Genomic DNA, 57,335 nt, shown 5'->3' with positions numbered 1-57,335 from the left:
CAATCCTTCGATGCGGCTGCTGACGGCGCTGCGCCGGGCGCTGAACATCTCGTTGCAGGAGCTGTTCGGCGAATCCGGCGGTGCCCCCAGTTGCACGGCCGGCGATCCCGATTTCGTGCGCCGCGCGGTGGACCGGCCCGTCATCGATCTGGGTCATCTGCAGAAGGAGCTGCTGACCTCTGGCGGGCGGCACAACCTGCAGGTCATGCTGCTGAAAATTGAACCCGGCGGCGATTCCGGCGGCAGTGCGCTGTCCTATCCGGCGGAGAAGGGCGGGCTCGTGCTGTCGGGTGAGATCGCGCTGAGCGTGAACGGCCAGCAGGCCGTCCTGCGTGCCGGCGACAGCTTTGCGTTCGACAGCGCCCATCCGCACAGCATCCGCAACAACGGCGCCGCGAAAGCCGAAGTGATCTGGATCATCGGCGCGGTGCGCTTCGACCGCCATCTCTGAACGTCCCTTCAACCCCGAGGAACCAGCCCATGGTCAACGCCCCGATCGCCGACAAGACCACGCCCTATTGGTGGGAGGAGGCGCCGCCCGTGGCGATCCCGGAGCATCCGCTGCCCAAATCCCCCGACGTGGCGATCGTGGGCGCGGGTTATGCGGGGCTGACCGCCGGCATCGTTCTGGCGCGGGCCGGCAAGTCGGTTGTCTGCATCGACAAGATGAACCCCGGCGAGGGCGCCTCGACCCGCAATGGCGGCATCACCAGCGGCAACATCCGGCCGGGCCGGCAGGAGTTGATCAGGAGATTCGGTCAGGACCGCGCCGACGCCATCGAGCGCGAGGGCAGGGCCGCGCGCGAATGGACCTATGATTTCATCAGGACCGAGAACATGGATTGCGACTTCCAGCTGGTGGGCCGCTATGCCGGCGCGCTCGGCAAGGAGCAGTATGAATCCATGGCCCGTGAGGCCGACGCGTTGGCCAGGCGGCTGGGTGTCGAATCCTATGCGGTCCCGCAGTCCGAGCAGTTGAACTATCTCGGCAGCGATTACTACCGCGGCGGCACCGTTCGGATGGATACCGGCGGGCTGCACCCCGCCAAATACCATCGCGAGCTGATGCGCGTGGCCAAGGAAGCCGGTGTCGGGATCCATTCCGGCGTGCACGTGGACGGGGTGGCGCGCGAGGGAAGCGGCTTCGTCGTGCGCACCGACAAGGGGGCGATCAAGGCGGGCCAGGTGCTCGTCTGCACCAACGGTTATACCGATGCCAGCGATCGGTGGCTGCGCCGCCGCTTGGTCCCGGTGCGCTCGCGCATCATCACGACCGAGGAACTTCCGGCCGATCTGATGGCCAGGCTGATGCCGCGGGGCATGATGCTGTCGGAAAACCGCAAGGTGGGGTTCTATTACCGCCCCTCTCCCGACCGCAGGCGCATCCTGCTCGGTGGCCGCGATGCGTCGATACACGGCGAGCCGGTCGGTCCGGCGCTGCATCTGCGCGAAGGCCTCGTGCGGCTGTTCCCCGAGCTGAAGGATGTGCGTCTCAGCCATACCTGGCACGGCAATGTCGCCATGAATCGCGACATGCTGCCTCGCATCTTCGAGAAGGACGGCGTGCATTACGCGACCGGTTTTTGCGGGTCGGGCGTGGTCTGGGCGCCGTGGATCGGCAGCCGTGCGGCTTACAAGCTGCTGGGCGACCGCGAGCGCGGCGTGTCGGCCTTCGACTTCCGCCCGCCGGCAGCGGTGCCGTTCTACAGCGGCACGCCATGGTTCATGCCGGCGATGATCCAGGCCTTCCGCCTCCAGGACGTCATGGCGCTGCGCCGGCAGACCCGCTGAAACGGATGACTCCGGTGCGGCCTTGCACTGGCATGTCAGTTGAAGAAAGCTTGCGGCGAAGCGAACTCCTGCGCTTGCGTTGGACGTGCTCCGAAGTGAGCGAGGAACTGACGGTCCGGCATGCACGAGCCGCGCGGACGAGCTTTCTGGCGAAGCCGATCGGGTCGCGGCCAGTCCTGACCTGACTGCTCGGCTACTCCCGCGCCGCCTTCGGGATCGCTTCCTGCGCCGCGCGTGCTGCCGTGCCGGCGCTCACCTCCACGGCCGTGCCGGTTGTCCCTTCCGACAGATAGCCCACGAGATCGGCCACCGGCTCATCCGTCATCGCATGGGCAAAGCGCGGGATCGAGGCGCTCCCCGGCTCGCCCCGGTGGACGCCGTGCAGGATGACCTGCGTCAGCCGCGCCGGTTCCGCGTTCCCCACCGGCACCGCTGAAGGCGGCCCGTTCCCTCGTCGTTGGTCAGGCCGGAACTTTGGCGGATGTCGGCTGACGCTCAGCCCGTGGTCGCGGTCGATCATCGTCCCTGATCGACGAGCCCGGTTGCAAAACCCGCCGTCCTCGCGTCACAATCCCGCCGCAAACGGTGCGACCTGCGCCTGTGTATGACCGGAGACCAGATGCCCGTTCCCTTCAAATCCGCCGGGCTGACCGCCCTTCTGGCGCTTTGCCTCGCCTCGCCAGCCCTCGCCGAGGATGCGTCCTGCGGAACCGTGCGGATGTCCGATCCCGGATGGACCGACATCACCGCCACGAACGGGGTGGCCGCGGTGGTGCTCGACGCGCTGGGCTACGAGCCGGACATCCAGTCGTTGTCGGTGCCCATTGGTTACGAGGCGCTGAAGACCGGACAGATCGACGCGTTCCTCGGCAACTGGATGCCGGCGCAGCAGGCGTTCCGCGCCGATCTGGACGCCTCGGCGCAGGTGCAGGAACTCGCCGTCAACCTCGACGGCGCCAAGTTCACCCTGGGGGTCAACCCGGCAGGCGCGGCGCTGGGGGTTGCCGATTTCGCCGACCTCGACGCCCATCGCGACGCCTTCGACGGCCGCATCTACGGCATCGAGCCGGGTGCGCCCGCCAACCTGTCGATCGGCGGCATGATCGAGGCGGACAAGTTCGGCCTTGGCGACTGGGAGCTGATGGAATCGAGCGAACAGGCGATGCTGGCGCAGGTCACCCGCAACGACCAGGCGGGCACGCCCACGGTGTTCCTCGCCTGGGCGCCGCACCCGATGAACGTCGCGCACGAGATCACCTACCTGACCGGCGGCGACGAGGAGTTCGGGCCGGACTTCGGCGGCGCGACCGTCCACACGCTCGCCCGCAACGAGTGGGTCGCGCAGTGCCCCAACGCCGCGAAGCTGCTGACACAGCTCACCTTCGACGTGGATATGGAGAACGCGCTGATGGCGCTGATCCTCGACGACGCGATGACGGGGCCGCAGGCGGCAGAGGCGTATCTGGCCGACAAGCCCGAGTTGATCGAACGCTGGACCGCGGGCGTCACCACGCTGGACGGTCAGGACGGCACCGCCGCCGTCAAGGACGCGCTGCTGAAGTGAGCCGGCCGAACATCCTGATCCTGATGGCGGATCAGCTGTCGGGGACATGGTTCCCCGACGGTCCCGCGCCGTTCCTGCACGCGCCGAACCTGCGCGCGCTGGCGGATCGTTCGGCCCGCTTCGCCAATGCCTACACGGCCTCGCCGCTGTGTGCGCCTGCGCGGGCGGCCTTCATGTCGGGCCAGTTGCCGCGCCGCACGCGGGTTTATGACAACGCGGCCGAGTTCGCGTCCGACATCCCGACCTATGCCCATCATCTGCGCCGGGCGGGCTGGCACACCTGCCTGTCGGGCAAGATGCATTTCGTCGGCCCCGACCAGATGCACGGGTTCGAGGAGCGGCTGACCACAGACATCTATCCCGCCGATTTCGGCTGGACCCCGGATTACCGCAAGCCGAACGAGCGGATCGCCTGGTGGTATCACAACATGGGTTCCGTCACCGGCGCGGGCGTGGCCGAGATCACCAACCAGTATGAGTACGACGACGAGGTCGCCTATAACGCCTGCCGCAAGCTCTACGATCTGTCGCGCGGCGCTGATCCCCGGCCGTGGTGCCTGACGGTCAGCTTCACCCACCCGCACGATCCCTTCGTCGCCCGCCGCCGCTACTGGGATCTCTACGATGGCGCGCCCGAACTGGAGCCGCCCGAGAAGGTGCCCTACGAGGCGCAGGACCCGCATTCGCAGCGCATCCTCGACGCCTGCGACTGGCGCAGCTACAACATCACGCCCGAACAGGTCCGCCGCGCCCGGCAGGGCTATTTCGCCAACATCAGCTACATCGACGACAAGATCGGCGAAATCATGGCCGTGCTGCGCGACACGAGGCAGGAGGCGATCATCGTCGTCCTGTCCGATCACGGCGAGATGCTGGGCGAGCGCGGGCTGTGGTTCAAGATGAACTTCTTCGAGCCCTCGGCCCGCGTGCCCCTGATGATCGCCGCGCCGGGAATGCCCGCGGGCCGCGTGGACACGCCGGTATCCACAATCGACGTGCTGCCCACGCTGGGCGAGCTTGCCGGCATCTCGCTGGACGAGATCGCGCCGTGGACCGACGGGCAGTCGCTGGTGCCCGTGGCCTCGGGCGCGACGGCTCCGCCGGTGCTGATGGAATACGCCGCGGAAGCTTCTGTCTCGCCCATCGTGGGCATCCGCGAAGGGCGGTGGAAATACACCCGCTGCCTTGCCGATCCCGAACAGCTCTTCGATCTGGACGCCGACCCCGACGAGCGGGAGAACCTCGCGGGCAATCCCGCCCATGGCGAGACGCTCGACCGCCTGCGGGCGATGGCCGACGCGCGATGGGACCTGCCCGCCTATGACGCCGAGGTGCGCCAGTCGCAGGCCCGCCGCTGGATCGTCTACGAGGCGCTGCGGAACGGCGCGTATTTCCCGTGGGACTACCAGCCGCTCATGGACGCGTCCGAGCGCTACATGCGGAATCACATGAACCTGGATATCCTGGAGGAGAGCAAACGCTTTCCCCGCGGGGAGTAGCGCCGGGGCAGTCACTGTGAGCCGTGAGGCGGCCTTCAATGGCTGCGCGTGTTCCGAAATGGGGCCGATCGCTGGAGTGCGCTCATTCGGAGAAATTTCGGAAGCTCCAGAAGATATACGGGCGGCCGCCGATGTAAACGATGTTCTCGACGCCGCCGCCGGTGAGATTCGGGCCGTCAGCCAAGCAAGAAAACTCCAGCTTCGAACGATCCGGTTCTCAGCAGGCGAAGCATTTCCGAGTATGGGCGGCCTCAGGAGGGCCCTGATCGAGTCCGGCGCGGTGTTCTTGATACATCCCCGTTTTCATGCCCGCTCTTCCGGCTGGGTTATGGTTCGGTCCCTCTGGAGCAGCCGTTCGGGATTCAGCAGTTGGAGAGGACCTGCGAGGCGTTCGGGGTTCCTACTCGGCAGATGCGGCAACGCCTCCTGTCCAACCGCCCTGATGCGGGGAACAGGGGGGCTCCGGCCCGTCCGACGGCAGAAGGGCAGGGCGCCCGGAGGGAGGGGGGCCGAAAGCCCGCCGGACTTCCTCCTCGAACCGGTCCAGGATGGCCGCCTCGGGGGAGATCACGACCAGCCGGACGGGAGAGCTTCCCCCATCATGCGGCGCATGTGCCGTGGACAGCCTGCCCCCGGCCAGTTCGACCAGTTCGGGCGCGGACTGACCGGAGAACTGCACGAAACCCTTGAGCCGATGAAGGGAGTTCGAGAACCTGCCGAGAAGCTCCAGAAAACCCGCCCGGTCCGGCGCGGTGTCCAGGATGACGCTGCGGCGGGCGAAGACATCGGCGTGGTTCTGACGGCCGACTCCCGACGACAGAACCGGATCATGGGGCCGGTGGAGTTCGTTCAGGAATGCGTCGTCCATCTGTCTGAAAAAGGTGGCCGCCGGGTTCATGTGGCAGACCAGCGCCTCGGCATCGTCCAGTGTCTCGGATGCGAGATGATCCGCGCGGGACAGATAGAAGATATCCGCACCCTCGATCTGCCGCTGGACCACGCTGCGGATACGCGGGTCCGCCAGTCTGGTGCCGATCGTTTCCGGGTCGATCACCGTGACGACGGCCATGCAGGAAAGCTCCGGCTCGGCCTGGGCGAATGCGGCGAGGCGCATGGGCTCGGCCACGCCGCTCGCCTCGATGACGAGGCGGTCCACCTGTCCGCGATAGCCGAGCGCGCGCTCGAACGCCTCGAACAGCCCGCCGCCGAACGAACAGCAGATGCAGCCATTGCTGAGCTGGATCGTGTCGGCCGACCGACCGGAGGTCAACGCGGCATCGACCGCGATGTCGCCGAAGTCGTTCACCATGACCAGCACCCGCTCCTGCCCCTGCGACAGCAGGCGGTTCAGAAGCGTCGTCTTGCCGGCCCCCAGATAGCCGCAGAGGATGTTGACCGGCAGCGGGGCGGTCATCGTCAAAACGACCCCGCGGGCGCGGGCTTGCCGCCCAAAATGGTTCCCCAGATGGCGACCTCGCGCAGGCGCTCGCCGCCGATTTCGTGGGGATCGTCCTCGAGCACGGCGAAATCCGCCCGCTTGCCCACCTCGATCGAGCCGATCTCGCCGTCCAGCTTCAGCGTATAGGCCGCGCCGAGGGTGATGGCGTGCAGCGCGGCATCCAGGTCGATCCGTTCGGACGGACCCAGCAGGCGGCCGCTGTCGGTCACACGGTTGATCGCGCACCAGGCGGTGAACAGCGGCGCGAGCGGGGTGATCGGCGCGTCCGAATGGATGGCCAGCGGGATGCCCAGCTTCAGCGCGCTGCCGCAGGGGTTCATCCGCGTGGCCCGCTCGGGGCCGATGGTGACTTCGTAATGCTTGTCGCCAAAGTAATAGAGGTGGTTGGCGAACAGGTTGACGCAGGCGCCGAGCGCCGCGATCCGGCGCAGCTGCGCGCCATCGGCCATCTGGCAGTGCTGGAGCGTGTGGCGGTGGTCGGGGCGGTAATGCGCGCCCAGAGCGGCCTCCAGCGCCTCGATGGCCGCGAGGCTGGCGCCGTCGCCGTTGACGTGGATGTGCATCTGCACCCCGGCGCGGTTCAGATCGTCCACCATCGCGTTCAGCGCCTCGGGGGCGATGTTCCAGATGGCGTTGTTCTGACCCCGGTAATAGCCAGGCTCGTTCAGTTGCGCGGTGAACCCTTGGATCGAGCCGTCCGTCACGATCTTGACGCCGCCCAGACGCAACCGGTCGGTGGAGTGGCGCGACAATTCGGCCGCGCGGCCCGCGATATCCGTCGGGGGCATGGACATGGCGGACAGCATCGGGACCAGCCTCAGCGGGAAGTCCTCGGCCGAGGTGGTCTGCAGCAGATCGCCCAGCCCTTCATCGGTCAGGTCATTGAGCAGGTCGGTCGTGGTCGTAACCCCTGCGCGGCAGGCCGAGCGGGCCATGTTCCAGATCGCCTCGGGATCCCCGCCCAGATCGCGGAAGCTCGCCCCCGTGCGGCGCATGACCGGGAACATGGCGGCCATTTCCTGCAACTCGCCGTGAAGCGAGCCGTCGCTCGCGTGCATCACGCCCGGCACGTCGGTGTTGCTGTCGTAGCCGGCCAGTTCCAGAGCGGCGCTGTTGGCGGTCAGCAGGTGCATGTTGGAATGCAGCACCACGACCGGGCGGTCCGTCGAGACACGGTCGAGGTCGAGCCGCGACAGCCGCTCGCCGGGCACGAACAGCGGGTCGAAGCCCCAGCCCACGATCGGCCCTTCGGCCAGTTCCTTGCCGCGTTCGCGCAGCCGCTCGACCAGCTTGCCGGTGCTGGTGATCCCCTCCCAGCGCCGCCCGTCCGGCGCGATCCGGGCATAGTGGCCCAGATAGGTGAAGCGCCAGATCGAGCCCTCAAGCATGTGGGCGTGACCCTCGACGAAGCCGGGCATCAGCACCTTGTCGGCGAAGCTGTCGTCCTGCTGCGCCTCGGCCCAGTCGCCCATGTCCTCCGGCGTGCCGACCGCGAGGATGCGCCCCTCATGGACCAGCACATGCGTCGCTTCGGGGCGGGACGGGTCCATGGTGATGATGCGGCGTGCTGAAAAAATGGTCGGTGACATTCTTTTCTCCGTCAGGGGCGGGCTCTGCGCTACATTAGGCGTGACAGCCACCCTGCGTGAAATGCATAGTTGTGCGGGACTCCCTCTGTTTTTCTGAGGAATGGCGATGCACTACACCTTGAAGCACCTGCGCTATGTCGAGGCGGCGGAGCGGCATCAGTCGATCACTGCGGCGGCAGAGGCGCTGGCCGTGTCGCCCTCGTCGATCGCCGCGGCGATCACCCATATCGAGGCGCAGACCAGGCAACCGATCTTTTCCCGCGCACCGTCCCGCGGCGTCTCGACGACGCAGTTCGGCCGCCGGTTCCTCGACGAAGTGCGCCTTCTGCTTGGCGCTCAGGCCCAGTTCGACAGCAAGGTCGGGAATCTGGAGCGTGTCGTGGACGGCACCGCGCGGATCGCCTGCTTCACGCCCCTCGCCCCGATCCTGCTGCCGACGATTCTCACGGAAGTCCGGGAGCGGTATCCGGCCTTCCAGATCAACGTGCGCGAGGGTTCGTCGGAAGAGATCGTGCGCGCCGTGGACGAGGGGGAGGCCGATTTCGCCATCTGCTACGGCCCCGTGCAGGAGCTCGTCTATCGCTTCCTGCCGCTGTTCGTCGGCTACCCCCATGTGGCGCTGCCTGCCGCGCACCCGCTGGCGAGCGGCCGCTTCGTGACGCTGGAGCAGCTTGCGCCCGAGCCGCTGGTGGTGCTGGATCTGGAGCTGTCCCGCCGCTACCTCATGGACCTGTTCGCGGCGCGCAATCTCACGCCGAACGTCGTCTATTCCGCGCGGACGACCGACATGATGCGGGCCCTGATCGCGGCCGGCATGGGCTATGCGATCTTCAACGTCCGCCCCATGAGCAAGCAGACCTACGCAACCGGCGACCTGGTCCGGCTGCCGCTTGCGGGCGAGCATGACGCCCCCAGCGCCGGCGTGCTGATGCGGCGGGACGTGGCCCTGTCACCGGTCTGTCAGGCCATCGTCGAGGCCTGCGAGATGCAGGCGATGCGCGGCGATTTCGACCGCGCGTTCATCCGCCCGCACATTCCACAGGAATTCCGAGGGAGCGGAACGTGAAAATGCATTTGATGGAAGTCATGGCAATGCCGAACCTTTGCAGCAGCCACGCCACAAAGAATCGGCGAACCCAACAGGAGATGCAGATGACCTTCAGGACCGGGCTCACCCGTCGCACACTGCTTGCCGGGGCCGCCGCGCTCGCGGCCCTTTCAGCGCCTCTCTCACTTGCGGCGCAGGAGGTCCAGACAGGCGGCACGCTGGTTCTGGCATCGCTGCAGAAGCCTCGCCATCTGAACGCGGCCGTCCAGTCAGGCATCGCCACTGCCGTCCCGGCGGCGCAGATCTTCGCCACGCTGCTGCGTTATGGCGAGACCTTCGAGCCGGAGCCTTACCTCGCCGAAAGCTGGGAATACAGCGACGACGCGAAGACGCTGACGCTGAAGCTGCGCAGCGGCGCCACCTTCCACGACGGCGAGCCGATCACCTCCGAGGACGTGATCTGGTCGCTGGGCGTGACCAAGGAAAACCATCCGTTCTCGACCATGCTGGAGCCGATCGAGAGCATGGAGGCGCCCGATCCGCAGACGGTCGTCATCAACCTGCGCGAGCCGCATCCCGCGCTGCTGCTGGCGCTGTCGGGTCCGCTGACTCCGATCCTGCCCAAGCATGTCTTCGACGACGGGCAGGACATCACCTCGAACCCCAAGAACAACCTTCCGGTCGGCTCGGGTCCGTTCAAGGTGACGCAGTTCGAGCCGGGCCAGCACATCATCCTGGAACGGCATGACGGCTTCTTCCTCGAGGGGCGGCCCTATCTCGACCGGATCGTGATCCGCCAGTATCAGGACGCGAACTCGGGCGTGCTGGCGATGGAATCCGGCGAGGCGCAGATGTTCCCGCTGCTCGACGCGACGCGGCTGATCCGCCGGCTGGAAGGCGCGGGCACCATGGTCGTGACCGATCAGGGTTACGCCGGGATCGGGCCGATCAACTGGCTGGCGTTCAATACGAAGAACCCGGCGCTGTCGGATGTGCGCGTGCGGCAGGCCATCGCTTATGCGATCGACCGCGACTTCGTGGCCAACGCCCTGCATGCCGGGCTGTCGAAGCCGGCGATCGAGCCGGTCGTCCAGAACAGCCCGTTCTTCACCGAGAACGTCGAGCGCTACGACTTCGATCTGGACAAGGCCAACGCTCTGCTGGCCGAGGCGGGCTTCGGCGAGGGCGGGCAGCCGCTGACGCTGCGCATCGACTTCATCCCCGACAACGAGGAACAGCAGCGCGCCGTCGCTGAATACGTCAAGGCCGCGCTTGCCAAAGTGGGCATCGAGGTCAGCGTCCGTTCCTCGCCGGACTTCCCCACATGGGCGCAGCGGATCGCCTCGCATGATTTCGACATGACGATGGATCAGGTCTTCAACTGGGGCGATCCGGTGATCGGCGTGAACCGGACCTATCTCTGCTCGAACATCCGACCGGGCGTCATCTGGTCGAACACCCAGAGCTACTGCAACGAAGAGGTGGACCGGCTGCTGAACGAGGCCGGGGTCGAACCTGATCTGGCAAGGCGGCAGGAGCTTTATGCCGCCGCATTCGGCCAGATCACGCAGGACGCGCCGATCCACTTCATCAACGAGGTGCCCTATCACACCGTCTATTTGCAGGCGGTGCAGAACCCGCCGGTCTCGATCTGGGGCACGATGGGTCCGCTAGATGAGGTCTGGCTGCAGCAGTAGCGGCTGAAGAGGCCCGGGAGGAGGCACGTCACATGTTTAATCGAGTCCTGCGGCAGCTGCTTTATGCAGCCGCCCTGATCCTTGCGGTCCTGGTCCTGAATTTCCTGCTGATCCAGCTTGCGCCGGGCGATCCGGCCCAGGTGATCGCCGGCGAGATGGGCGGCGCGAACGAAGAGGTCATGGCCGCGATCCGGCAGCAATACGGGCTCGACAAGCCCTTGCTGACGCAGCTCGGGCTTTATCTGGGCCGGGCATTGCAGGGCGATCTGGGCATGTCCTACTTCTACAACCGCCCGGTGACCGAACTGATCCTGTCGCGGCTCGGCCCGACGCTGCTGCTGGTGGCGGCCGCGCTCGGCTTTGCGATGATCGTCGGCACCCGGCTCGGGCTGCTGGCGGCCCGCAATCCGCGCGGGTTGTCGTCGGCGGCGGTCACGGTCCTGGCGCTGGTCGGCTATTCCGCGCCGGTGTTCTGGACCGGGCTGATGCTGGTGATCCTGTTCGCCGCGAAGATCCCGCTGTTCCCTGTCGCCGGAATGATCGACGTGGTCAAGCAGGGCGGCCCGCTGATGCGGGCGCTCGACATCGCCCATCATCTCGTACTGCCGGCGCTGACGCTGGGCCTCGTCTATCTGGCGCAATACAGCCGCCTCACCCGCGCCTCGATGCTGGAAGTGCTGGGGGCCGACTATATCCGCACCGCCCGCGCCAAGGGCGTGAGCGAGCGGCGGGTCCTGAACCACCACGCGTTCCGCAACGCGCTTCTGCCGGTGGTGACCGTCGCCGGGATGCAGTTCGGGGCCATCATCTCGGGCGCGGTGCTGGTCGAGACGGTGTTCAGCTGGCCCGGCCTCGGGACGCTGGCATTCCAGTCGATCCTCGCCCGTGACTATCCCACGGTGCTGGGCATCCTGTTCTTCTCCACCCTGATCGTCATCATCGCGAACCTGCTGACCGACTTCGTGTCGCGTCTGCTGGACCCGCGCCTTGCCGGAGGCCGCTGACATGGTCGCGATCACGACAGTTTCCACCCCCACCCCCACCCCCGCACCCGCCGCTCGCGGCCCGATGGCCGAGGCCTGGGGCATCTTCCGCCGCAGCCCCGCCGCGATGCTGGGGCTGGTGATCCTTATCCTCGTCACCCTGATGACCGTGGCCGGGCCGTTCCTCTATCCGGTCGATGCGTTCGAGATCGTCTGGGCGCCGCTCACCCCGCCGGGGCAGGAGGCGAACATCCCGCTGGGCACGGACAACCTCGGCCGGGATACGCTTGCCGGTCTCATCGCCGGAGGCCGCGCCACGCTGGCCGTCGGTTTCGCGGCGGCGGCCATCACGATGGTGATTGGTGTGGTCATCGGCTCGTATGCCGGGTTCTACGGCGGCGGCGTGGACAACCTGCTCATGCGCTTCACCGAGTTTTTCCAGGTCCTGCCGCCGCTGCTGTTCGCGATGGTGGTGGTGACGCTGTTCCAGCCGACGCTGGTGAACGTCGCGCTGGCCATCGGCGTCGTCAGTTGGCCGCAGACCGCGCGCCTGACCCGGTCCGAGTTCCGGCGCATCCGCACGCTGGAATATGTCAGCGCGATGCGGGCGATCGGGGCCAGCAACAGCCATGTCATCTGGCGCGTGATCCTGCCCAACGCGCTGCCGCCGCTGATCGTCTCGGCCACGCTGACCATCGGCATGGCGATCCTGTTCGAGGCGGGGCTGAGCTTCCTCGGCCTGTCGGACCCGAACGTGATGTCCTGGGGGCTGATGATCGGCTCGGGCCGGCAGTATCTTCTGGACGCATGGTGGGTGGTCACGCTGCCCGGCCTGATGATCTTTCTGACCGTTCTGGGTGTCAGCCTCGTCGGCGACGGCCTGAACGACGCCTTCAATCCTCGCATGAGGGAGCGCTGAGCCATGGTCGAACCCGTTCTGGACATCCGCAACCTCAAGGTCGATTTCGCCACCCGCAACGGCGTCGCCCATGTGCTCGACGACATCTCGTTCACCGTCGAGCCGGGCGAACTGCTGGGGATCGTCGGCGAATCCGGTTGCGGGAAAAGCATGACCGCGCTGTCGATCCTCGGGCTGATCCCCTCGCCACCCGGCAAGATCGTCGGCGGCAGCATCAACTTTCAGGGCCGCGACCTGACGAAGCTGTCCCAGGCCGAGATGCGCAAGATCCGTGGCGGCGACATCGCCATGATCTTCCAGGAGCCGATGACCTCTCTGAACCCCGTCTTCACCTGCGGCGAGCAGATCGCCGAGGCGGTGCGGCTTCATCAGGGGGTAAGCCCCAAGGCCGCCCGCGCCCGCGCGGTCGAGATGTTGCGCGCGGTCGGCATCCCCGAGCCCGAGATGCGCGCCGACGCCTATCCGCACCAGCTTTCGGGCGGGATGCGGCAGCGGGTGATGATCGCCATGGCGCTGTCGTGCGAGCCGAAGCTGCTGATCGCGGACGAGCCGACGACCGCGCTGGACGTGACCGTGCAGGCGCAGATATTCGGCCTGCTGGACGATCTGCGGCGCCGCACCGGCACGGCCATCATCCTCATCACCCACGACATGGGCGCCATCGCCGAGATGGCCGACAAGGTCGCGGTGATGTATGCCGGCCGCGTGATCGAGCGCGGCCCCGCCGATGCGGTTCTGGACGATCCCGGCCATCCCTATACGCGCGGCCTGCTGGCCAGCATCCCGCGGATCGATGCCGATCCCGATGCGGACCTGCCCGAGATTCCGGGCATCGTTCCGGCGCTGACCGATCTCGGGCGCGGCTGCGCGTTCGAGCCGCGCTGCAAGCTGGCCGTGGATCGCTGCCGCCTCGCGCAGCCGCCCCATTTCCCGATGTCGTCCGATCATTCGGCCGCCTGCATCCATCTTGAAGGAAGAGTGATCCCGGCATGAACGCACTTCTCTCGGTCCGTGATCTCAAGGTGCATTTCCCCGTCGGCAAGGGCGGCAGCATCCATGCCGTGGACGGGGTCAGCTTCGACATCCCGCGCGGCAAGACCCTGGGCATCGTCGGCGAGTCCGGCTCGGGCAAGACGACCACGGCGCTTGCCGTCATGCGGCTTGCGCCCATCACCGCCGGCAAGGTCGATCTCGACGGGACTCCCGTCAGCAGCATCGAGGGCGAGGAACTGCGCAAGGCGCGGCCCCGGTTCCAGATGGTGTTTCAGGACCCGTTCTCGTCGCTGAACCCCCGCGACCGCGTCGCCAGCATCATCCGCCAGCCGATGGACCTGCTGAATCTCGGCAACCCCGCCGACCGCGATCTTCGCGTCGAGGAGCTGCTGCAACAGGTCGGGCTGCGCCCCGAGCTGAAGTCACTTTATCCGCACCAGTTCTCGGGCGGCCAGCGGCAGCGGATCGGCCTCGCCCGCGCGCTGGCGACCCAGCCTGACCTGATCGTCTTCGACGAGCCGGTTTCGGCGCTGGACGTGGCGGTGCAGGCGCAGGTGCTGAACCTGATCCGGCGGCTTCAGCGGGAAACCGGGCTGACCTATCTGTTCATCAGCCACGATCTGGGCGTGGTCCGCCATATCTGCGACGAGATCGCGGTGATGTATCTGGGTCAGGTGGTGGAAGAGGCCCCCGCGGCCGAGATCTTCGCGTCGCCGCGCCACCCCTACACGCAGGCGCTGATCGCGGCAGCGCCCTCGCTGGCGCCGGAACACCGCCGGCGCGGCGGCGGCGCCAAGCTTCAGGGCGACCCGCCCAGCCCGATCAACCTGCCGAAAGGCTGCCGCTTCGCCTCGCGCTGCCCGATCGCGATCGACCATTGCCGCCACGTCCCGCCGGAACTGCGGCCCATCACCGAAACGCAGATGGCGGCTTGTCATCTCGCTTAGGTCGATGCGGCCGGCGTGAGCGCCGGCATCTGTGCCGGCCCGGATGGGGGCGACCGGCAGTGCCCGACGCCCTGCCAAAACAAACTGACGGCTGCCGGATCGTGCCGGAACCCGGAGGACATATCGGACCTCTGCAAATGCGGGCAAAGCCGAGATCGCGCAGACCGGCCGAGATCGCGGGGGAGAGCCGCAGGCCTTAAGCGGCAAGGGCGCCAGCACCGCCTCGGCCGTGCCGGGTGCCGCCGGGCAGGTCGGGTCCGCCGCATGGCGCATCAGCGCATGGGCCGCGCCCCAAGTATCCGCGAGCCAGCGTTCAGGCCCCAGCCCCGGCACTGCGGCAGGCCCTCATCGCGCGGGCGGGGGGCCAGTGGACTGCCGGACGATCAGGGCGAAATCGACAGCAGTGGCCTCGGGCGTCGGGTCCGCACCCCGACGACTGGCCTCGACGATGCTGTCGGCGGCCATGGCCCCGATCCGGCGGGCCGGCATGCGCACGGTCGTCAGCCCCGGCTCGATGTAAGCCGAGCCCGCGAAATCACCGATTCCGATCACCGACAGCCGGTCGGGAACGGCGACGCCCGCGGCTTGGCAGGCGTAAAGGACGCCGTGGGCGATCACGTCGTTGCCGCACAGCACCGCCGTGGGCGGACCCGCCGCCAGCACGCGGGCCATCGTGTCCTTTGCGGCGCCGATGTCATAGGGGCAGGAGATGATGCGTTCGGGCCGGATGGGGGCATTCGCCGCCGCCGCCTCTTCCAGCGCGCCGGTGAAACGGTCGCGGGCGCGGTCGTTGCGTGCGGTTTCGGGAAACAGCAGGCCGATGTCCCTGTGGCCCAGGTCCAGCAGGTGGCGGATGGCCGTGGCGCCGACCTGCCGGTTGTCGGTCCCGATGCAAGGGATCGACGCATCCGCATGATGATTCCAGATGGCCAGAATCGGGATCGCGCGATCGCGCAGCATGTCGATCGATGTGTCGAGGTGATCCAGCCCTATCAGAACCACTCCATCGATCTTTCGCCGGATCAGCGCGCGGACGATCGGCACCTCGAGCGACAGGTCGTAGCCATGGGTCGCGATCAGCATGGTGCGGCCGTGTTCGTTCAGGCGGCGGGAAAACGATTCGACCATCTCGGAGAATATCGCGTTATCGACCGTCGGCACGATCATCCCGATGGTGCCGGAAAACCCCGGACCGAGCGTCCCCGAGGTCAGATCCTGCTGATACCCCAGTTGCCTCGCAGCCGCCTCGATCTGCTTGCGTGTCTCGGCCGCGACGATCTGGGGCGCGTTGAACGCCCGCGACACGGTGGCGATCGACACGCCCGCGCGTGCCGCGACCTCGACGATACCGGGGGCGCCCCGGCGCGACCGCGTCCGTGTCATACTTCTCTCCTGGGTTCATCCTCCACGGGATGAAAAACGTTGCAAGCTAATTTTCATCTCCTAACCATTGAGTCTCCGCGCGCTCGTCAGCCGATGACAGGTCGATCGCGCCACGGGACGGGGGGATGTCAGAACCATGGAATTCATCGCCTACTTCGGTAACGTGTTTGAACCGACGGCCTTTCTGCTGTTGCTTGGCGGCACGATCGGCGGGCTGATCCTGGGGGCCACGCCGGGGCTGTCGCCCACGATGGCGGTTGCCCTGCTGATCCCGTTCACATTTCAGATGACAGCCGCGCACGGGCTGATCCTGCTGGGCGCGGCTTATACCTCGACCGTCGCGGGGGGCGCGGTCAGCGCGGTGCTGCTGAAGATCCCCGGCGCACCGGCCAACGTCGCGACCTCGCTCGACGGCTACGAGATGGCGAAAAGGGGCGAAGGGGCACGGGCGTTGCACCTGTCCTTCCTGTCCTCGGGCGTAGGGGGCGTCCTGGGGGTGCTTCTGCTGATCTTCCTGACGCCGCTGCTGTCGCGATGGGCGCTGGCCTTCGGCCCGTCGCACCTGTTCTGGCTGGCAATTCTCGGAGTCACGGTGATCGGGTCCCTGGATTCACGATCCTTCGTGAAGGGACTTCTGTCGGGCTGCCTGGGGCTGTGGCTGGCGATGATCGGCTATGACGACATCCAGGGGGCGCAGCGGTTCATCTTTACCGATTCGCTGGCGGGCGGCATCAACTTCATCGCCGCGATGCTGGGCATCTTCGCGGTCCCGCAGGTGCTGGACATGTTCGCCAAGGGGCGCAGCACCGCCGCCGTAGTGTCGATCAAGGTGTCGCCGCAGTCGGTCGGCGATTCGATGCGCGAAATCGGCCGCAGCGGGCGGGCACTGAGCATCGGCACGGTGATCGGCGTGATTGTCGGGCTGATCCCCGGCGTGGGTGGGCAGATCGCGGGGCTGGTCGCCTATGACCAGACGCGCAAGATGTCGCCCCACCGCCGCAAGTTCGGCACCGGCCATTCCGAGGGCGTGATCGCCGCCGAAGCGGCCAACAACGCCATGGTCGGCCCATCGCTCGTGCCCCTGCTGACGCTGTCGATCCCCGGCAGTCCCACGGCGGCCGTCCTGCTGGGCGGACTGCTGATCCACGGTATCTTCCCGGGCAGCGACCTGTTCGACAATCATCCCGACGTTGCCTGGACATTCATCAACTCGATGCTGATCGGGCAGATCATGATGGTGATCTTCGGCATCATGATCGCGTCCTGGGCCGCGAAGATCGCGCGCGCGCCCCAGCCGGTGATGGCCGCGGCCGTGGTGATCCTGGCGATCTTCGGCACCTATTCGGTCCAGCAGTCGATGGACGACGTGTTGATCATGCTGGTGCTGGGCGTCGGGATGTATTTCTTCGAGAAGTTCGGCTTTTCCGCCGCGCCTCTCGTGCTGGGCCTGATCCTTGGCCCCATCGCGGAAGCCAACTTCATCCAGGGCGCGATGATCGCCGAGGCGGGAGACGGCGCGCTTCCCTACTTCTTCGGCGGCGTGATGAACCTGTTCCTGATCGTGCTGATCGTGGCCTCGGTCGGCTACAGCTTCTGGTCGAACGTGGTTCATGCCCGCGACCGGACGGAGGCCCCGCGGCCTGACAACCCCATCGAGGTGACGCCATGACCACGACCACGACCGCCAACCGCATGCAGCACCTGGTGCCGGCTTCAGCCGTGCTGGCGCTGGCCGCGGGGGTGACATTCCTCAGCTTCACCCAGGAACCGGCCGAGGCCTTCCTGTTCCCCCGCGTCATCGCCGTCGCGATGCTCGTGCTCGCGGTCTGGAACTTCGCCCGCGCGGCCTTGGGGCTGGCGCGGGTGGGCAGCGGGGTCAGCCTGCGCCCCTTCCTGAACATCCTGCCGGGGTTGGCCGTGGTGGTGGCGCTGATCTTCGCGGGTCTGACGTTGCTGGGCTTCTACGCGGCCTCGTTCCTGGGGTTTCTGGCGATCTACACGATCTACGACCCTGTTCCCCTGACTCATGGCGGCGGGTGGCTGCGGCGCATCGCGGTGTCCGCGGCCTTCATGATGGTGATCTACGCACTGTTCGCCCGCCTGCTGCAGGTTCAGACGCCGCAAGGACTACTGTTCTGACGCCCACGGACGCCAATCTGACGTCCGCGGTGGCCAACAAGGAGGAGAAGAGACAATGAACGCAAGAACAACGCTTCTGTCGCTGGCCGCAGGCGCCATGCTGGCCTGGCCGGTGGCCGCGGTCGCGCAGGATTATCCCGACCGGCCGGTGTCGGTGATGGTGTCCTATGGCGCGGGCGGGGCGACGGATTTCCAGGCCCGCGTCGTGACCATGGTTTCCGGCGAGGAGGATTACCTCGGCCAGTCGATGGTGATCGTGAACAAGCCCGGCGCCGGGGGGCGCGTGGGCTGGAACTGGTTCGTCCGGCAGGCCCCTGCCGACGGCTATACCCTGGCCGTCTACAACATGCCCCATTTCCTGGCCCAGGCGGTCGAGGGCGGGGTGCAGTTCGACATCGACAGCTTCGAGCCGATCGCCAACTGGGGCGCGGACCCGGCGGTGGTGATCGTCGGCAAGGACAGCCCCTTCAACACGATCGAGGAGTTCGTCACCTATGCCAAGGAAAACCCCGGCAAGCTGACCGTTTCAGGCGCTGGCTTGTTCGTGGGCCACCACATCGCCCTGCTGCAGATGGAACAGGCGGCGGATATCGACCTGGCCTATATCCCGTCCCAGGGTGGTGGGTCCGCCGCCATGACCGCCGTGATCGCAGGCAACGTCATGGCAGGCATCAATAATCTGTCGGATGCTTACCGGGGAATGAAGGCAGGCGATATCAAGGTTCTGGCCGTGGCCGATCTTGAGCGCAGCGCGGAATTCATGCCGGACGTGCCCACACTGATGGAACGGGGCATCGACGTTGACGATACCTCCGTCAACTTCCGCGGGCTTATGGCGCCCAAGGGCACCCCGCCCGAAGTCATCGAGGTTCTGGCCGAAAAAGTGCCCGCCATGTTCAACGAGCCCCGCGTGGCCGAGCAGCTGAAAGCCGGGGGCGCCGAGGTGCGAGTCATGGGCCGCGACGAGGTGCGGGAGATGTGGGACGCGTCACGCGGCGAACTGGAAAAGGTGCTGGAAGGTCTTTGACCGGGCCGTGCCAGCGAGATGGCAGGGCTGCCGCATAAGGGAAAGGAAAGCCGGAATGGCCAAGGATATGGGCGCCGCGGCGCTGTCGGACGAAGAGTTGCTGGTGGACGATCTGGTGGCTCGCGCACGTGCCGCCCAGGCTGCGTTCGAAAAGGATGCCGATCAGGCGCGCTATGACAACGCCGCCGCCGCCGCCGCCTGGGCCTTGATGGAGCCCGTGCGTAATCGCGAGTTGGCCGAGATGGCGGTCACGATGACGGGCCTCGGGAACGTCAGAGACAAGGTCGTCAAGAACCACCGCAAGACGCTGGGACTCTTGCGCGACATTGCTGGCGCGCGCACCCAGGGGATCGTGCGGGAGGATGCCGAGCGCGGCCTCACCATCATCGCCCGTCCCATCGGGGTGGTCGCGGCCATCGTGCCGTCCACCAACCCGGTCGCGACCCCCGCCAACAACGCCATAAACGCGCTGAAATGCGGCAATGCGATCATCCTTGCGCCGTCGCCCAAGGGCGTGGGCGTGTGTGAAAGGCTGGTGGGCTACATCCATGCCGAACTGGACAAGCTCGGCCTGCCGCGTGACCTGGTTCAGATGCTGCCCGCCCCCGCGTCAAAGGCCAAGACGCAGCGACTGATGGAAACCGCGGACCTGCTGGTCGTCACCGGCAGCCAGGACAACGTCCGCCGCGCCTACTCTTCGGGAACGCCCGCGGTGGGGGTCGGGGCGGGGAACGTGTCGGTCATCATCGACGAGACGGCCGACCTTGCCGCGGCGGCCGCGCGCATCACCGCATCCAAGACCTTCGACAACGCCACCTCATGCTCGTCGGAAAACGCGCTGGTGATCGTGGACGCGGTTCACGACAAGGCGATGGCCGCACTGGCAGAAGCGGGCGGCCGAATGGTCGAGGGCGAGGACGCGGGGCGGCTCAAGTCGGCACTGTTCCAGGACGGGGGACTGAACCGCAGCATGATCGCCCGCGACATCGGCCAGGTAATCTCCGAGGCGGGGCTGATCGTTCCCGATCAGGACGATGCCCGGTTCCTGATGATCCCAGGCGAAGGCATCGGGCCGGATCATCCCGAATCGGGCGAAAAGCTGTCGCTTGTGATCACGGTCTACCGCGCCCGCGACTATGACGACGCGGCAGACATCGCCGCCCGGTTGCTGCGGCACCAAGGGGCGGGACATTCCGTCGGCATCCACACCGCCCGCGACGACCGAGCCATCGCGCTGGGTCTGGCGCTGCCTACCTGCCGCGTGATCGTCAACCAGCCCCATTGCTTCGCAACCGGCGGCTCGTTCGAGAACGGGCTGCCATTCTCGCTGTCTATGGGCTGTGGCAGCTGGGGTGGCAATTCGATCGACGAGAACCTGAACTACAGCCACTTCATGAACACGACCAAGGTAGTGCGGCCTATCCCGGCGCGTGAAGTCTCGGTCGAAGATGTTCTGGGCGACTACTGGAAGGTGGCCGGAAAATGAACGCCTCAGAACCCCATGCAGCCATCGGCGGGACGGTCCGCGACCTGATCGACCGGCGGGCCGACCAGACGCCCGACGCCGTCTTCCTGATGGACCCCCGGACGGGCACGTCGGTGACCTATGCCGATCTTGCCCGCAAGGTGCGGGGCTTCGCGGCCGGACTGCGCGCCCGAGGCCTCCGGTCGGGCGACACGGTTGCATTCGCGCTGACCAACGGCCCGCAGTCGGCGCTTGCCATCCTGGGGCTGTTCTATGGCGGCTGGCACGCCACCGCCGTCAACCTGGTCTCTGGAAAGGACATCATCGGCTATGTCCTGGGCCATTCGGAAGCCCGTCTGGTCATCGCGCAGGATGCGACGGCCGCAGCGGTGGCCGAGGCGCAGGCGGATGCGGGACTCTCCGTTCCGGTTCTGGTGCTGACCCCCGACGCCTTTGACCTGCCCGACGACGGCGCCGGTTCGCGCCCCGACGCAGATGACGACGCGCTTCTGATGTACACCTCGGGAACGACCGGGCGGCCAAAGGGGGTGGTGCTGACGCAGGCCAATCTGCTGGCGGGGGGGCAGGCGACGACGCTGGCCCATGCTCTGACGGTGGACGACCGCGCCATGTGCGTGCTGCCCCTTTATCACATCAACGGGCTGATCGTGACCGTGATCGCGCCCCTGGTGTCGGGTGGCAGCGTGGCGATGCCCGACCGCTTTTCCGTTTCGACGTTCTGGGGGGACCTTGCGCGAGCGGGCTGCACCTGGTTTTCGGTTGTGCCGACGCAGATTTCCTACCTGCTGCACGCCAAAGGCGGCGAGGCCGAGGCGGCAGCCGCGCCGCTGCGCTTCGGCCGCTCGGCCTCGGCGCCGCTCTCGCCCGACGTGCAGCAGGCGTTCGAACGGCGCTTCGGCGTGCCCATCGTGGAAACCATGGGCCTCACCGAAACGGCGGCACAGATCCTGTCGAACCCGCTACCGCCGGCGACGCGCAAGATCGGATCGCCGGGCATCCCCTTCGGCAACGAGGTGATGATCGCGAATACAGCTCAGGCCGAGGTGCCGCGCGGCCAGGAAGGCGAGATTCTGGTGCGCGGGCCCAATGTGATGAAGCACTACCTCAAGAACGAGGCTGCGACCGCCGAAGCGCTGACCCGCGACGGTTGGCTGCGGACGGGCGACTTGGGCAGGATGGACCCGGATGGGTATGTCTTCATCACGGGGCGGCTCAAGGAGCTGATCATAAAGGGCGGCGAAAACATCGCCCCACGCGAGATCGACGAGGCGCTTTATACCCATCCCGACATCGTCGAGGCGGCCGCATTCGCCTGTCCCTGCCCCCGCTACGGTCAGCGGATCGAGGCGGCGGTCAAGCTGGTTGAGGGATCGCCGGTCAGCGAACAGGAACTGATCGACGTCTGCCGCGACCGGCTGGGCGCCTACAAGTCCCCCGATCGCATCCATTTCCTGCCCGAATTGCCGAAAGGCCCATCGGGCAAGATCCAGCGCAAGAAGCTCATCGAGATGCTGAACGTCCCGGCCTGAGAGGGGCGAGCAGGTTGGATGAACGCGCTGACCCAGATGCGACGTCGAGTCAGGGGTGTCCCGCCCGGCTTGGCTTCGGTGGATCGGGTCACGCCGCCATGTGCTCCAGCGTGCAGTCCTCGCGATGCGCGTTAACGCAGACCGGGCGGCCCTCGATCCCGTGATGGCGGACGTCGCGCGCGATCTGCGCGGGGGCGTAGAAGCCTCGCCCCGCAGGCAGCGGTCGAGTGCCAGCAGGATGCGTTCACGATCATAGCCGTTGAGGCCCGCAACGGAGGCACCCGCCTTCAGCGCCGGCCCCAGCACGGCCCTCACGGTCGCTCCAAGGCACAAGCGGTGGCGGAGGCGCGGGCGCTGCTGGAGCGCGTGGGAATGAGCCACGAGGAAAACGCCGATCGCCGTCAGCTGTCCGGCGGCCAGCAACAGCGCATAGCGATCGCCCGCGCTCTGGCGATCCAGCCCGGCGGTGACGCACGCGGAAGTCAGGACCACATTTGTGAAACCGTCGGCCTGATCTTGCAGACCGGCCGGACCGGGGACGACCGCGGCAGTCTGGAAACCTGCTTTCCGGCGCTTGAGGATGACAGCGGCTAGCGCACCTCGGCCGACCCAGTGGAATACCTCGGCGGGCCTGTCGCCTGTCCATCCGGCGGCGGATCGACGCCTCCCGTGATGACGCGCATCGTCGCCTGGCGGAACAGAAGCTGCGTGTTGGTCTCGGGCAGGCTGGCGCGGGTCATCAGGCCGACGGGGCCTTCGGTCAGCGCGGTGCCGAATGGCAGGCGGACCAGCCGGCCGTCCGCGATCTCGCGCGCCACCACGCCGGTCGAGATGAACCAGATCGCGTCGCTCTGCCGGGTATAGACCCGGCCGAAGGCGCCCGACACCGTCTCGATCCGGCGCTGGGGGCGCAGCACGCCATGAGCGATCAGCAGCCGCTCGACGAACGGATATATCGCGGCCGCCTCGGTCGGGTAGATGACGGGAAACTCGGCGATCCGGCGCAGGTCGGGATTGTCCAGGATCGGATGGCCCGGCCGGACGACCACGGCCACATCCTCCAGATACAGCTGCGTGAAGCTCAGCCCCTGCATCGTCTCGGGCGCGCCGAGCCGCCCGATCACCACGTCCAGATCGCCCGAGCGCAGAAGTGCCGTCAGATGCCCGTGGCCGCCATCCGCGATGCTCAGCCGCAGATGCGGCGCGGCCCGCTGCAACTCGGCCACGACATCCGGCATCAGCCGCGCCGCGACCGAGGGAAGGGCGCCGACCCGCAGGGACAGCTCGGTCCGACCGCCCTCGTGCGAAAGCCCGGCGAGCCCCTGCGCCAGCGCCGCCAGACCGTTCAGCGCATGACCGTGAAAGAACTCGCCCTGCGGCGTCAGCGAGACGCCGCGCCCGCCGCGGTTCAGCAGGCGCGCGCTCACGATTTCCTCAAGCTCGGTCATGGTGCGGGAAATGGCGGGCTGGGTCAGATACAGCACCTCGGCCGCCCGCTTCAGGCTGCCCTGCCGGACGATCTCGACGAAAGCCTGGACGTGCCTGAGGCGGATCCTGCGGTCCACTACTTACCAATTCCGGTAATCGTCCCCTGTGACTTCTCATTTTACTTGCTGTTCCGGTCAGGTCAACATCGGCGAAGGGAGGATAGCCGTCATGCGCACACAGGTCGCCATCATCGGCGGCGGGCCATCGGGCCTGCTGCTGGGTCAGTTGCTGCACCGCCACGGCATCGAGGCCGTCGTGCTGGAGCGCAAGACGCGGGACTACGTGCTGGGCCGCATCCGCGCGGGCGTGCTGGAAACCGGCCTCGTGCGGCTGATGGAGGAGGCGGGCGTCGCGGGCCGCCTGCACCGCGAGGGCTATGTCCATGACGGCACGCAGGTCGCCTGGGAGGGCGGCATGTTCCACATCGACTTCAAGGAACTGACCGGAACGCCGGTGGTGGTCTATGGCCAGACCGAGGTGACGCGCGACCTTTACGACGCCCGCGAGGCGGCGGGCGCGCAGACCATCTTCGAGGTGGATGATGTCGTGATCCACGACGCCGACACCGACCATCCGCATGTGACCTATACCCGCGCCGGGCTGAGCCACCGCATCGACTGCGATTTCGTCGCCGGTTGCGACGGGTTCCACGGCGTCAGCCGCCAGACCATTCCGCTGAGCGTTCGGCGCGAATACGAAAAGACCTATCCCTTCGGCTGGCTGGGCATCCTGTCGGAAACCCCGCCGGTGCATGACGAACTGATCTATGCCAATTCGGACCGGGGCTTTGCGCTGTGTTCCATGAGGAACGCCAATCTGTCGCGCTATTACATCCAGTGCGCGCTGTCGGATCATACCAGCGACTGGACCGATACGGCGTTCTGGAGCGAACTCCGCCGCCGCCTGCCGGAAAATGTTGCCGACAGCCTCGTCACCAGTCCCTCGATCGAGAAGTCCATCGCCCCGCTGCGGTCCTTCGTGACCGAGCCGATGCGCTGGGGCCGGCTGTTCCTGTGCGGCGACGCCGCCCATATCGTGCCGCCGACCGGAGCCAAGGGCCTGAACACCGCCGCCAGCGACGTGCAGTATCTCTGGAAAGGGCTGGTGCAGTATTATCAGGACAATGACAGCGAAGGTATCGACCGCTATTCCGAAAAGGCGCTGCTGCGCGTCTGGAAGGCGGAACGCTTCAGCTGGTGGTTCAGCGGCTTGCTGCACCGTTACCCGCATATGTCGCCGTTCGATCTGAAGATGCAGCAGGCCGACATCGCCTTCCTGCGTGACAACGAGGCACAACAGCGCGCCTTCGCCGAAAACTATGTCGGGCTGCCCTACTGATGCGCACGATCCAGGCGAACGGGGCGGACCTGCATGTGGCGCTGTCGGGCCCGGAGGGTGGCCCGGCGGTGATGTTCTCGAACTCGCTGGGCACCGACCTGCGGGTCTGGGACGATCTGATCCCGCATCTGCCGCCCGGCCTGCGGCTGCTGCGCTATGACAAGCGCGGCCACGGGCTGTCCGAGGAAACCCCCGGCCCCTACAGCATCGAGACGCTGGCCGATGACGCCGCCGCGCTGATCGCGGCGCTTGGGCTGGGGCGGGTCGTCTTCGTCGGCCTGTCCATCGGCGGGCTGATCGGCCAGTCGCTGGCGGCGCGGCATCCCGATCTGCTGGCGGGACTGGTGATCTCGAACTCGGCCGCGAAGATCGGCGATGCGGCGATGTGGGGCGACCGGATCGCTGCCATCCACGCGAACGGTCTGGCCAGCATCGCCGAGGTGACGATGGAGCGCTGGTTCTCGCCCGCCTTCCGGGCCGAGGGCCGCGACGCGCCCTGGCGGCGGATGCTCGCCCGCCAGCCGCAGGAAGGCTATATCGCCTGCTGCGAGGCCATCGCGGGCGCCGACCTGACCGGGGCCGCCGCCGATCTGCGCCTGCCGGTGCAGGTGATCGCGGGCGCGCGCGACGGCTCGACGCCCCCCGATCTGGTGCGGGCCACCGCGGGCCTGATCCGGGGCGCGCGCTTCGACGTGATCGAAGAGGCCGCGCATATTCCCTGCGTCGAGGCACCCGCCGCCCATGCTGCGATCCTCAGCCGTTTCATGAAGGAGGTCGGCCATGTCTGACCGTTTCGACACCGGCATGACGGTGCGCCGCAGCGTCCTGGGCGACGCCCATGTGGACCGCGCCGATGAGCAGGCCACGGATTTCGACAGGCCGTTCCAGGACCTCATCACCAATTCCGCATGGGGGACCGTCTGGGCCTCGGACGGCATTTCCCGCCGCGAACGCTCGATGCTGACGCTGGCGCTGCTGGCGGCGATGGGCAACTGGGAGGAAATCCCGATGCATATCCGCGCCACCGCCCGCACCGGCGCAAGCCCGCGCGACGTGCAGGAGGCGTTCCAGCATGTCGCCATCTATTGCGGCGTTCCCAAGGCGAACCACGCCCTGAAGATCGCCAAGCAGACCTATGCCGAGATGCAAGAGGAGGAGAGCCGATGATCCCCGCCGAGTATTATCAGCGCGACAGGCGCATCCACCCGGCCGCGCTGACCCCGGACTACAAGACCTCGGTCGCGCGCAGCCCGCGATTCAGCCTCATCAGCCTGCAGGGCTCGCTGTCGGAAATCACCGGACCCACCTTCGGGCACGGCGATATCAGCCCGATCGACAACGACCTGATCAAGAACTGCGCCAAGGACGGCGATCCGGTGGGCGAGCGCATCATCGTCCACGGCCGGGTGCTGGACGAGAACGCGCGCCCGGTCCCGAACACGCTGGTCGAGGTGTGGCAGGCCAATGCCGGCGGCCGCTATCGCCACAAGAAGGACACCTATCTGGCGCCGATCGACCCGAACTTCGGCGGCTGCGGGCGCACGCTGACGGACGAGGACGGGCACTACTTCTTCCGCACGGTCAAGCCGGGCGCCTATCCCTGGCGCAACTGGGTCAACAACTGGCGGCCCGCGCATATCCATGTCTCGGTCTTCGGGGCTGCCTTCTGCCAGCGCCTCATCACGCAGCTTTATTTCGAGGGCGATCCGCTAATTCCGATCTGCCCGATCGTGAACACGATCCCTGATGCCGACGCCATCGACCGGCTGACCGCGAAGCTGGACATGAACGCGGCGGTCCCGTTGGATTGCCTGGCCTATCGCTTCGACATCGTTCTGCGCGGGCGTCGGTCCACGATGTTCGAGAACCGGCTGGAGGGGAACTGACATGAAGATCGTGGATGCGACGGCCAACGCGCCGCAATATCTCAGGGAATCGTCGTCGCAGACGGCTGGCCCCTATGTCCATATCGGACTGGCGCCCGGCGCTGCGGGCTTCAAGATCTTCGATCAGGAACTCGGCTGGGACATCGCCGGCCCGAATGCCAAGGGCGAGCGTATCCGCGTCGAAGGCGTCGTGATCGACGGCACCGGCAGCCCGGTCAAGGACGTGCTGATCGAGGTCTGGCAGGCCAATGCCGAGGGCATCTACGCTCGTCCCGACGCGCCGCGTCCGGTCGAGGAAGGATTCCGCGGCTGGGGCCGTGTCATCACCGATTTCGCGACCGGCGAATGGGGCTTCGACACCGTCAAGCCCGGCCCCGTGAACCCGCGGCGCAAGATGCAGTCGGGCGTGAGCGACCGCGTCCGCGACACCCATCCCGACTGGCTCGGCCGCTCGGACGAGTCGCACGCCCCGATGGCGCCGCATCTGAACCTGTGGATCGTCGCCCGCGGCATCAACATCGGCCTGAACACCCGGATGTATTTCGAGGACGAGGCCGAGGCGAACGCTGACGATCCGGTGCTGAACCTGATCGAATGGGAAAACCGCCGCGCCACGCTGATCGCCAAACGCTCCGAGCGGGACGGCAAGCCGGTCTATCGCTTCGAGATCCGTCTTCAGGGCGAAGACGAAACCGTCTTCTTCGACGTGTGAGCGCCATGACCGGACAACCCTGCATCATCTGCGTCGCCATCACCGGGTCGCTTCCGACCAAGGAAAACAACCCTGCCGTTCCGATCACCGTGGCCGAACAGGTCGAATCCACGCACGAGGCCTTCGAGGCCGGCGCGACCATCGCCCATTGCCACGTCCGCGACGACGAGGGGAAACCCTCGTCGGACCCCGACCGCTTCGCGGCGCTGAAGGAGGGGCTGGAGAAGCATTGCCCCGGCATGATCGTCCAGCTTTCGACCGGCGGGCGCTCGGGGGCGGGGCAGGCGCGGGGCGGGATGCTGCCCCTGCGTCCGGACATGGCGTCGCTGTCGGTCGGCTCGAACAACTTCCCGAACCGCGTCTATGAGAACCCGCCCGACCTGGTGGACTGGCTGGCCGCCGAGATGCTGGCATACGACGTGAAGCCCGAGATCGAGGCGTTCGACCTGTCGCATATCCTGCAGGCCAGGAAGATGGCCGATGACGGGCGGCTGGCGGGCACCCCTTACGTGCAGTTCGTCATCGGGGTGAAGAACGCCATGCCCGCCGACCGTGACGTGTTCGACTATTACATCCGCACCGTGAAGCGGCTGTTCGGCGCGGACGCGCCGTGGTGCGCGGCCGGGATCGGGCCGAACCAGATCGTGCTGAACGAGTGGGCGATCTCCTCCGGCGGGCATGCGCGCACGGGGCTGGAGGACAACGTGCGGCTGGACCGCGACCGGCTGGCGCCGTCCAACGCCGCGCTGGTGAGCCGCGCGGTCGAGCTGTGCGAGAAGCATGAGCGTCCCGTCGCCAGCTGGCAGCAGGCGCGGCAGATCCTCGGACTGCGGATGCCTGCATGATGCTGGCAGGCGGTCTCCTCGGGCAGCTCTACGGCGATGCGGAGATGGCGGCGGTCCTGTCGGACCGGGCCGCGATCGCCGCCATGCTGCGGGTCGAGGTGGCGCTGGCCCGCGCGCAGGCCGATCTGGGGGTGATCCCGGCCGAGGCCGCCGAGGCCATCGCCGCCGCCGCAGACGGCCTCGACCCCGATCCGGCCGCGCTGGCCGGGGAGGTCGCCAAGGCGGGCATCACCGCGCAGCCCGTCATCAAGGCGCTGAAGCAGGCCGCTGGCGATTGCGGCAGCTTCGCCCATTACGGCGCCACCTCGCAGGACATCGTGGATACAGGGCTGGCGCTGCAACTGACGCAGGCGCTGGACCTGCTGGCCTCGCGCCTCAGGGCGCTGGAGGATGCGCTGGGTCGGAAGGCGGCGGACCATGCCACCCTTTCGATCCCCGCGCGCACCCGCCATCAGATCGCCGCGCCCATCACGCTTGGCGCGAAGATCGCCGTCTGGCGCGGGATGCTGGCCCGCAATCTTGAGCGGCTGGAGCAGTTGCGCCCGCGCGTGCTGCTGGTGTCGCTGCATGGCGCGGCGGGGACCGAGGCGGCCTTCGCGGGCCATGGCCCGGCGCTGCGCGCGGCCCTGGCCGAGGCGCTGGCCTTGGGCCTGCCCGACGGGCCGTGGCATTCCGCCCGCGATGGCATGGCGGAACTGGCGGGATGGCTGTCGCTGGTCACAGGCGCCCTGGGCAAGATGGGCCTCGACCTGGTCCAGCTCGGCCAGAGTGAGATCGGCGAGGTTGCGGCGGGATCGGGCGGCGGGTCATCCACCATGCCGCAAAAGGCCAACCCCGTCGCGGGCGAGGCGCTGGTCAGCCTCGCGCGGCTGAACGCGGGCGATCTGGCGGGGATGCATCAGGCGCTGATCCACGCGCAGGAACGCGACGGCATGGCGCTGGGGCTGGAGTGGAATATCCTGCCCGCGATGCTGGAACGCACCGCCGCCGCGCTGCGGATCGGGGGCGACCTGGCCGAAAGCCTCACGCCGCAACCCGGCCGGATCGCGGCGACCTTCGCCGCCGACCGCGGCCGGATGGGGGCCGAGGCGGCAGGCTTCCTGCTGTCGGCGACCATGCCGCGCCCCGAGGCGCTGCGCCTCGTCGCCGAAGCCTTGGCGCTGGTGCAGGCGGACAAGGCCCCGACGCTAGCCGATGCGCTGGCCCGGCTGCGGCCGGACCGCGACTGGAAGGGGGCCCTCGCCCCCGAAGAACTGACCGGCGCCGCGCCCGACCAGGCGCGCGCCCACCCGGAACACTCGAAATCCAAAAGGGAGGATCAACCACGATGAAAACTTTCGCACTGACGGCGCTCGCCACGCTGTCGCTGACCGGCGCGGCCATGGCCGCCGACGTCACGCTGCGCGTCCACCACTTCCTGTCGGCCGACGCGCCGATGCATACCGAGGTGCTGGTCCCTTGGGAGGCGGCGGTCGAGGAGCAGTCGGGCGGCCGCATCGACGTGCAGCTGTTCCCCTCGATGCAGCTGGGCGGCAAGCCGCCGCAGCTGTTCGACCAGGCCCGCGACGGGATCGTGGACATCTCATGGACGCTGCTCGGCTACACGCCCGGCCGCTTCCCCATCGCCGAGGTGTTCGAACTGCCCTTCCTGTCGGGCACAGCCGTCCAGACCACCACGGCCCTGCAGGAGTTCCAGGCCAAGTATCTCGCCGACGAGATGGGGCAGGTGAAGCCGCTGCTGCTGCACGCGCCCGCCGGCTACAAGTTCCACATGCGGACCGGCCCGATCACCTCGCTGGAGGATCTGAGGGGCAAGAAGATCCGCGCGCCGTCCCGCGCCATGACCGACGCGCTGAACGCGCTGGGCGCGACGGCGGTAGGGATGCCGGTGCCCGAGGTGGCGCAGGCCCTGACCACCGGCGTCATCGACGGCGCGCAGATCCCGTGGGAAGTCGTGGGCTCCCTTCGGATCGAGGAGATCACCGACGCCCATACCGAGATCGGCAGCGAGAACGGCGGCATGTCCACGGCCGTCATGGCGCTGGTGATGAACCAGGCCAAATATGACAGCCTGCCGGACGACCTGAAGAAGGTGATCGACGACAACTCGGGCGCGACCCTCGCCACGATGGCGGGCGAGGCCTTCGACCGCGTCGAGGCCGAGGAGCGCCAGAAGTTCCTGGACGCCGGCGCCCAGATCAACGTCATCCCCGCCGACCAGCTGGAGCCGTGGCGCACGGCGGTGCAGCCGGTGGTCGATGCGTGGGTCCAGTCGATGACCGACAAGGGCCTGGACGGGCAGGCGATGCTGGACGACGCCAAGGCCATGCTGGCCGCGGCGGGCGCGCAGTAAGCCGGAGGGGGCGACATGACCGAAGCCGACACACTCACCGAACATCCCCATCCGGTGCCCGTGCCCGGCTGGCTGGTCGCCCTCTGCCGCTGGTTCGCGACAATCGGGGGCATCGCGCTGATGACGATGATGCTGATGACGGTGCTCAGCGTCACGCTGCGCACCGTCATGGGCGCGCCGATCCCCGGCGACTTCGAGATGGTCGAGATACTCTCGGCCATCACGGTCTTCTGCTTCCTGCCGTGGTGCCAGATCGTGGGCGGCAACGTGCTGGTGGATTTCTTCACCATGAAGGCCGGACCGCGCACCAACCACGCGCTCGAGGCGGTGGGCGACCTCGCTTATCTGGCGATCGGGGCGCTGCTGACGTGGCGGCTGTGGCACGGCGCGACGGATTTCTTCAGCTACGGGGAAAGCTCGATGGTGCTGCGCATTCCGATCTGGTGGAGCTTCGTCATCATCATGCCGGCCATGGCGCTGCTGATCGTGACGACCTTCTTCACGCTGCTCGGGCATATCAGGAAGGCACAGGCATGACCGGGATCGCCGCCGGGCTGACGGGTTTCGCGGTGCTGCTGGCGCTGATGGCCATCCGCATCCCCATCGCCGTGGCCATGCTGGCCACCGGCATCGCCGGATACGGGCTGGTCAGCGGCTGGATGCCGCTGATGGCCTTCCTGAAGACCAACACCTATTACCAGTTCTCGACCTACTCGCTGTCGGTCATCCCGCTGTTCGTGCTGATGGGCGAGTTCGCCACCCATGCGGGGATGAGCCGCGCGCTTTACCGTGCTGCGGCGGCCTTCCTGGGGCATCGGCGCGGCGGGCTGGCGATGGCATCGATCGGCGGCTGCGCGGCCTTCGGCGCGATCTGCGGCAGTTCGCTGGCGACGGCGGCGACCATGGGCCAGGTCGCCCTGCCCGAGATGCGGCGCTACAACTATTCGGGCGCGCTCGCCACCGGGTCGCTGGCGGCGGGCGGCACGCTGGGCATCCTGATCCCGCCCTCGGTGATCCTCGTCCTCTACGCGCTGATGACGGAGCAGAGCATCGCCAAGATGTTCGTCGCCGCCATGATCCCCGGCATCATCGCCGCCCTTGGCTACATGCTGGCGGTGGCGGTCTATGTGCGCCTGAACCCCGCGGCCGGTCCCGCCGCGGAACGGTCCAGCCGGGCCGAACGGCTGGCGTCGCTGAAGGAGACGTGGTCCATCATCCTGATCTTCGGCCTCGTCATCGTGGGGATGTATCGCGGCTGGTTCACGCCCACCGAGGGCGCGGCGGTGGGCGCGTTCGGCACCTTCGTGCTGGCCGTCCTGCATGGCGGGCTGAGGCTGCCGGGGCTGGTCGAATGCCTGATGGGAACGGCGAGAACCTCGGCCATGATCTTCCTCATCATGCTGGGGGCCGAGATGTTCAACGCCTTCCTGTCGGCGACGCAGACCCCGATGCTCGCCTCGCAGATGATCGTGGAGGCCGGGCTGTCGCCCATGATGGTGCTGCTGGCGATCCTGCTCCTGTATATGGCGATGGGCTGCGTGATGGACTCGATGTCCATGCTGCTGCTGACGATCCCGATCTTCTACCCGATCGTCGCGGGCCTCGATTTCGGCATGAGCCGCGAGGATACGCTGATCTGGTTCGGCATCCTCGCGGTGGTCGTTGTCGAGGTCGGGCTGATCACCCCGCCAGTCGGCATGAACGTGTTCGTCATCAACGGCATGGCCCGCGACGTGCCGATGTGGGAGAGCTTCAAGGGCGTGACGCCCTTCCTGATCTCGGACGTGCTGCGGATCGTGCTGCTGATCCTGTTCCCGGTGATAAGCTTGGGACTGGTCCGGGCGCTCAGTTGAACCGGCCGGGAGAAAACGGGCCGCCGCATCCCCGGCGGTGCGGCGGCCTTGTCGTTTCTATGGTTTCCTACCCTCGCGCAGGGATGGGGTAGGGCTGGTCAGCCCCGAGCGGCCATTTCTTTCAGGCGGTGTTTCGTCACCTTTCCCGACCCGGTGCGGTGGCTGCTCGGTGACGATGCGGAACTGCCGGGACATCTCGTATCGGGGGACGGCGCGTTCGCAACGCACGTCAGCTCGCTGGCATCAGGCGTGCCGCCGGGGACGGGAGGGCGCAGCCGACCTCACCCTCGGGGCGGACAAGGGATACGACAGCGCCGGCGATGTCGCCGATCTTCCAGACGCCTGTGCGACCCCACATGCACATTCCGAGCACTCCCATGGCGCTCCGGCTACTTCGAGAATCCCCCCGCTGAGCACACTGTGACTTGCCTGACAGCAAGGCCCGCCCTAGATGATGCTGCACAAGGAACGCCGTGCGGGCCGATGGTCATATGGCTCAAGCTCGAGGGCGTTGATGGTGACATCTTCCGACGACACGCCGGCCGCGCAGGTGCGTTCGGCCAAGGACTGGGCGCGGATCCTGGCGAAGTATCGCGAGCCTTGCACGCGCCGCAGCATCCTGGAACTCCTTGTCACGCTGGTGCCCTTTGCGCTGCTCTGGACGCTCGCATGGGCGTCGATGTCGATCAGCTACTGGCTGACGCTCGGGATCGCGATCCTGAACGGCCTGTTCCTGGTGCGGATATTCTGCATCCAGCATGACTGCGGGCATGCTTCGTTCTTTCACAGCCGCAGGGCGCAGGACTGGGTCGGCCGGTGTCTCGGGGTGCTGACGCTGACGCCCTATGACGTCTGGCGCCGGACCCATTCCATGCACCACGCGCAGCACGGCAATCTCGACCAGCGCGGCATCGGCGACGTGATGACACTGACGGTCGCCGAATACCGCGCGCGGAGCCGCTTCGGCAGGCTGCTGTATCGCTTCTACCGTCACCCGGTCGTTCTCTTCGGAGTGACGCCGAGCTACCTGTTCCTGCTCCAGAACCGCCTGCCGCTCGGGTTGATGAAATCCGGCCGGCGCTACTGGATCTCCGCGATGGGGACGAATGCCATGATCGCCGTCGCGCTCGCGCTGGTGATCTGGTCGGGTGGGCTGATGCCGGTGCTGCTGATCTATATTCCCACGGTCGTCGTCGCCGCCACGATCGGGGTCTGGCTGTTCTACGTCCAGCACCAGTTCGAGGAGACCCACTGGGCCGAGAGCGACACCTGGCAGTTGCACGAAGCGGCGCTGGCCGGGTCTTCGCATTACGTGCTGCCCACGCCGCTGCGCTGGATTTCCGCCAATATCGGCATCCATCATGTGCATCATCTCTACAGCCGCATTCCGTTCTATCGCTTGCCCGAGATACTGCATGACCACGCCGAACTCGCCTCCGCCCAGAGGCTGACCCCGTGGGAGAGCCTGCGCTCGGTGAACCTGCATCTGTGGGACGAAAAGCTGAGCCGCCTCACGTCGTTCCGCGAAGCGCGGCGGCGCTATGGGCCGGCGTAGGGTTCGGAAGTCCAAGGGTCGGACTGACGCGGCAATCTGCTGAATTCATTCCGGTTGCGCGACGGGCGGCCGTTGCTGAATCAGCTAGGTCGGAACGTGAACAGGAGGGGCCTGAGGAGCGGTTGTTTCTGGCTCACAGGGCGCAGATGTAGCGGCTGCGGCTGTTCGTTCCGAAGAGCGGAGGCAAGCCGCGGGCCGATGACCGGCAGGCGCCGAGCGCGATCATCTACATCAGGAAGATCGGTTCCCGTGGAAGGACGCCCCTTCAGTCCACGGGCCGCCCAAGACGCTCTACGACCGCTCTTCAAGGACGGATGGCCGTCGCGACCCGTTACGGCCGACGCGGCCAGTTGTCCTTCTCTGCCATCTGCACCGCCGTCACCCTCATGTTCTGGTTATGGGGCCTGACCATGAACAACCTGATCATGCGATTCTGGCTCTGAGCTTGACGGAGCTCTCTTTAACTCACCCACCTGGATTGGCGGCTGCGGCTACGCGGCTCCAATCGCTTATCGACAGATCGTCGCGCCAGGTGAAGGTCGGCTCGGCCTGCTCGGGCGCCATGGCAAAGTCAGGCTGATGCATCCGTACCCGCGCCTCGAACCTGGTGTTCAAGGGGGCAAAGACGCGGCAGATCCGTGCGTAATCCTCCCGCGTGTAGATTGTGGAGCGCGCGCTATGCAGCTCCTTGAGCGCGGCCACGATCCGAGCCAGTTCTCCTTTGTCCGGCCTTTCGTTGGGTGCGATGCGGCTATAGACATACATGCCCAGCGGGTCGGGCGAGATATTTGCGCCTCGCGCCCCCACTCTGCTCATCTGTTCGGCCTTCAATCCTACGCCGATCAGATCCAGGAATGTCTGCAGCACCCCGCCGGGTGCGTGGCGGATATGCTCATAATCCAGGATCGTCACCTGCCGAGGGGAAAATCCGGTCAGGACGTGATCATAGATCAGCCCGTGCTCCACCGGCACGCCGGTTGCCAGAAATCTTGTGCAGGCATGGTTGAGGAACTCACCAAGATCACCGGCCAGTTTGGCTTTCATCTTCTGTAGCCAAATGGCTTGAATCAATTCCGTCTGGCGGCGGGCGGTATAGATAATGCGCACATCCTCAAACGGGGACAGGCGTGCGGCAAGCGCCGCCATGTCCACGCGCTGCGGCTGGAGCCGCGAGAAGGGTTCGCCGGAGAGAAATACCGTGCCATCGCGAGAGGCGTAGTCAGCGATGAGACGTTCCCACACGCCATAGGGGCCGGCGTTGCCGTAAAAGGCGGGCGGTATCTCGTTATTGCCTATCCAAGGCGTAGTCAGGATATGATGCGCTGGGTTGGGGCCGATGTCGGGATAATAGACGCCATGCTGCTCCAGCAGATTTCGGTTCAGAAAAAAGCAACGCTGCAAGAAGGTAGTCGCTGTTTTATGCGCGCCGATATGAAGGATAAGCCGTGCCATACTGAAGTTATGCCCTGCGTATCCCGTGATGAGCGAATGTCCAGAATTCATCACTCAATGTGTCGCGGAAACCGAGGTCGAGCTTCCCGCCCAGCATCGGCCCCACGCTGAACTCGGGCTGATTGGCTTGCAAGCGCCTGGCAAGCCTTTCGTTGAGGGGGCTGAAGCTGCTGCCCATCTCCTCAACCTCGACGCGGTTGTAGACAGTTGAGCGTGGCCGCTCGGCACCCAGACTTTGATCCAACGCCTGACGCATCCACGCCACAAGGCCGGGACGTGCAACATTCGCGTCCGCTACCATATTGGCTACCAGCGTTGCCAATGCATCGTCTGATACGTTCGATAACCGTTCCGAAAACGGCTCAAGATCGTCCGCGCGCAGCGACAATTCCAGTGCACGCAGATACGCGCCTATGATGCCCCCATCGCCTTTGATCGCCGAATCGAACGATATGAACCTGATCTCTTCGGGCGGAAATCCAGCCAGTAAATGATCATAAAGATCGTTGTAATCCAGGGCCAGTCCGTCGACGCGCTTGGTTTGCAGGGCGCGTCGGTAAAAGGGCTCCCACGCGCCAGGATTGCGCTCGACTGAGATCTGCTGATAGACGGATTGGAGAAAGCTGGCTTGATTGCGCAGTGTGCACAGGACGCGCACTTCGTCGAATGGCGCCAGCATCCTTCGGAGTTGCGCCATGTTGACCTGGCGCGGCGCCAGACGTGAAAATTCCTCGCTGGAAATGAATACCGTTCCGGGCTTGTCGGCGTGGTCACGGATCAGGTCGTCCCACGCCCCTTGCGGATTTTGCAATCCATATGGTTCCGGCATGGGTATCCAACTGCTTACCAATCCATGCTGACCGTTCGTATGACCGATTGCGGGAAAGGTCACTCCCTGCGTCAGCAGAAGAGCACGGTTCTTGTGGAACGTGTCTTGAAGATGGGTCGTCGCGGTCTTGTGCGTGCCGATATGGATGACGATACGAGACATGAGGCTCCGGGCTTAAGACATCGTTTCGAGAGGCGGTGGCTTGGGCGGAAGTGTAGCGGGTTCCGGGCGCAGATGATCGCGCAGGATCCGCAGCACGGCATCGCCATATTGGTCCGAGGGCTCCAGCATCGCCTTTTCGGCCCATTCGTTCCATGCGTTGATGAAGATCTCCTGCCGGTAAGATCCGGCCAGACGTTTGCCCAATAACACCCGCAACCAGCGCTGAAAGCGCATCGGGTTGGCACCATGGGCGATATGCGCTCCAAGACCCCGCCGTGCGGTATTGTCCCAACTCGGCATGATGCCGGCGATGGTGTTCTTGGGCAGGCCTGCCAGATAGGTGCTATCGGTGCTGTTGTCTGCGAGGCAGGCGTAATCGTAGATAAGCCCAGAAAAACCGGGGTCCACCCCATTGCCTATCAGGTTGCCCCGAGGGCCGCCGAACAGGTAATCTTCGCCGGTGACAAGGCCGTGTGGTGGCATCTCGACCCAGAAATCAAACAGATCCTCTGGAACGGGATGATCTCCCGGCACATGAAAACGCACTGCGCCCATTTCCACCTCTCCCACGCCGGCCTCTCGCCACGCAGCGCGCATCTCGGCCACGGCGGCGGCGGGATCTGGCATGTCTTCAGGGCGATAGATCACAAAGCGCGGGCGTGTGCCATCGGGTCGCTGATAGCGCGGGTCTCTAAAATAACGCACCAGGCTTTGCGCCAAGTCCCGAGCAAAGCCAGGGCTGTAAGGCTGGTCCAGAAGAATCTCTCCCGAAAGACCATCCCAATTGCGCCTCCAAGCTTCGTTTGCCCAGCAGAGATAAAAGGGGAAATCTATCTCGGGGCTATTCAGCAAGCTGTCGATCGGGCGTTCCAGGATGCGGCGCCCGTCAAACCAGTAGTGATATACGCAGAACGCATCGATTCCGGCCTGCCGGGCCATTGCGGCCTGCTGGCCCATCACCTCGGTCAGGCGCAGGTCATAAAACCCCAGCGTGGTGGGCAGGGCAGGCTGTCCGTGGCCGGGATAAGCGGGCTTCGCGCGCGCAACCCCCTGCCATTCAGTAAAGCCCTTGCCCCACCACGCGTCATTCTCCCGGACTGGATGGAACTGCGGCAGGTAAAACGCCTGCACGAACGACGGCCGCAAAGTTTGGTTCCGTGGCAAGCCGGCCTGGTCCAACTCTGTGGTCTGCACCACACGCTGATTGCCCGCTTCGGCCATGTAGCCCAAAGTCCGTTCAAAGGCGTGAGCAAGTGTGCCGTCAACCTGCCCGAGCTCGCGTTCGAAACTGTCACGTGTCAGCTGCAAGCCGTGGATCATGTCGATCATTGGGGCTTTCAGCCAATACATCGACCCTGCGGGAAAGGCGAGCTTGTCAGGGTCATGACGTATGCCCAGGCGGGCCATCATTTGCTCCACCAGCACGCGATTGGAGCCCCACCATTTGGTGTCTTCGTAATGCTGCCCGTCGGCAACCCAGACGGCAGCCTCGGGAAGTGCCAAAAACCGCTCCAGCCGCTGTCGGGTCTGGTCCGGCTCGCCCAGGATGCCCGCAATCAGATGGCGGCGCCACACCTCCCCATCCTGGCGATGCGGGCTTTTCTTGGTGTGGACCTTTCCAACCGCGCGGTAGGACGACAGCAGGCCCGAGTTTACGAGATGCACAAAGGGGAAGATGTCGCGCCCGTGATTGGGCATGGGCACTACCAACGCCTCAGGGAAATCCGCCAGGATCTGTTCTTGTAATGCGGTGTCGTCCTGACCCTTGAACCGGCTGAAGGTCACGAACAGATCAAAGTCGAAATTCTGTCGTGACAGGGCGTCGGAAATCTCGGCCCACAGGTCATGGTAATAGATATGTACCACCAGCGCCACTGCCGGCCGAGCGCATTCCTGTCCGTCCGCGTGACGCCGCAGCACCGGCAGGGCTGTAGGTAATTCGGCTTCGGTGCGGGGCAGGTCCTTGGTTATTCTCGCCTCGTGCCTGCCGAAATCGATGTAATGGAGGAATGGTCTTGAGATCACGCCACGGAGATCGTCGTTGTGGCGAAGATACGCGTTAGGCGAAAATTCGGGATTGGGCTGGAGCCCTGCCGGTTCCCCGCGCTGGATGAAGTGACGTTCGGCAAATGTCTTCGCCAAAGGGTGCAGATTGGGGTTCACGCCAAGATAGAATTGGCGGTCAAAGAGCCTGCTGCGACGCAGTTTCCACAGATAAACCAAATCTGAAGGGGGCGGAAACAGCAGGCGCAGCGCCCCAGCGATCTTGTGTATTTTGCTGCGGATCATGTTCTTTATCTTGGCTTTTCAGCTTCGGCGCTGCTTCGGGTCAGCGCCTTCGTGTGGAGAGGCGTCGCCAGAGCACCTGTTTGCCCAAAGCTGTCCTTTAGCTGTCCGTTCTGCAGAGTGCCACGATGCTTGCCCGCTTGGAGGATTTTGATGAGCGGCGTTCCGCCTGGCGAATGCTCTTGCACATCGTGCGTGGCGCGGTCTGCAGCGTCCCCGCTGCGCGTCACCGTCGTGCAAGCCGGGTAAGCCAAAGGTCGATCTTGTTGATTGATAACAGCGACTCGTGAGAGTCGAGCCTCCGGTTCCCCTGACTTGTCGCCAGCTCTGCGGTCTACTTCATCATCCTCCGCGCATCGATTCGTTGTTCTTCGGCGCTACTATGGGAGCCTGCTGGCGGACGTCCACCCCATCGGATGGCTCGGGTCCCATCTCACCTACTTTGTGAACGCGTCTGACGGGCTCCCGCCGACATGGGCAGTGATCCGATGAAGACGGTCTGAGTTGCCGTCCAAAATAAGATCATTTCAGCAAAACGTGGCGCTGAAGGCTTTTCGCAGTCTTCACAAACCACGACCAGAGCTACGGTCGCGACCCATAAACTCGCCTGAGCGATCTGTATCGGCGTAATTCACGCGCCCGAAGTGGCGGCGCCTGCTCGCCTGACCGGTGCGGTGGCTGAGGGACCAGCCGGTGGTCAGCGAATGGATGGGCTTTCGGCCTTCGACGCCGGACTCGCTGCCGGTGATCGGGGCCTCGCCGCAGGGCAACGAGGTGGTCCACGCCTTCGGTCACGGCCATCTGGGACTGACGCTGTCGGCGATCACCGCGCTGATGGTTGCCGACGCCGTCGCCGGCCGACCGCCGCGCTTCGATCCCGGTCCCTTCAGCATCGGCAGGTTCCGATGAACGGCTTCCCGATCACGCTGGCCACCCCGCGCGAACGTCACGGAACGCTGCCTGATTCAGTGAACGTCACCCGTGATCGGCGACGGGATCATCGGCCTGATGGCGGCTCGGACACTGGCGCGCGAAGGGCAAAGGGTGCTTGGGTGCGAAAAGCGCCGGATGAGGGGCGAGCAGTCGGGCCGGAACTGGGGCTGGGTGCGCCAGCAAGGGCGCGACCGGAGACTCAGGCGGAAGTTCGCCCAAGGCGACGGACCTCTCCGTGCAGGAGCGAACGATAAACAGCGCGCTCCGGGCCTTCCCGGCCGCGCCGACTTCGGGGCTCCGACCTAATCCAGCGCCCTGAACCTGCATGGCACCTCGACGGTCGGTGCTCCATTGGGAGCAGATTGGATGAATTCGAACACCCTGGACAGCATGGCTCCCACATCCTGCTGCATCATGCCGACATTCTGGGGGTGGACCGCTGCGAAGGGATCCCAGTCGAAGCAGCCGAAGCGCAGCTCCAGCGGCGGGGACTGGGCGCGCAGCCAGCGGACGAAGCCTTCCAGCGCGATGGTCGAGTTCACGAAAACGCCGCTGCCGTGCGGGATGCCGAGTTCCGCAAGCGCGGCGGCGGTCTTGTCGGCGGAATAGCCGCGCACGATGGAGTTGCCGTCAGGAACGCGGAGCCCGATTTCCGCGTGGGCCGACATGAAGCCGCGCCGGCGCTCGCGGGTGTTGTGGTCCTGCGGGCGGCCGCCGATGAAATAGAGCGGCGCACGGCGGCCGAACGCCTCGTGGGTCCGCGACAGGATCACCCGCGTCAACTCTTGCGCCCCGGCAAAGTTGTCCGACACGACCGACGGCATGCGCGTGCCCGGCAGGTCGAGGTTGATCGCGCGAACTCCCGTCGCCGCGCAGAGTTCGGCGATGCGGTCGGGGTCGGTGGCGCCTGTCACGATCAGGCATTCGGCCTGATAGGACATCATCTGGCGGGCGGCCTCGTATTCGAGTTCAGGCTCGCGGCGGGTGCAGGTGATGACGGGGAACAGCCCGCGCGCGCGCGCCATCGCCTCGAACTGTTCGGCGATGGCGCCGAAGTACCGGTTGTCGTATTTCGGAATGATCATGCCGATGATGCGCGAACGCTCGCGCCGCAGCAGGCTTGCCTGCAGGTTCAGCGAATAGCCCTGCTCTTCGGCGACGCGGCTGATGCGTTCCGCCAGCTGCGCGCTGATCCGGCGCTTTTTCCACGTTCCGCTGAGCACCGAACTGACCGCGCTGGCGCTGGTCCCGGCGATCCGCGCCAGATCGTAGATCGTGGGCCGTTTGCCGGGGATGTCCTCGTCGCCAGCCATATCGTCGAAAACCTGCCGTTTCTGCCGTCTTGACAGCCTAACACCGCCGTTACAGTGTCGCTACATCGATTGAGCAGGGGACTCGATCGATGGCGCAGCCGTGGCTGTGTGCCTGCGTCCAAGGCGGCGCGCCCTGACATGTGGAGGAGTGAGATCATGACGTCGAAACTTTCGCTCGCGGCCGCTTCGGTTGTCGCGGCAGCGCTGCTCGGCGGCGCCGCCTCGGCCCAGGAAGCGGCCACCGTCGCCTTTCTGATGCCGGACCAGGCCTCGACCCGCTACGAGGAGCACGACTACCCCGGCTTCCAGCAGGCGATGAGCGAGCTTTGCCCGGATTGCACCGTCATCTACCAGAACGCCAATGCCGACGTGTCGCTGCAGCAGCAGCAGTTCAATTCGGTGATCGCCCAGGGCGCGAAGATCGTCGTGCTGGACCCGGTCGATTCGGCCGCTGCCTCGGGCCTCGTGCAGATGGCGAAGTCGCAGGACGTGAAGGTGATCGCCTATGACCGGCCGATCCCGGATACGCCTGCCGATTACTATGTGTCCTTCGACAACAAGGGCATCGGTCAGGCGATCGCGCAATCGCTGGTCGATCATCTCAAGGCCGAGGGTGTCCCCGCGGGCGCAGGCGTCCTGCAGATCAACGGCTCGCCGACCGACGCGGCCGCCGGTCTGATCCGCGATGGGATCGACGTGGCGCTGGACGGCTCGGAATACGAGACGCTGGCGGAATACGACACGCCGGACTGGGCGCCGCCCCGCGCGCAGGAATTCACCGCCGGGCAGATCAACCGCTTCGGGGCGGATATCAAAGGCATCGTGGCGGCGAACGACGGCACTGCGGGCGGCGCGATCGCTGCCTTGAAGGCTGCTGGCGTCGATCCCCTGCCCCCGGTCACGGGCAACGACGCGACCATCGCGGCCTTGCAGCTGATCATCGCCGGCGATCAGTACAACACCATCTCGAAGCCGTCCGAGATCGTCGCCCGCGCCGCAGCAGAGGTCGCCGTGGCGTTCCTCAAGGGCGAGACGCCCGAGCCCAAGACGACCCTCTATGACACTCCTTCCGAGCTTTTCGTTCCCGCTGTCGTGACGCGCGAGAACATCAAGGCCGAGATCTTCGACAAGGGCATCCAGACGCCCGAGGAGGTCTGCACCGCCGATTATGCGGATGCGTGCCGCGAACTCGGGATTCTGCAGTAAGATGCTCGCGGTGCGCGCCGGATCGGCGCGCACCTTGAGGAAAGGGCAGCAATGGCTGAGAACGAGAGTTCCCGAGAGCCGATCCTGAAGCTGCGCGGCGTGTCCAAGCAGTTCGGCGCCGTGCAGGCGCTGGAGGATATCGAACTGGACGTGTTCGCCGGCGAGGTGGTGGCGCTGGTGGGTGACAACGGCGCCGGCAAGTCCACGCTGGTGAAGATACTAGCCGGCGTGCATCAGCCGACGTCAGGCTCGATCCAGTTCATGAACAGGCCCGTCGCGCTGGACAGCCCCGGCAAGGCGCTGGAAATGGGCATCGCGACGGTGTTTCAGGATCTGTCGCTGTGCGAGAACCTGGACGTGGTGGCGAATCTGTTTCTCGGCCATGAACTGTCGCCGTGGCGGCTCGACGAGGTGCAGATGGAGGTCCGCGCCTGGACCCTGCTGCGCGAGCTTGCGGCGCGCATCCCCTCGGTCCGGGAACCCGTCGCCTCGCTGTCCGGCGGGCAGCGGCAGACCGTCGCCATCGCCCGTTCCCTGCTTCTGGACCCGCGCATCATCATGCTGGACGAGCCGACCGCCGCGCTGGGGGTCGCCCAGACAGCCGAGGTTCTGAACCTGATCGAGCGGGTGCGCGACCGCGGCTTAGGCGTCATCCTGATCTCGCACAACATGGAAGACGTGCGCGCCGTCGCCGACCGCATCGTGGTGCTGCGGCTGGGCCGCAACAACGGGATCTTCACGCCGGAATCCTCCAACGCGGAACTGGTCGCGGCGATCACCGGCGCCACCGAGAACTCGGTCTCGCGCCGGCAGGCACGCAAGCTTGAACCAACGGGTGCATGACATGAACGAGCCGCAAGCCGCGCTGGACAGGTCCGACAGCCGCGTCCGCCATGACGAAGGGATCGGCGGCGCGGTCCGGGGCTTCATCGACCGCGTGCGGTCCGGCGATCTGGGAGTGCTGCCCGTGATCCTCGGGCTGATCCTGATCGCGACCGTGTTCTGGTCCCTGAACCCGGTCTTTCTCGCCCCGAACAACCTCGCCAACCTCCTGTTCGACGCAGCCGCGGTCGGCTGCATCTCGCTTGGGGTGGTCTGCGTATTGATGTTGGGCGAGATCGACCTGTCGGTCGGCTCCATGAGCGGGCTCGCCTCGGCCATTCTCGGCGTCATCTGGGTCAAGGCAGGGCTGCCGCCCGCATTGGCGATCCTCGTCGCGCTCGCGTCTGGGGCGTTCATGGGCTTCGTCTATGCGACGCTTCTGAACCGCTTCGGGATGCCCAGCTTTGTGTCCACGCTGGCCGGGCTGCTCGCCATGCTGGGGCTGCAACTCTACCTGCTCGGCTCGACCGGATCGATCAACCTTCCCTATTCCTCGGCGCTGGTCAGGTTCGGCCAGATCCATGTCATGCCGGCATGGTTCAGCTATATGACGGCGATCCTGCCGGGGGCGCTGATCCTGTTGCTCGGCCTCGACCGGATGCGGCGGCGCAGGGCGGTCCAGCTGTCCAACCCCGGCGGCCTGTCGGTGCTGCTGGCGAAGGCGGCAATCCTGACCGCCGTGCTGCTGGTGGCGGTGTATTACCTCAATCAGGGCCGTGGCATCCCGTGGATGTTCGGCCTGTTCGTGCTGCTGGTCGTCCTCATGGATTATGCGCTGACCCGCACCCAGTGGGGCCGGGCGATGTTCGCCGTGGGGGGAAACCGCGAGGCTGCGCGGCGGTCCGGGATCAACGTCAGCCGCATCCGCATCTCGGCCTTCATGCTGTGTTCCAGCCTCGCGGCACTTGGCGGCATCCTCGCCGCGTCGCGGCTGGCGTCGTCCAGCCAGCAGGCGGGGACGGGCGATGTGAACCTGAACGCCATCGCGGCGGCGGTGATCGGGGGCACGTCGCTGTTCGGGGGGCGCGGCTCGGCCTGGTCGGCGCTGCTGGGTATTCTGGTGATCCAGTCGATCTCGAACGGGCTGACGCTGCTGAACCTCAGCTCCTCGCTGCGCTACATGATTACCGGCGCGGTGCTGGCGATTGCGGTGATCGTGGATTCGCTGGCGCGGCAGTCGCGCGCGAGCCACGGCCGCGCTTGAGAAGGACATATCATGGCTGAGCAGCTTTCAGGCAAGGTCGCGGCGATCACCGGCGCCGCGTCGGGGATCGGGCTGGAATGCGCCCGCACGCTGCTGGCGGAAGGCGCGCAGGTGGTGCTGATCGACCGCGCCGCCGACCGGCTGGAGGCGCTGTGCCGCGAACTTGGCCCCAAGGCGCATCCGCTGGTCGTGGACCTGCTGGACGGGTCGCAGGTGGACGGCATCGCCGCCCGGATCGAGGAACTGGCCGGCCCCGTGGACATCTTCCACGCCAATGCCGGCGCTTATATCGGCGGCCCCGCGGCCGAGGGCGACCCGGACGCCTGGGACCGGATGCTGAACCTCAACATCAACGCGGCCTTCCGCAGCGTCCGCGCCGTCCTGCCGGGGATGATTCAGCGCAGGACCGGCGACGTGATCTTCACCTCGTCGGTCGCGGGCGTCGTGCCGGTCGTGTGGGAGCCGATCTACACCGCCTCGAAATTCGCCGTGCAGGCCTTTCTGCACGCGACGCGGCGGCAGGTCGCGCCGCATGGCATCCGCATGGGCGCAGTCCTGCCGGGCCCGGTCGTCACCGCCCTGCTGGACGACTGGCCCAAGGCGAAGATGGAGGAGGCGCTGGCCAACGGCTCGCTGATGCAGCCGAAGGAAGTGGCGGAGGCGGTGCTGTTCATGCTGACCCGGCCGCGGGGCGTGGTGATCCGCGATCTGGTGATCCTGCCTAACAGCGTCGATCTGTGACGGGGATCCGGCCATGACCACCGACCGGCAGGGGCCATTTTTCCTTGGCGTGGATGTCGGCACCGGCAGCGCCCGCGCGGGGCTGTTCGACGCGACCGGCACGATGATCGCCAGCGCCAAGCGCGACATCGCCCTGTGGCGCGAAGGCGCGGACATCGCCGAGCAGTCGAGCGCGGACATCTGGGCCGCCGTCTGCGCGTCGGTGCGCGAGGCCGTGGCGGGGATCGACCCGGCGCAGGTGGCGGGCATCGGCTTCGATGCGACCTGCTCTCTGGTGGTGCTGGGGGAAGGCGGTCGGCCGCTGACCGTCAGCCATTCGGGCGAGGACGCGCGCAACATCATCGTCTGGATGGACCACCGTGCCGTCGATCAGGCCGAGCGGATCAATGCCCTCGGCCATCCGGTCCTGCGTTATGTGGGCGACGTCATCTCGCCCGAGATGGAGACGCCGAAGCTGCTGTGGCTGCGCGAGAACCTGCCGCAGACCTATGCGAACGCATGGCAGTTCTTCGACCTTGCCGACTATCTCGGCTGGCGCGCCACGGGCGATCTGACGCGATCCAGTTGCACCGTCACCTGCAAATGGACCTATCTGGCCCACGAGGACCGCTGGGACCCGGACTACTTCCGCGGCATCGGTCTGGGCGATCTGGCGGACGAGGGCTTCGCCCGCATCGGCCAGAGGATCGTCGCGCCGGGGACTCCGCTGGGCACGGGGCTGACCGAGGCCGCTGCGGCTGACCTCGGCCTGCGTCCGGGCACGCCTGTCGGGGCCGGGCTGATCGACGCCCATGCGGGCGGGATCGGGACCGTGGGGATGCAGGGGACGCCGGAAAGCAACCTCGCCTATGTGTTCGGCACCTCCTCCTGCACGATGACGACGACGCGCGATCCGGTGTTCGTGCCCGGTGTATGGGGCCCGTATTATCAGGCGATGGTGCCCGGCATGTGGCTGCTGGAGGGCGGCCAATCCGCCGCCGGCGCCGCGATCGAGCAGCTGCTGTCGTTCCACCCGGCAGCCGCCGAAGCAGGCGCCGCCGCTGCGGCGGCCGGTCAACCGCTGCCGGTCTGGCTGGCGGAAAGAGCGGCAGCGCGGGCGATGAGCCTTTCCGACGCCGTGACCCTGGCGGACGGCCTGCACGTCGTTCCCGAGTTCCTGGGCAACCGCGCCCCCTTCGCCGACCCTCACGCCCGCGCCACCATCGCCGGCCTGGGAATGGAGCGGGACATCGACAGCCTCGTCGCGCTCTACATCGCCGGTCTCTGCGGCATCGCCTACGGTCTGCGCCAGATCATCGAGACTCAGGACAAGGCCGGGGCGCGGGTCGAGCGGATCGTGATCTCGGGCGGCGCAGGGCAGCTGGAGCTGGTCCGGCAGCTTCTGGCGGACGGTGCCGGCAAGCCGGTCCTGTCGAGCAGGGCAGCCGAACCCGTGCTGCTCGGCTCCGCGATCATCGGAGCGGTCGCGGCTGGTCATTTCGCCGACATGCCGCAGGCCATGGGCTCCATGTCGCAGGCCGCCGTCGGATATCACCCAAGCAGCGCGACGGCGGCGCTGCATGACGCCCGCTATCGCAGCTTCTGCGCGTTGCAGTCGGTCATGCGGAAGGATCGCGGGCCGATGTGAAGGTGGGCTCACTGGGCCATCGGCACGCATCGCACATGGATGAGCCTCGCGAAACGGCCCGAGATGCGGCCCGGACCGGCCGCGCCGTTTTTGGGCACCGGAAATTGCTCAGCGTTCCGACGAGAAATGCTGCTTGAGATAGGACATGATGATCTCGGCCGTTTCCTCGTCCGGCGGGATCATGCCCTGATCCTCGATCATCCAGCGCCAGAGATAGTCCCAGCGGGCGTCCGTGACCCTCTGCTGCCTGATGATCGCCGTCGAATGGCAGGCGACGCACTGGTAATACGTCTCCTCGGCGCCCGGCCCGTCCGGCAGGCCGCCGAGTTCCGGGTTCGGAGAGCCCTCGGCCACGTCCGTCCCTGCGGCGGCGACTTGCGGCTGGGTGACGGCCCGCATCGGGTCATAGACGGGCGCGGGGGCCGGCGCTTCCGCTGCGGGGGCTTCCGGCGCAGGCACCGCGCCCGGCTGAAGGGCGTTGTAGGCGGGCGCCTCGCGCATCGCCGCCATCGGGTCATGGAGGGGGGCCTGCTGGGCCGCCGCAGCGGCGGCCGTCAGCAGGGTGATGGCGGCAAGGCCGCCAGCGATTGATGCAAAGCGTCGCATATTCTCCAGTCGGATATCGGGCGCGGAGCCCGCAGTGAAGGCGTCGGGGCGGACTCAGGCCGCGATCAGGGCGATGCGGTGCTGGATGTTGTTGCCATAGCCGCGCGGGTTCCACCCCGGAGAGACCGGCGGCTGGCTGACGCCGTTCATGTCGGTCGCCCGCGCCCAGACCTCGTAATACCCGTGCTGCGGCAGGGTCACGTTCGCCCGCCAGCGCTGCCATGCAAAGCGGTTCGGCGGCGGGTCGAGCTGCGCCTCGGTCCAAGTCTGGCCGAAGTCGATCGAGACATGCACCGCCTGCACGTCGCCGTTCCCCGCCCAGGCGTGACCGCGCACTTCGCTGGCCTGCCCCGGCGTGACCGACGCGCCGGTTTCCGGGAAGGTGATGAGCGACTTGACCGGCATTTCGGTCAGGATCTCCATGTCCTCCTCGGGCACCTCGGTGCCGGGCGCGACCGGATAGGCCGGCAGGCGATAGGAATAGCCGCCCATCTTCTCGCCGTCATGGACCTGATTGCGGACCGCAATCCGGGTCAGGTATTTCTGCGCGACCGAGCCGGGATAGCCGGGGATGACCAGCCGCAGCGGGAAGCCGTGCAGCGCCGGGACGGGCTGGCCGTTCATCGCCCAGGCGATGATGCCGTCCTCCTCCAGCGCCTTCTCGATCGGGACGCCGCGGGAAATCACCTCCTGCTCGTCGTCGCCGGACAGATGCACGTCGTTGCCGTAATGGCCGGTATAGACGGCGGTGTCCTTGACGCCGGCGGCGTTCAGCACGTCGGCCAGCCGCACGCCGGTCCATTCGGGGCAGCCCACGGCCCCGGTCGTCCACTGGTTGCCCGAGGTGCCGGGCTGGAAGAAAGCGCGCCCGTTGCCGCCGCATTCGATCACCAGCGGCCGGGTCACGTTCTCGAACCGGGATTTCAGCTCGTCGATGGTCAGTTCCAGCGGCGTGTCTACCTCGCCGTCGATGACCAGCGTCCAGCCCTCGGCGTTCATGTCCAGCGCCGTCTGCGGCACCAGCCCGTTCATGCGCACGAACATCCGCTCATAGGGGGTCACGTCGTCGTCCAGCAGATGCGCGGGCGTCTCGACGTTCAGCGGCCGGTCGCTCAGCAGCGTCAGCCCCTGCTTGCCGCCCATCAACTCCTCGCCGGAATCCTGCGCCAGCGCCACCGGGATGAGGCCCGCCGGCAGGTTGCGCTCGAACGGGATCGTCATGCCGATCATCGCCCCGAGCGCCGAAAGCCCGGTGGTCTTGAGGAAGGCCCGGCGCGCGGGTGAAGTCTGCAGATCGGACGCCTCCCGGCCTTCGGTGGCGGCAGGGGGGCAGAATGTCTGCTTCGTGTCGATCGGGTCTGACATCAGGACTCCTCCATCTTCAACGCAGAGAGCGTTTCCCCACAGGAAAGCCGCCCGATTGACTCATGTCAACGCAAGAACCGCGATTCAGGGCCGGTAAGCACCGCCGGTGCCTGGCTCCGGCCTGACGAGCGGTTCCCGCCGATGTGCGACCAGGCGGGCCGTCTTCGACTTGTTGGACCAGCGCTCGGCGAACTGCGAAGGCGGTAGAGCTTGCGGTCGTCCGTCACCCTTCAGTCCACGGGCCCGCCGCATCGGTGTGACGGAGGCGACGCCAGTTGCTTGCCGGGTTTTGGGACATCGTCAAAGTCGCAGCCGCGATCCGAGGGCAGCACGGACGGCACAGGCAGGGCGCTGGTCATGACCAGGCGGCAGCCCGGTCAGCCCGATGTCTGACCCCGGTGCAGTCTCAGCCCGCGCGCCCGGATCTGCCGCATCGATGCGCAGGTGCATAATGTCGTGAAACCACTGGAACGTGGCCCACCCGGCGAAGGGGCGGTCAGGCCGCCAAGGGCCAGTTTGCGTGGTCGCCGCTGACGGTGCGAGTTGGCTGGAGGAGGGGCCGCTTGCTCTCGGACCGTCAGTTACTGGCGGGTGTTGTTTCCCCGTCCGCCGGCATGGGAGGTGTGGCGCTGTCTGCGGAGGAGTCTGCAGCAGTGCCGGACTCCATGGGAATGCCCCCGGTTTCGGTTGACTTGCCGGCACCAAGCCCCTCGGCCGGCGCGGCCGGATCCGCGGGTGCAGCGCCGTCCGTCGGTGCCGCGGCATCGGCCTCCGGCTCCATGGGAACCCCGCCGGTGGCGGTGGATTTGCCGGCGCCAAGCCCCTCGGCCGGGTCTGCGGGTGCAGCGCCCTCCGTCGGCGCCGCGGCATCGGCCTCAGGCTCCATGGGGACTCCCCCGGTCGCGGTGGACTTGCCTGCGCCAAGCCCCTCGGCCGGGGATGAAGGATCCGAAATCGTGGTTTCTGCAGCTGCCCCGCTGTCCGTCGGGACGGGAACTGCGGCAGGGTTCTCAGCCTGCGCCGGCGCGGAAAACAACAACGGTGTCATCGCGGCGAAAAGAACTGATCTCATCATCATCACGAGTCTCCTGTGCTTGTTGGGGGGAATTCCCACAGCGACGGAAACGCGGGGCCGGTAGTATCGTTCCCACCGGCTGCCGAAGCGGCGCGCGTCCGGGACGGGCTGGCAACGGCTTCTGCCGGCCGTCACCGTCTTGCCTGAGTTGTGCGGCACGCTGCCCCGAAAGCGGTATGAAGTTCAGGCGGCCCGTGGACGGCATCTTCTTGATCGAGCAGTCAGACGGCCCTTCCCAACCCTGTCCCCGATGCGCCGGCGCTTCGCCTGCCTCGCCCCCCAGCCTCTCGCGGATCGTGCGGTCGAGGGCGGGACCGAGGTGGAGGTAATCCCAGTCATACTGCCCGGTGCGGAACAGTTCGTGCAGGTTCATGATCCGCACGGTGCCCTGACCGAAGACGCAGATCCCTTCCTCGCGCAGCTCGCCCAGCATGCGGTTGGCGTGGACCGCCGTCATGCCGCAGGATTCCGCGAGGTCCACCTGGGTCAACGGCAGCGCGAAGCTGTCGAGCGTGCCCGCGCCGCGGGAATGCAGCCGCAGCAGCATCTCGCAGAAGAAGTTGGCGATCCGCGCGCGCCCGACCAGCCGGCCCAGCCGGAAGATCCAGTAGCGGTCGATGGCCGCGTCCAGCAGCGGGATGTGCCAGAGCTTCTCGAATGTCTCGGGGGCATCGCGGCGCAGGTTCTGAAGCCGCTCCTGCGGGATGCGGCGGATCTCGGCGGGGCTGAGCGCCTGCAGATCATCGTCCGGCGGCGCGAGCGCGAAGCCGGGCAGTTCGATGAAGTCGCCGGGCAGATGCACCCCCAGCAACTGCCGGCGGCCGAAGCGGTCGGCGCGGTAGCGGCCCACGAAGCCGCTGGCGAGGTAAAGGGCATCCGTCCTCGGGCCCGCGCGCTGCGGGACGGGCTGCCGTGCGCTGACGGTGGTCGGCGCGTCGTGCAACGACGCCAGCAACTGCGCCACGGTCGGGGTGAAAAGATGGGGCCGGGCCTGGTCGATGGTCAGGGCGGACATGAACTCCCTCGATCAGGGTAGCGCCGCGCAGATCGAGACCTGAACGGCTCAGGGGAACGATCCTCGTCCCCGGATAGTTCCGCCGTCGGCGACCCATACGTCAGGGGAAACCCGGCCGCTCACCCCGCCCCGTCGGAAGGCGCCAGCGTCCGCATCGGCAGGGTCAGCGCGATATGCACCCCGTCCGGGCCGAAGCGGCGGGCGACGGACGCGTCCAGCTGATAGGGAAGCATCTCGTTCAGGACCATGGACCCGAAGCCCTCGCGCGTCAGCACCGCCGGCGCGCCTCTCTCGATCCAGTCGAGACAGACCGCGGGGCCGCCCGCGCCGGTATCCTCGATCCGCCAGCGCAGCCGCAGCTCGCCGCCTTCCGCGAGGCCCAGGGCCCCGTGTTCGACCGAGTTGGTCACCAGCTCATGAAGCAGCAGCGCCAGCACCTCGGCCGCGGCCGCGCCGACGGGAACGGGCGGGCCCTCGGCCGATATGGCGTGAAAACCATCGCTCAGGCGCTGGTCCAGCAATTCCTCGGTGATCATCCCGCCCAGGTCGAAGCGCATGCCCGGATCGCGCAGGACCGCCATCAGGACGCGGCTGATCGCATCGAACCGGCCTTCCAGATGCCAGGCATAGTTTTCCACGCTCGCCGCGCCGCCCGCGGACCAGCGGATGATCGAGCGCATCAGCGCGAAGCTGTTGCCCAGCCTGCGCGTGATCTCTCGCGGGCTGGAAGGCGGCGCGGTGCGTGTCCGTTCCGTCTCGTCCATGCCTGCCCCGCCGGTCTGGCTGTGCGATCCTGATCCCCGTCACAGTGCCATGCGGGCTGGCTGCCTGATCGGGCGCACCGCGCCGCGTCGGGACCGAGGCACCTTCCGCCCTGCACGTCAAGGCACTTCCGCTCGCCACAATACAGCGATGCCGTTCCGGCTCGGCCAGAACATTTATCAATGGTCATGGCGTTCCAGCGCCGGCGGCCCGGAAAGCACACTTCTCGCGGGGCTGGAAGGCGGGCCAACCCGCCCGCCCCGGCTGGCCCAAGGCGGACTTTGCGCGGCTAGGACGAGCCCTCGCCTTCCAGCCGCGCGATCGCGCCGAGGATCAGGTCCCGGTGTGCCGTCCAGCTCTGCAATGTCTCGCGGAAGGTCTTGAGCAGGGCTTCGCCGCACGCGGTATCCTGCCCCGAGGCGCGCAGGCGGTCCAGAAGCGCGACCTGATGCCTGATCCGCGCCTCACCCTCGGCGATGTCGCGCCGGGCCTGGGCCAGATGTCGTCGTTCGGTCTCGAGGTCGGACATGTGTTTCCCCCGGCGGCCGTGCGCCGGCACCACGCCATCGGGGGAGCACAAGTGCGCGCGCCATAGTTCCTTCCCGCATGGACCTGAAGGATGAGCAGCCGATGGACAACCGCCACATCATCGTCATCGGCGGCTCATCGGGGGCGTCGGCGCCGCTCAGGACCATTCTGGGCGCGTTGCCGCCCGGTCTGCCGGCGGTGTTCGTCGTGCTGCACATCCCGGCGCGCAGCCTGGGCATCCTGACCACCGTGGCGCAGGCGAGCAGTCACCTGCCGGTGCGGCCCGCCGAGGACGGCATGAAGATCGAGCCCGGCCGTGTCTATCTGGGCGTGCCGGATCGGCATCTGCTGATCGTGGACGGGCATATCCGCCTCGGGCGCGGGCCGCGCGAGAACATGGCCCGGCCCGCCATCGACCCGCTGTTCCGGTCGGCCGTCATCGCCTATGGCCCGCGTGTCGTGGGGCTGCTGCTGAGCGGGTTCCTGAACGACGGCGCGGCGGGGCTGTCCGACATCAAGCGCTGCGGCGGGATCGCCATCGTGCAGGACCCCGAAGAGGCGATTGCGGACGAGATGCCGCTGGCCGGGCTGCGGGCGGTCACGGCGGATCTGGTCAGCCCGTCCGACCGGATCGGCGACGTGCTGTCGGATCTGCTGCGCGAGGCCGCCGGTCCCCGCCTGCCGGTCCCGCCCGAGATCCAGCTCGAGGTGGACATCGCGGCGGGGGAACGGGTGGACAGCGGCGTCCTGCGCCGCTTCGCCGATCCCGTGCCGCTGAACTGCCCCAATTGCGGCGGCGTGTTGTCGCAGGTGCGCGAGCCCGGCCCGCTGCGCTTCCGCTGCCAGGTGGGCCATGCGGTGACGGCCGATGTGCTGGCCACCGAGCAGGAGAACGCGGTGGACGAGGCGCTGCGCGTCGCGCTGCGCGTCATCGAGGAACGGGCGGAACTGGTGGCCCGCATGGCCGAGGAGGGGCGCAATGCCGGCCGCCGCGCCGTGGCCGAGATGTATCAGGAACGCTCGGACGAATACCGGCGCTATGCCGACACGATCCGCCGGGCGGTCCTGATGTCGATGCGCCGCCCCTCGCCATCCGGGGACGAGGGCGGGCAGGGGGCCGATGGCTGACGCCCGCCCCGACAGCGGGGTATGGGCTTTGCGGGCGGCGGCCATCATAGATGGGGAAATCCGCGGCAGCGCCGCGCCGGAACGGAATGCGAGGCGGAACCCTGATGTCTTCGGACGGGAATGACGGCCCCACCACCGACCTGCCCGCCATCGTGGCCATCACCGCCTCGGCCGGGCGGACGGGTTCGCTCCGGTCGCTGCTGGAGCGGTTGCCGCCGCCTGACGGCGCCGCCGTGTTGCTGGCGCTTCAGCACCGCGAGGCGCTGGACGAGGACCGTTTCCGCGAAGCGGTCGCCGCAGCCGGGCACGATCTGACCGAGGCCGCGGACGGAACGCCGGTGCAGCCGGGGCGTCTGTATCTGCCCGGTCCGGGGCAGATCGCGACCTTGAACGCGGGGCGGATCCAGCTTCGTCCGACGAGCCAGGCGCCGGGCGACCGGGGCGTGATCGACAGCTTTCTCGTTTCGCTGGCGCGCGCCGCTGGGGATCGCGCCATCGTGGTGACGCTGGACGGGACCGACGGCGACGGCACGCTGGGCGTCACCGAGATCAAGGCGGCCGGCGGCATCGCGCTGGCCGAGGAAACCGGGGAATCGCGGGCGGGGGGCCTTTCCGACAGCAGCAGCCCCGCCGCGCTGGCCGATGCCATCCTGCCCGCGGATGAGCTTGCGGAGCGGCTGACCTCCATTCTGGCGCAGGTCTCGGCGCGTGCGGCCCCGGCCGCCCCCGACAGCGCCGGGATGACCGAGGCGCTTGGCACCATCGCCTCGATCCTGCGCAACCGGACCGGCCACGACTTCCACGGCTACAAGCCCGGCACCTTCATGCGCCGGGTGACGCGCCGGATGCAGGTGCGGCAGATCGGGACGGTTCAGGACTATGTGGCGATGCTGCGGACCGACGCCGACGAGGCGCAGGACCTCTTCAACGACCTGCTGATCGGAGTGACGGAGTTCTTCCGCGACAAGCGCGAATGGGATCTGGTGGAGCGCGAGGTCATTCCCCGGCTGTTCGAGGGGAAGGCCGCAGCCGACGCGCTGCGGGTCTGGGTGGTCGGCTGCTCGACCGGCGAAGAGGCCTATTCGCTGGCCATCCTTCTGGCCGAGCACCGCGCCTCGGTCGAGAACCCGCCCCAGATCCAGATCTTCGCCTCGGATCTGGACGGGCGGGCGCTGGCGGCGGCCCGGTCCGGGCGCTATCCCGACCGGATCGCGAAGCAGATGACCCCCGAGCGGCTGGGCCGCTGGTTCCTTCACGAGGGCGATACCTACTGCGTCGGCAAGGAACTGCGCGAGATGTGCGTCTTCTCGCAGCACAGCGTCATCCGGGACGCGCCGTTCTCGCGGCTCGACTTCGTGTCCTGCCGCAACCTGCTGATCTATCTCGACGCCGAATTGCAGGAGCAGGTGATCCCGCTGTTCCACTTCGCGTTGCGGCCGGGCGGGTTCCTGTTCCTCGGCAACTCCGAGAACGCGTCCCGCCACACGGATCTTTTTGCCCATGTCGAGGCGCATTCCCGCCTCTTCCGGCGGCTCGACAAGGCGGCGCGGCTGCCGCCCGTCTTTCCGTTCACCTCGGTGGATCGGCGGCGGCTGTCGCGGTCCGCGCCGCCGCCGCTGCCCGAGCCGCCCCGCAGCGATGCCGCCGCCGCCGACCTGACGCGCTGGGGCGAGCGGGTGATGGAACGCCACTCGCCGGCCTATGTCATCCTCGATGCGGACCACAACGTGCTGCATTTCGCCGGCAATGTCGGCCGCGTTCTCGCCCCGTCGCGGGGGGCCGCGTCGCTGAACCTGCTGCAACTCATCCATCCGTCGCTGCGCCTTCACCTGCGGACCGCCCTGACCCGCGCGACCGAGGAGGGGCGGGCCGTCGAGGCAAGGGGTCTGGACGTGGGGACCGACCCGCAGCGATTCACCGTCGATCTGATCGTCGAGCCGCGCCAGCGCGCCGCCGACGGGCCGGCGGGGTTCGTCGTGCTGTTCAAGGATAGCAGCGCCCGGTCCGAGAGCGGCGGCGCGGAAGCCGGCGGACCGGCCGGATTGGCGGGGCCGGAGCAGGCCGCGCATATCCTGCATCTCGAAGACGATCTTCGCACCACCCGGCACCGCCTTCAGGCCGCCGTCGAGGAGCTGGAGACGACCAACGAGGAGCTGAAATCCTCGAACGAGGAATACCAGTCCCTCAACGAGGAACTGCAGAGCGCCAACGAGGAGCTGGAGACCTCCAAGGAGGAGCTTCAGTCGATGAACGAGGAGCTGACCACCGTCAACGGAGAGCTGGCCCACCGCGTTCAGGAACTCGGCCGCGCCAACAGCGACCTCAGGAACTTCCTTGAAAGCACGCAGATCGCCACGCTGTTCCTCGACGCCAATCTGCGGGTCATGAACTTTACCCCGGCCATCATGGACGTCTTCCATCTGGTCGAGGCCGACGAGGGCCGCCCCATCGGCCATATCAAGCCGCGCGTCACCTATGACGGGCTTCAGGACGACGCCCGCCGCGTGCTGCGCACCCTCGCCCCGATGGAGCGCGAGGTGGACAATCAGGCGACAGGGGCGCGGTATATCGCCCGTGTGCTGCCCTATCGCAGCACCGACAACGTGATCGCCGGCGTGGTCGTCACCTTCGTGGACGTGACCGCGCGCCGCCAGGCCGAGGAATCCCTGCGCCGCAGCGAGGAACGCTTCCGCGCCATCGTCGAGACGGCCCGCGACTATGCGATCTTCACCACCGACACCGCCGGACGGATCAACACCTGGCCGCCCGGTGCCGAGGACGTCTTCGGCTGGAGCGACGGGGAAGCGGTCGGCCAGACGCTCGACATCACCTTCACAGCCGAGGACCGCGAGGCCGGGGTGCCCGCGCAGGAGCGCGCGCAGGCGGCGGAGACGGGGCAGGCACCCGACATCCGCTGGCATGTCCGCAAGGACGGAACGCGCGTGTTCATCGACGGCATGATGCGCCCGCTTCTGGGCGAAAGGGGCGAGCCGACCGGCTTCCTCAAGGTGGGCCAGGACAGGACCGAGCCGCGCGCCACCGCCGCCGCGCTGGCCGAAAGCGAGGATCGCTTCCGCAGCTTCGTCGAAGCGTCCTCGGACGTGCTCTGGATTCTCGATGCGGGAACGGGGCGGCTGGAATATCTGAGTCCCGCCTTCGACCGGATCTGGGGCGAGCAGCGCGAGAGCGTCATGGCCGATGGCGGCCGCCTCGCCTGGGCCGTGCTTGCCGATGATCTGCCGGCCGCCGAGGCCTCGCGCGACCGGGGGCTCGCGGGCGAGCACGCCACCGTGGAATACCGCATCCGCCGCCCCGATGGCGACATCCGCCATATCCACGACACCATCTTCCCGATCTTCGGCGATGATGGCCGGGTCCGCCGGGTGGCCGGGGTCGCGCAGGACATCACCGACCGCCGGCGGACCGAGCTTGCGCTGGAAAGCAGCCGGCGCCGCCTGCGCACGCTGGTCGAGGGCATCCCCCAGCTCGTCTGGCGGGCCGGCGAGGGTGGCCAATGGACCTGGGCCAGCCCGCAATGGAGCGCCTTCACCGGCCAGTCCGTCGATGACAGCCTTGGCCGCGGCTGGCTGGCGATGATCCATCCCGACGACCGTGAAACCATCATGCGGGCCTGGGACCAGGCCCCGTCGCAGCAGGATCTCGATTGCGAGATCCGTATCCGCGACGCCGGTTCCAACGGATATCGCTGGTTCCAGAGCCGCGCCGCGCCGGTGCATGACGACAGCGGCGGCATCGTCGAATGGCTCGGCACGTCCACGGACGTTCAGCAGATCAAGAGCCTGCAGGAACATCAGGCGGTGCTGGTCGCCGAGCTTCAGCACCGCACCCGCAACCTGCTCGCGGTGGTGCATGGCCTGATGGACCAGACCCGGCGCGAAAGCCGCGGCATCGAGGAGTTCATGCCCCTCTTCCAGGCCCGGCTGCGTGCGCTCGCCCGCGTGCAGATCCTGCTGTCGCGCCTGGGCGAGGATGGCCGGGTGATGTTCGACGACCTCGTCCGCACCGAGCTCGAGGCGATGGGCGCGCTGGATGCCGACGGGCGCGGCGAGCGGGTCACGTTGGAAGGCCCGCGCGGCGTTCGCCTGCAATCCAGCGCGGTGCAGACCTTCGCGCTGGC

The 57,335-nt window shown here is 67.0% G+C and carries 51 protein-coding genes (1 of these 51 running past the window's edge); 37 read left to right on the top strand and 14 right to left on the bottom strand.

The annotated features are described in order from the left end of the window. Together KTN05_RS12475 and KTN05_RS12470 are read left to right on the top strand one after the other, a co-directional pair. Positions 1-451: the 3' portion of a helix-turn-helix domain-containing protein gene (locus KTN05_RS12475; RefSeq protein WP_254368179.1), read on the top strand. 164 nt of this gene lie to the left of the window's left edge; 451 of the gene's 615 nt are visible here — the last part of the coding sequence; the start codon falls outside the window, past its left edge; the stop codon is at positions 449-451. A gap of 29 nt (positions 452-480) precedes the next feature. Next, positions 481-1,791 (top strand): FAD-binding oxidoreductase, encoded by a 1,311-nt coding sequence (locus KTN05_RS12470; protein ID WP_217329739.1) that lies wholly within the window; start codon positions 481-483, stop codon positions 1,789-1,791. A gap of 193 nt (positions 1,792-1,984) precedes the next feature. Here KTN05_RS12470 and KTN05_RS12465 read toward each other — a convergent pair whose 3' ends face one another. Further along, positions 1,985-2,215: a hypothetical protein gene (locus KTN05_RS12465; RefSeq protein WP_217329738.1), complete on the bottom strand. Its 231-nt coding sequence runs from the start codon at positions 2,213-2,215 to the stop codon at positions 1,985-1,987. A 195-nt stretch (positions 2,216-2,410) separates the two neighbouring features. On the opposite strand from KTN05_RS12465, the gene choX reads away from it, so the two are divergent. Both choX and betC read left to right on the top strand, forming a co-directional pair. Continuing rightward, positions 2,411-3,355, top strand: a complete 945-nt coding sequence (choX, locus tag KTN05_RS12460; RefSeq protein WP_217329737.1) for a choline ABC transporter substrate-binding protein — start codon at positions 2,411-2,413, stop codon at positions 3,353-3,355. Then, entirely contained in the window at positions 3,352-4,854 is a 1,503-nt protein-coding gene (gene betC, locus KTN05_RS12455) for a choline-sulfatase (protein ID WP_217329736.1), read from the top strand. Before choX ends, betC begins: the two co-directional genes overlap by 4 nt. A gap of 400 nt (positions 4,855-5,254) precedes the next feature. Here betC and KTN05_RS12450 read toward each other — a convergent pair whose 3' ends face one another. Together KTN05_RS12450 and KTN05_RS12445 are read right to left on the bottom strand one after the other, a co-directional pair. Next, positions 5,255-6,268, bottom strand: coding sequence for a GTP-binding protein (locus tag KTN05_RS12450; RefSeq protein ID WP_217329735.1), 1,014 nt, complete (start codon positions 6,266-6,268; stop codon positions 5,255-5,257). Between the two features lie 2 nt (positions 6,269-6,270). After that, positions 6,271-7,902, bottom strand: a complete 1,632-nt coding sequence (locus KTN05_RS12445; RefSeq protein WP_217329734.1) for an amidohydrolase — start codon at positions 7,900-7,902, stop codon at positions 6,271-6,273. A 106-nt stretch (positions 7,903-8,008) separates the two neighbouring features. On the opposite strand from KTN05_RS12445, the gene KTN05_RS12440 reads away from it, so the two are divergent. From KTN05_RS12440 to KTN05_RS12415, 6 genes are all read left to right on the top strand, one after another. After that, positions 8,009-8,968 carry a LysR family transcriptional regulator gene (locus KTN05_RS12440; protein WP_217329733.1) on the top strand — a complete coding sequence of 320 codons (960 nt, stop codon included), beginning with the start codon at positions 8,009-8,011 and terminating at the stop codon, positions 8,966-8,968. Positions 8,969-9,054: 86 nt separating this feature from the next. Further along, a complete protein-coding gene (locus KTN05_RS12435) occupies positions 9,055-10,647 on the top strand; it encodes an ABC transporter substrate-binding protein (protein WP_254368178.1) in 1,593 nt (530 codons plus the stop codon). Positions 10,648-10,679: 32 nt separating this feature from the next. Continuing rightward, positions 10,680-11,651: an ABC transporter permease gene (locus tag KTN05_RS12430; protein WP_217329731.1), complete on the top strand. Its 972-nt coding sequence runs from the start codon at positions 10,680-10,682 to the stop codon at positions 11,649-11,651. Positions 11,652-11,715: 64 nt separating this feature from the next. Further along, complete coding sequence (locus KTN05_RS12425; RefSeq protein ID WP_217329748.1) at positions 11,716-12,549, top strand: ABC transporter permease; 834 nt, start codon at positions 11,716-11,718, stop codon at positions 12,547-12,549. A 3-nt stretch (positions 12,550-12,552) separates the two neighbouring features. Then, positions 12,553-13,542 (top strand): ABC transporter ATP-binding protein, encoded by a 990-nt coding sequence (locus KTN05_RS12420; protein ID WP_217329730.1) that lies wholly within the window; start codon positions 12,553-12,555, stop codon positions 13,540-13,542. Continuing rightward, positions 13,539-14,489: an ABC transporter ATP-binding protein gene (locus KTN05_RS12415; RefSeq protein WP_217329729.1), complete on the top strand. Its 951-nt coding sequence runs from the start codon at positions 13,539-13,541 to the stop codon at positions 14,487-14,489. Before KTN05_RS12420 ends, KTN05_RS12415 begins: the two co-directional genes overlap by 4 nt. Before the next feature lie 345 nt (positions 14,490-14,834). Here KTN05_RS12415 and KTN05_RS12410 read toward each other — a convergent pair whose 3' ends face one another. Continuing rightward, positions 14,835-15,872: a substrate-binding domain-containing protein gene (locus KTN05_RS12410; RefSeq protein ID WP_217329728.1), complete on the bottom strand. Its 1,038-nt coding sequence runs from the start codon at positions 15,870-15,872 to the stop codon at positions 14,835-14,837. 136 nt (positions 15,873-16,008) lie between these two features. Between KTN05_RS12410 and KTN05_RS12405 the strand changes: the two genes are divergently transcribed. The 6 genes from KTN05_RS12405 to KTN05_RS18565 all read left to right on the top strand — a co-directional run bounded on the left by KTN05_RS12405 (position 16,009) and on the right by KTN05_RS18565 (position 22,647). After that, positions 16,009-17,541 (top strand): tripartite tricarboxylate transporter permease, encoded by a 1,533-nt coding sequence (locus KTN05_RS12405; RefSeq protein WP_217329727.1) that lies wholly within the window; start codon positions 16,009-16,011, stop codon positions 17,539-17,541. Further along, complete coding sequence (locus KTN05_RS12400) at positions 17,538-18,011, top strand: tripartite tricarboxylate transporter TctB family protein (protein ID WP_217329726.1); 474 nt, start codon at positions 17,538-17,540, stop codon at positions 18,009-18,011. Before KTN05_RS12405 ends, KTN05_RS12400 begins: the two co-directional genes overlap by 4 nt. 55 nt (positions 18,012-18,066) lie before the next feature. Continuing rightward, positions 18,067-19,038 (top strand): tripartite tricarboxylate transporter substrate binding protein, encoded by a 972-nt coding sequence (locus KTN05_RS12395; RefSeq protein WP_217329725.1) that lies wholly within the window; start codon positions 18,067-18,069, stop codon positions 19,036-19,038. Positions 19,039-19,093: 55 nt separating this feature from the next. After that, positions 19,094-20,524 (top strand): aldehyde dehydrogenase family protein, encoded by a 1,431-nt coding sequence (locus KTN05_RS12390; protein WP_254368177.1) that lies wholly within the window; start codon positions 19,094-19,096, stop codon positions 20,522-20,524. After that, positions 20,521-22,053 carry an AMP-binding protein gene (locus tag KTN05_RS12385; RefSeq protein WP_217329724.1) on the top strand — a complete coding sequence of 511 codons (1,533 nt, stop codon included), beginning with the start codon at positions 20,521-20,523 and terminating at the stop codon, positions 22,051-22,053. The genes KTN05_RS12390 and KTN05_RS12385 overlap by 4 nt, the downstream gene beginning before the upstream one ends. A 249-nt stretch (positions 22,054-22,302) precedes the next feature. Then, positions 22,303-22,647, top strand: a complete 345-nt coding sequence (locus tag KTN05_RS18565) for an ATP-binding cassette domain-containing protein (protein ID WP_217329746.1) — start codon at positions 22,303-22,305, stop codon at positions 22,645-22,647. Here the strand turns inward: KTN05_RS18565 and pcaQ are convergent. Continuing rightward, a complete protein-coding gene (pcaQ, locus tag KTN05_RS12375) occupies positions 22,644-23,618 on the bottom strand; it encodes a pca operon transcription factor PcaQ (RefSeq protein ID WP_217329723.1) in 975 nt (324 codons plus the stop codon). The two genes, KTN05_RS18565 and pcaQ, sit on opposite strands and share 4 nt — an antisense overlap. 91 nt (positions 23,619-23,709) lie before the next feature. Between pcaQ and pobA the strand changes: the two genes are divergently transcribed. From pobA to KTN05_RS18465, 12 genes are all read left to right on the top strand, one after another. Beyond that, complete coding sequence (pobA, locus tag KTN05_RS12370; RefSeq protein WP_217329722.1) at positions 23,710-24,879, top strand: 4-hydroxybenzoate 3-monooxygenase; 1,170 nt, start codon at positions 23,710-23,712, stop codon at positions 24,877-24,879. Beyond that, positions 24,879-25,667 (top strand): 3-oxoadipate enol-lactonase, encoded by a 789-nt coding sequence (pcaD, locus tag KTN05_RS12365; RefSeq protein WP_217329721.1) that lies wholly within the window; start codon positions 24,879-24,881, stop codon positions 25,665-25,667. The genes pobA and pcaD overlap by 1 nt, the downstream gene beginning before the upstream one ends. Continuing rightward, positions 25,660-26,046: a 4-carboxymuconolactone decarboxylase gene (gene pcaC / locus KTN05_RS12360; RefSeq protein WP_217329720.1), complete on the top strand. Its 387-nt coding sequence runs from the start codon at positions 25,660-25,662 to the stop codon at positions 26,044-26,046. Before pcaD ends, pcaC begins: the two co-directional genes overlap by 8 nt. Next, positions 26,043-26,765, top strand: coding sequence for a protocatechuate 3,4-dioxygenase subunit beta (gene pcaH, locus KTN05_RS12355; RefSeq protein ID WP_217329719.1), 723 nt, complete (start codon positions 26,043-26,045; stop codon positions 26,763-26,765). Before pcaC ends, pcaH begins: the two co-directional genes overlap by 4 nt. Before the next feature lies 1 nt (position 26,766). Continuing rightward, positions 26,767-27,477, top strand: coding sequence for a protocatechuate 3,4-dioxygenase subunit alpha (locus KTN05_RS12350; protein WP_217329718.1), 711 nt, complete (start codon positions 26,767-26,769; stop codon positions 27,475-27,477). Positions 27,478-27,482: 5 nt separating this feature from the next. Next, positions 27,483-28,322 carry a 3-keto-5-aminohexanoate cleavage protein gene (locus KTN05_RS12345; protein WP_217329717.1) on the top strand — a complete coding sequence of 280 codons (840 nt, stop codon included), beginning with the start codon at positions 27,483-27,485 and terminating at the stop codon, positions 28,320-28,322. Further along, positions 28,319-29,653 (top strand): lyase family protein, encoded by a 1,335-nt coding sequence (locus KTN05_RS12340; RefSeq protein ID WP_217329716.1) that lies wholly within the window; start codon positions 28,319-28,321, stop codon positions 29,651-29,653. The genes KTN05_RS12345 and KTN05_RS12340 overlap by 4 nt, the downstream gene beginning before the upstream one ends. Beyond that, positions 29,650-30,675: a TRAP transporter substrate-binding protein gene (locus KTN05_RS12335; RefSeq protein ID WP_217329715.1), complete on the top strand. Its 1,026-nt coding sequence runs from the start codon at positions 29,650-29,652 to the stop codon at positions 30,673-30,675. The genes KTN05_RS12340 and KTN05_RS12335 overlap by 4 nt, the downstream gene beginning before the upstream one ends. A 15-nt stretch (positions 30,676-30,690) precedes the next feature. Continuing rightward, on the top strand, positions 30,691-31,212 hold the full coding sequence (locus KTN05_RS12330; protein WP_217329714.1) for a TRAP transporter small permease: 522 nt from the start codon (positions 30,691-30,693) through the stop codon (positions 31,210-31,212). Then, complete coding sequence (locus tag KTN05_RS12325; RefSeq protein ID WP_217329713.1) at positions 31,209-32,528, top strand: TRAP transporter large permease; 1,320 nt, start codon at positions 31,209-31,211, stop codon at positions 32,526-32,528. The genes KTN05_RS12330 and KTN05_RS12325 overlap by 4 nt, the downstream gene beginning before the upstream one ends. Before the next feature lie 514 nt (positions 32,529-33,042). Beyond that, positions 33,043-34,083, top strand: a complete 1,041-nt coding sequence (locus KTN05_RS12320) for a fatty acid desaturase (RefSeq protein WP_217329712.1) — start codon at positions 33,043-33,045, stop codon at positions 34,081-34,083. A 314-nt stretch (positions 34,084-34,397) separates the two neighbouring features. After that, positions 34,398-34,526: a hypothetical protein gene (locus KTN05_RS18465; protein WP_256449512.1), complete on the top strand. Its 129-nt coding sequence runs from the start codon at positions 34,398-34,400 to the stop codon at positions 34,524-34,526. A gap of 22 nt (positions 34,527-34,548) precedes the next feature. Here the strand turns inward: KTN05_RS18465 and KTN05_RS12315 are convergent, their stop codons facing one another. From KTN05_RS12315 to KTN05_RS12305, 3 genes are read right to left on the bottom strand one after another with little or no spacing between them, the layout of a single operon-like run. Then, on the bottom strand, positions 34,549-35,535 hold the full coding sequence (locus KTN05_RS12315; RefSeq protein WP_217329711.1) for a hypothetical protein: 987 nt from the start codon (positions 35,533-35,535) through the stop codon (positions 34,549-34,551). Between the two features lie 7 nt (positions 35,536-35,542). Next, positions 35,543-36,526, bottom strand: a complete 984-nt coding sequence (locus KTN05_RS12310; RefSeq protein ID WP_217329710.1) for a hypothetical protein — start codon at positions 36,524-36,526, stop codon at positions 35,543-35,545. A gap of 12 nt (positions 36,527-36,538) precedes the next feature. Beyond that, complete coding sequence (locus KTN05_RS12305) at positions 36,539-38,815, bottom strand: glycoside hydrolase family 99-like domain-containing protein (protein WP_217329709.1); 2,277 nt, start codon at positions 38,813-38,815, stop codon at positions 36,539-36,541. A gap of 690 nt (positions 38,816-39,505) precedes the next feature. Between KTN05_RS12305 and KTN05_RS12300 the strand changes: the two genes are divergently transcribed. Both KTN05_RS12300 and KTN05_RS12295 read left to right on the top strand, forming a co-directional pair. Next, a complete protein-coding gene (locus KTN05_RS12300; protein ID WP_371823355.1) occupies positions 39,506-39,721 on the top strand; it encodes an NAD(P)/FAD-dependent oxidoreductase in 216 nt (71 codons plus the stop codon). A 99-nt stretch (positions 39,722-39,820) separates the two neighbouring features. Further along, positions 39,821-40,051, top strand: a complete 231-nt coding sequence (locus KTN05_RS12295; RefSeq protein ID WP_254368181.1) for a hypothetical protein — start codon at positions 39,821-39,823, stop codon at positions 40,049-40,051. Here KTN05_RS12295 and KTN05_RS12290 read toward each other — a convergent pair. Next, on the bottom strand, positions 40,048-41,058 hold the full coding sequence (locus KTN05_RS12290; protein WP_217329708.1) for a LacI family DNA-binding transcriptional regulator: 1,011 nt from the start codon (positions 41,056-41,058) through the stop codon (positions 40,048-40,050). The two genes, KTN05_RS12295 and KTN05_RS12290, sit on opposite strands and share 4 nt — an antisense overlap. A gap of 156 nt (positions 41,059-41,214) precedes the next feature. Here KTN05_RS12290 and KTN05_RS12285 point away from each other — a divergent pair, with 156 nt between their 5' ends. Genes KTN05_RS12285 through KTN05_RS12265 form a run of 5 tightly spaced genes read left to right on the top strand, consistent with a single transcriptional unit; the run spans position 41,215 to position 46,718 of the window. Further along, complete coding sequence (locus tag KTN05_RS12285) at positions 41,215-42,264, top strand: sugar ABC transporter substrate-binding protein (RefSeq protein WP_217329707.1); 1,050 nt, start codon at positions 41,215-41,217, stop codon at positions 42,262-42,264. 51 nt (positions 42,265-42,315) lie between these two features. Then, positions 42,316-43,107, top strand: a complete 792-nt coding sequence (locus tag KTN05_RS12280; protein WP_217329706.1) for an ATP-binding cassette domain-containing protein — start codon at positions 42,316-42,318, stop codon at positions 43,105-43,107. Position 43,108: 1 nt separating this feature from the next. Then, positions 43,109-44,350, top strand: a complete 1,242-nt coding sequence (locus tag KTN05_RS12275; protein WP_217329705.1) for a sugar ABC transporter permease — start codon at positions 43,109-43,111, stop codon at positions 44,348-44,350. Between the two features lie 12 nt (positions 44,351-44,362). Continuing rightward, on the top strand, positions 44,363-45,091 hold the full coding sequence (locus KTN05_RS12270; RefSeq protein WP_217329704.1) for an SDR family oxidoreductase: 729 nt from the start codon (positions 44,363-44,365) through the stop codon (positions 45,089-45,091). A gap of 13 nt (positions 45,092-45,104) precedes the next feature. After that, positions 45,105-46,718, top strand: a complete 1,614-nt coding sequence (locus KTN05_RS12265) for an FGGY-family carbohydrate kinase (RefSeq protein WP_217329703.1) — start codon at positions 45,105-45,107, stop codon at positions 46,716-46,718. Positions 46,719-46,826: 108 nt separating this feature from the next. Here KTN05_RS12265 and KTN05_RS18125 read toward each other — a convergent pair whose 3' ends face one another. From KTN05_RS18125 to KTN05_RS12240, 5 genes are all read right to left on the bottom strand, one after another. Continuing rightward, the gene (locus KTN05_RS18125; protein WP_254368176.1) at positions 46,827-47,324 is read right to left on the bottom strand and encodes a hypothetical protein; all 498 of its coding nucleotides are present in this window, start codon (positions 47,322-47,324) and stop codon (positions 46,827-46,829) included. Between the two features lie 54 nt (positions 47,325-47,378). Then, complete coding sequence (locus KTN05_RS12255; RefSeq protein ID WP_217329702.1) at positions 47,379-48,689, bottom strand: sulfite oxidase; 1,311 nt, start codon at positions 48,687-48,689, stop codon at positions 47,379-47,381. Between the two features lie 1,010 nt (positions 48,690-49,699). Next, complete coding sequence (locus KTN05_RS12250) at positions 49,700-50,779, bottom strand: Crp/Fnr family transcriptional regulator (RefSeq protein WP_217329701.1); 1,080 nt, start codon at positions 50,777-50,779, stop codon at positions 49,700-49,702. Positions 50,780-50,898: 119 nt separating this feature from the next. Next, positions 50,899-51,543 (bottom strand): HWE histidine kinase domain-containing protein, encoded by a 645-nt coding sequence (locus KTN05_RS12245; RefSeq protein ID WP_217329700.1) that lies wholly within the window; start codon positions 51,541-51,543, stop codon positions 50,899-50,901. A 287-nt stretch (positions 51,544-51,830) separates the two neighbouring features. Continuing rightward, positions 51,831-52,070 carry a hypothetical protein gene (locus tag KTN05_RS12240; RefSeq protein WP_217329699.1) on the bottom strand — a complete coding sequence of 80 codons (240 nt, stop codon included), beginning with the start codon at positions 52,068-52,070 and terminating at the stop codon, positions 51,831-51,833. Positions 52,071-52,147: 77 nt separating this feature from the next. On the opposite strand from KTN05_RS12240, the gene KTN05_RS12235 reads away from it, so the two are divergent. Next, complete coding sequence (locus KTN05_RS12235; protein WP_217329698.1) at positions 52,148-53,197, top strand: chemotaxis protein CheB; 1,050 nt, start codon at positions 52,148-52,150, stop codon at positions 53,195-53,197. A 104-nt stretch (positions 53,198-53,301) separates the two neighbouring features. Then, a partial coding sequence (locus KTN05_RS12230) for a CheR family methyltransferase (protein ID WP_217329697.1) occupies positions 53,302-57,335 on the top strand: 4,034 nt, incomplete at its 3' end.

Origin of the sequence: Paracoccus sp. Z118 (genome assembly GCF_019061185.1) — a bacterium.
Taxonomy (GTDB): domain Bacteria; phylum Pseudomonadota; class Alphaproteobacteria; order Rhodobacterales; family Rhodobacteraceae; genus Paracoccus.
Note: the sequence above shows the minus strand (reverse complement) of the source record. Positions and strands in the feature narration are given on the sequence as shown.

Coding starts and splice junctions, on each gene's coding strand:
- KTN05_RS12445 (WP_217329734.1), bottom strand. CDS start 7,902: ATGTCACCGACCATTTTTTCAGCACGCCGCATCATCACCATGGACCCG.
- KTN05_RS12350 (WP_217329718.1), top strand. CDS start 26,767: ATGAAGATCGTGGATGCGACGGCCAACGCGCCGCAATATCTCAGGGAA.
- KTN05_RS18465 (WP_256449512.1), top strand. CDS start 34,398: ATGGCCGTCGCGACCCGTTACGGCCGACGCGGCCAGTTGTCCTTCTCT.
- choX (WP_217329737.1), top strand. CDS start 2,411: ATGCCCGTTCCCTTCAAATCCGCCGGGCTGACCGCCCTTCTGGCGCTT.
- KTN05_RS12430 (WP_217329731.1), top strand. CDS start 10,680: ATGTTTAATCGAGTCCTGCGGCAGCTGCTTTATGCAGCCGCCCTGATC.
- KTN05_RS12340 (WP_217329716.1), top strand. CDS start 28,319: ATGATGCTGGCAGGCGGTCTCCTCGGGCAGCTCTACGGCGATGCGGAG.
- KTN05_RS12435 (WP_254368178.1), top strand. CDS start 9,055: ATGACCTTCAGGACCGGGCTCACCCGTCGCACACTGCTTGCCGGGGCC.
- KTN05_RS12410 (WP_217329728.1), bottom strand. CDS start 15,872: ATGACACGGACGCGGTCGCGCCGGGGCGCCCCCGGTATCGTCGAGGTC.
- KTN05_RS12305 (WP_217329709.1), bottom strand. CDS start 38,815: ATGATCCGCAGCAAAATACACAAGATCGCTGGGGCGCTGCGCCTGCTG.
- KTN05_RS12285 (WP_217329707.1), top strand. CDS start 41,215: ATGACGTCGAAACTTTCGCTCGCGGCCGCTTCGGTTGTCGCGGCAGCG.
- KTN05_RS12395 (WP_217329725.1), top strand. CDS start 18,067: ATGAACGCAAGAACAACGCTTCTGTCGCTGGCCGCAGGCGCCATGCTG.
- KTN05_RS12270 (WP_217329704.1), top strand. CDS start 44,363: ATGGCTGAGCAGCTTTCAGGCAAGGTCGCGGCGATCACCGGCGCCGCG.
- KTN05_RS12310 (WP_217329710.1), bottom strand. CDS start 36,526: ATGTCTCGTATCGTCATCCATATCGGCACGCACAAGACCGCGACGACC.
- pcaD (WP_217329721.1), top strand. CDS start 24,879: ATGCGCACGATCCAGGCGAACGGGGCGGACCTGCATGTGGCGCTGTCG.
- KTN05_RS12415 (WP_217329729.1), top strand. CDS start 13,539: ATGAACGCACTTCTCTCGGTCCGTGATCTCAAGGTGCATTTCCCCGTC.
- KTN05_RS18125 (WP_254368176.1), bottom strand. CDS start 47,324: ATGCGACGCTTTGCATCAATCGCTGGCGGCCTTGCCGCCATCACCCTG.
- KTN05_RS12255 (WP_217329702.1), bottom strand. CDS start 48,689: ATGTCAGACCCGATCGACACGAAGCAGACATTCTGCCCCCCTGCCGCC.
- KTN05_RS12330 (WP_217329714.1), top strand. CDS start 30,691: ATGACCGAAGCCGACACACTCACCGAACATCCCCATCCGGTGCCCGTG.
- KTN05_RS12470 (WP_217329739.1), top strand. CDS start 481: ATGGTCAACGCCCCGATCGCCGACAAGACCACGCCCTATTGGTGGGAG.
- pobA (WP_217329722.1), top strand. CDS start 23,710: ATGCGCACACAGGTCGCCATCATCGGCGGCGGGCCATCGGGCCTGCTG.
- KTN05_RS12275 (WP_217329705.1), top strand. CDS start 43,109: ATGAACGAGCCGCAAGCCGCGCTGGACAGGTCCGACAGCCGCGTCCGC.
- KTN05_RS12385 (WP_217329724.1), top strand. CDS start 20,521: ATGAACGCCTCAGAACCCCATGCAGCCATCGGCGGGACGGTCCGCGAC.
- KTN05_RS12390 (WP_254368177.1), top strand. CDS start 19,094: ATGGCCAAGGATATGGGCGCCGCGGCGCTGTCGGACGAAGAGTTGCTG.
- KTN05_RS12345 (WP_217329717.1), top strand. CDS start 27,483: ATGACCGGACAACCCTGCATCATCTGCGTCGCCATCACCGGGTCGCTT.
- KTN05_RS12420 (WP_217329730.1), top strand. CDS start 12,553: ATGGTCGAACCCGTTCTGGACATCCGCAACCTCAAGGTCGATTTCGCC.
- pcaH (WP_217329719.1), top strand. CDS start 26,043: ATGATCCCCGCCGAGTATTATCAGCGCGACAGGCGCATCCACCCGGCC.
- KTN05_RS12425 (WP_217329748.1), top strand. CDS start 11,716: ATGGCCGAGGCCTGGGGCATCTTCCGCCGCAGCCCCGCCGCGATGCTG.
- KTN05_RS12295 (WP_254368181.1), top strand. CDS start 39,821: ATGGCGGCTCGGACACTGGCGCGCGAAGGGCAAAGGGTGCTTGGGTGC.
- KTN05_RS12335 (WP_217329715.1), top strand. CDS start 29,650: ATGAAAACTTTCGCACTGACGGCGCTCGCCACGCTGTCGCTGACCGGC.
- KTN05_RS12235 (WP_217329698.1), top strand. CDS start 52,148: ATGGACCTGAAGGATGAGCAGCCGATGGACAACCGCCACATCATCGTC.
- KTN05_RS12240 (WP_217329699.1), bottom strand. CDS start 52,070: ATGTCCGACCTCGAGACCGAACGACGACATCTGGCCCAGGCCCGGCGC.
- pcaC (WP_217329720.1), top strand. CDS start 25,660: ATGTCTGACCGTTTCGACACCGGCATGACGGTGCGCCGCAGCGTCCTG.
- KTN05_RS12250 (WP_217329701.1), bottom strand. CDS start 50,779: ATGTCCGCCCTGACCATCGACCAGGCCCGGCCCCATCTTTTCACCCCG.
- KTN05_RS12400 (WP_217329726.1), top strand. CDS start 17,538: ATGACCACGACCACGACCGCCAACCGCATGCAGCACCTGGTGCCGGCT.
- KTN05_RS12450 (WP_217329735.1), bottom strand. CDS start 6,268: ATGACCGCCCCGCTGCCGGTCAACATCCTCTGCGGCTATCTGGGGGCC.
- KTN05_RS12245 (WP_217329700.1), bottom strand. CDS start 51,543: ATGGACGAGACGGAACGGACACGCACCGCGCCGCCTTCCAGCCCGCGA.
- KTN05_RS12325 (WP_217329713.1), top strand. CDS start 31,209: ATGACCGGGATCGCCGCCGGGCTGACGGGTTTCGCGGTGCTGCTGGCG.
- KTN05_RS12265 (WP_217329703.1), top strand. CDS start 45,105: ATGACCACCGACCGGCAGGGGCCATTTTTCCTTGGCGTGGATGTCGGC.
- KTN05_RS12405 (WP_217329727.1), top strand. CDS start 16,009: ATGGAATTCATCGCCTACTTCGGTAACGTGTTTGAACCGACGGCCTTT.
- KTN05_RS12320 (WP_217329712.1), top strand. CDS start 33,043: ATGGTGACATCTTCCGACGACACGCCGGCCGCGCAGGTGCGTTCGGCC.
- KTN05_RS12290 (WP_217329708.1), bottom strand. CDS start 41,058: ATGGCTGGCGACGAGGACATCCCCGGCAAACGGCCCACGATCTACGAT.
- KTN05_RS12280 (WP_217329706.1), top strand. CDS start 42,316: ATGGCTGAGAACGAGAGTTCCCGAGAGCCGATCCTGAAGCTGCGCGGC.
- KTN05_RS12315 (WP_217329711.1), bottom strand. CDS start 35,535: ATGGCACGGCTTATCCTTCATATCGGCGCGCATAAAACAGCGACTACC.
- KTN05_RS12440 (WP_217329733.1), top strand. CDS start 8,009: ATGCACTACACCTTGAAGCACCTGCGCTATGTCGAGGCGGCGGAGCGG.